The organism is Paenibacillus sp. Y916, from assembly GCF_056786435.1.
Genome location: NZ_JBXCJA010000008.1, coordinates 173,014 through 213,545, shown reverse-complemented (window position 1 = coordinate 213,545; position 40,532 = coordinate 173,014). Strand labels below are relative to the sequence as shown.

The following is a 40,532-nucleotide window of genomic DNA, read 5'->3' as shown; positions in this document are numbered from 1 at the left end:
GCTAAAGCCATCAGCGACGTATCATGGTCACAATTCAAGAGTATGATTGAATACAAAGCGAAATGGTCGGGAAAACAAGTCGTTACCGTTGCTAGAAACTTTCCTTCGAGCCAGCTCTGCTCAAGTTGTGGCTACAAAAACATAGACGTTAAAAATCTCAGACTACGTGAATGGGACTGCCCAGAGTGCCACACCCATCATCAAAGAGATATTAACGCAGGAATCAATATTAAAAATGAAGCCATAAGACTTCTAACCGTTGGAATGACGGGGATCGCCTAATCAAAAACCAACCGTTAGGTTGGTGTTCTTAGGAATCTCCCACTTCAAACAGACCGTAAGGCGGTTAAGTGGTGAGTAGTTCAATTCTTATTTAATAATATGCTCGTTCACGGACAGTACTGGCAGATCCAATGTGAGTCTAGACATAGCTTCCTCTTTCTCACGACTAGTAATATGCGTGTAAACCGTAGTAGTCTGAATGGAGGAATGTCCAAGTAGTTCCTGTACTGTACGCAAATCGGCCCCTTTACGAAGCAACATGGTTGCGAAAGAATGGCGTAACTTATGGCTAGAATACGGTACTCGATGCATTGGTAATACATCATTTTGAAAGCGATCAAACGTATCCGATGCCGCTTGTTGAATTGCCCGAATGGACAATCTTTTTCCTTTTTGCGAAATGAACATGGCCGTCTCTTTACTACGTTTGGGCTCAAGTCGTTCTTCTAGCGCTAATTCTAATAGGGGACAGACCGCTTCAGGAACCGGAACCGTTCGCCATTTGCGACCTTTCCCGAATACACTTAGCAAGCGCCGTTCCATGTTATAATCTGCAATATCTAGTGTATGAACTTCCCCAACACGAAGGCCCATATAGGCCATTAATAAGAAAATCGCAAGATTACGATTACGGTACTTCCCCTCCACTGCACTGAAAAATTTCACCATCTCAGATTCATCAAGGTATACTGGCGCTCGATTCTTATCCGTCTTAGACTTTTTAATATCTAATGCTGGATTGACACCATGCAACTCTAAATCTATTAACGCTTTAAAAAAACAGGAGACTGAAGCATGCTTACGATTACGTGTTGCATCACTCACCCCTCGTTCACGAACAGATGATAAATAAGAGATAATATGAAACTTTTTTACACTCTCTAGCGACTTATCACCGAGTGAATTCAAAAACTCATGCACATCACTAAGGTATGATTTCTGTGTGTGCGCTGTGTACCCTGCATCTTTCATCCAGATTAGAAAGGCATCCAGCGCTTCTTCGTAGTCTTCGCTATAATTGTTCACGCCTTCGCCACCTCCACTTCTTTACAACAACCTATTCTACCATATAATAGCCGTGGAGGAAGTAGGATTTTAATATAATAAGGGTATGATTTACATATATTCCATATTGTTTGATTCGCAACGTTATTAGATGGGTAAGTATTAAAGAGATTGAAATTGACTATGATATCAAAAAGGAGACGGTTATTTATGAATGAAACGAACAAGATTGTCCTTGAACCTGCTGCTCAGAAATTTGCTGATGATAATGCTAAGCCTCCATTCCTACCTGATCTTGGTCCTGAAAAAGGACGCGCTACCGTCATTGAAGTTCAATCTGGGGATATCAACAAACCAGATGCTGATATAGAAGATATCATGTTGCCCGATGGTCCAAACGGTGATATTTCAGTTCGGATTGTCCGTCCTAAAGATTCTTCGTCAATAACTTTACCGGTGATCATCTACATTCATGGTGCTGGTTGGGTATTTGGAAATGATCATACACATGACCGCTTAATCCGCGAACTGGCTACTGGTGCTCAAGCAGCAGTTGTCTTCACCAACTATAGCTTATCCCCTGAAGCTAAATATCCAACTGCTATCGAAGAAGTATACCAAGTACTGAAATGGGTTGCTGACAACGGAGAGGAGCACGGATTCGATCCGAGTCAACTAACCGTAGCTGGTGACAGCGTTGGTGGAAATATGACCGCAGCGATTACGCTGATGTGCAAGGAGCGCAGAGGTCCGAAGATTAGCAAACAATTACTCTTCTACCCTGTCACCGATGCATCCTTTGATACGGACTCCTATCATCAATTCGCTGAAGGTTACTTCCTTCAACGCGACGGTATGAAATGGTTCTGGGAGCAATACACGGGGGATCCTAACGATCGCGAACAGATTACAGCGTCTCCACTTCGAGCAACGATTGAACAGCTACGGGATCTCCCCGAAGCTCTGATTATTACAGGTGAAGCTGATGTGCTGCGCGATGAGGGCGAAGCATATGCCAATAAGCTACGTGAGGCAGGAGTCACCGTTACAGCAGTTCGCTTTCAGGGCATTATTCATGATTTCGTCATGTTAAATGCTCTCGCAGATACTAATGCCAAAAAAGCCGCAATTAAATTAGCGACAACGTGGATTAAAGAAGGATTCTAATTGTTTAAGTCCTAATCACAAACGGACACCAATACTTCATCGGTGTCCGTTTGTGATTAGGTTATAAATCCATCCAAAGCGATAGTAGGTTTCATATCTGCTTGCCAGGCTCCTTTACTGTAACCGCCGTTATAACTTGGAGTAGCCTGAGGTTCCCAATAGAATACACCTAGTCCCTTACCTCCAGAGATGTTCCGAATCTTCGTCTTGATATCAGTAATAAAGCTCTTGGCCGCAGTAGGTTGATTATAATCCATACCTATCTCCGTTATCATAATTGGCTTATTATATCTAGATATCATATTATTAGCATTACTTATCGTTTGTGTCACCTTAGTAGACCAGTCTGTACTCGATGGGTACAAAGACATTCCAATAATATCAAAATTGGCCCCATTACTAATCAGACCACCGATATTCCATACGAAAACGTCATTATCATAACCATTAGCAAGATGGACAATGGTCTGCGTGCTACTACTAATTGATTTCACTGCATTATGACCGGTATTGACAAGCCAAGCATAATTTTTCATGCTAAGAGATGCCTTCCCATCATTCCATAACATCCCATTGTTAGTTTCATTTCCAATCTGTACCCAGTCTGGAGTGACTCCTTTACTTTTCATTGTATTCATAACATCCCTTGTGTGGTTCCATACTGCATCCATTTGCTGTTGAAAAGTATAGTTGCTCCATGAAGCAGGTTTATTCTGCTTGCCAGGGTCTGCCCATGAATCACTGTAGTGTAAAGTCAACATCACACTAAGTCCAGCATTTTTAGCACGTAGAGCAAGATCCGCTGCCCTGTCCTTATTCATGTAACCATTGCCATAATCGTTAGAAGGATTAACGAATACTCTAATTCGAACAGAGTTCATTTGATAATCTTGCTTCAGAATTTGTAGAATATCCCGAGTAGCCCCCGTCTTATCTTTCCATTTGTAACCTTGAGCTTCCATCGCTGCCACCCAACTAATATCTGCCCCCTTAGCAAAAGATGGTGCCGCTTCGACTTTCTCAGGAATCAAGAAGTATGCCGAGACAACTACAGAAAAACTAAGTACGATCACGAGCGAGAAGCTAATCACTTTTTTAAACATCTCATTGACCTCCTTTTTTAATAGTAGTAAATGTAATCGGAAAGACACTGTAGGAAGTAAATAATTGTATGCGTTTTCATTATATATTTATTAATTGAGCATTTATAGGATATATTTGCAATATTTATGCAGTTTTTAAATCTATTACACTTACCAAGAACCCACTATCCTTATATAAAACGCCCCACAATTGAAACAGCGTATAATTTAAGTTATACGCTGTTTTTTATGAGCTTTTTTGTGCCTTTTTATGTGTTAATTCATATACTTCGTGACAAACTAAATGATATTGTTGATAATGATGTAGTGGCCATTTTCATAACACATATTTACACAAATTTGCACTTTACACAGGAGGTTTATTCTTTGACAGGATCCAAGGCTCAATCATCAGCTAGCGCATCTGCTTCAACGACGGTATACCCTATACTGTTCGCGATTAGTATCGTTCATTTATTAAATGACACGATGCAGTCAACGGTATCTGCTCTTTTTCCAATATTGAAAGATTCCATGGATCTCAGCTTTAGTCAGATTGGTCTAATTGCATTCGCCATGAATATTACAGCATCCTTATTACAACCTTTAATTGGAATGTATGCAGATATTCGACCACGACCATACATATTGCCGTTTGGTGTCTGCTTTACTTTGTTTGGAATTATCATGCTAGCCATAGCGCCAAGTTTTGCTATAGTGTTGTTCGCTGTCATTTCCATGGGGATAGGGTCAGCCATATTTCACCCAGAATCCTCACGGGTTGCATACTTAGCTAGCGGGGGCAAACGGGGTTTCTCACAATCCTTATTCCAGGTTGGTGGGAACATAGGAAGTTCCCTTGGACCGATCATGACAGCACTGATTTTTGTAAAGATTGGCCAATTCGGTGTCATCTGGTTCACGATCGCCGCACTTACTGCCATTGCAATTCAGTTCAAAGTAGCCCAATGGTATGGTAAACAAATGTTGCATGTCACACCTGTTAAGAAAAAAATAGCTACCAACGTTCGTCGTACTGGGCTTAGTCGTAATCAGGTCATCGGAACGATCGTTATCTTAGTATTTCTTGTATTCTCCAAGAATGTGTATATGTCCAGTATCACTTCTTTCTATACATTCTTCTTGATGGAAACTCATGGGGTCACTATACAGCATGCACAATACTTTTTATTCGCTTTCCTCGGGGCGGCAGCCCTTGGTACATTTCTAGGTGGTCCCTTGTCTGACAGATATGGACGGAGAAATATTATCTGGCTCTCTATTCTAGGTACAGCCCCCTTCTCGATTCTAATGCCACATGTATCGTTGGCATGGGCAGCTGTCCTAAGTATATTTGCTGGTTTTATTCTTTCATCAGCATTCTCAATCATCGTCGTGTATGCGCAAGAATTAGTCCCTGGCAAGATTGGTCTCATATCGGGATTATTCTTCGGACTAGCTTTCGGTTTGGGCGGACTAGGCTCCGCAGTTATGGGGAATATTGCAGATCATACAAGCATCCCCTTCATCATGAATCTTTCCTCATATTTACCGTTACTCGGTATGTTGGCCATCTTGTTACCTAAAGATAAAGATATCGCCTCAGAGTATTGACACGATACAAAGAACCGGCTGTGACGTCCCTTACAAGGATGCGCAGCCGGTTTTTCTTGGTCCATTCTGCTTCATATACAAAGTGTTAGTTTACATAATATTAGTTATGTAAACTAATATTAATTTTAATCATATTTATTTAATTGCTTTCATTGGAATTCATCAATTTGTAAGGGCATATTTTCCCTTCACTGAAAGCTTTCAAGTGGTATTGTATACAAATTTATGACACTACCATCCTTTGCACTATATTCAAATAACTCAAGCGTAAGAGTTCCATTCAAAGGTAACTTTTCCTCAGGAATATGAATATCCAGTGCGAAAGCGGACCACTCTGGAGCACCCATGTCCAAGGTTAGAAAATCCTCCACTAAATAATAATGACCGTCTGAAACGGCATAATTCATCGTTGCTTCAAACACACGACCCTCACCGGTTATCGTATACTTACCCTTTAAGCCAGTAGCCTTAATATTTCGAAAAGCCTTATTTTCTACAGATCTTTCAGCAATCACTTCAATCTTCTCCGCTGTTCCTTGCATCGGAAATGATTCTGCCACAGGTCCATTAACCCAATATTGAACCTTTTGCCCTACCTTTAAGGTAGACGCTTGAGATGTTGTAAGCCATATGGCATTCCCTTGATAACTCCCGGAAATGTCATTCCACGATTTGTCGAAGTCCTCTGTGTTCACTTGATCCAATACCAATACGCTATGATCTGCCACTTCAAATATAAATCCTTCTTCCATTTGTGAAACCATGTCTTCATCATTGGGTACAGTTTCTCCAATAGATTTAGTTTCTCCAGTAGAAGTACACCCAGTGACGACTAAGACTAACATCATGATCATCAACACTAATTTGAGTTGTTTCATAGTATAACCCCTTCTTTCTACAAATTCATACTGCTCATATCCTATGACGATAATGAACAGGGATATGTTTCAATCGATTACATCATTAGAATCATGCCGATAACAAACATGTAATTGAGAGTCTCAATAATTCCATTAAAGATATTTCCGCACAGTATTGATACAATACTAAAAACCGATCGTTACGTCCCTAATTAGGACGACGCAACCGGTTTTTCGAAAAATATAGATGATAACATATTTCGATAGCACTTCCTAGGAAGATTCAAAAAAATACTATACTAAGTTCTTTTGAGTATATAGCACCTTTCCTAATTTTAATATTTCCTCCAAAAAGCCACTCTGATCCTTATCTTCTTGTATCAAGATCGGTTCAATTCGATCATCAATATTTCTTCTTAACTTATAAAGTTTGGCACTAGTTGTTAAAAAGTCATTGTCAACGCTATCTACAATAACAGCGAAATGTATATCGCTAGTACTATTTGCCATTCCCGTGACTTGTGACCCATAAAGAACAACTTTCTTTGCATTCACGTGTGATAGTATTGATTGTTGTGTAAATTATAACATATGTTTGGCTTAGGACGATAAGGATCTATACATTGATTATCCACCATTTTTACTAAATATACTGAAGGTTAGAATTATATCCTTCCAAAAATTACAATTTCATGAACGGCAATATACTCTAGACACTCCGCTGTCTTTTTGCCCAATTCTAAGTTAATCCATACACGACCTGCATCGCGGTTACAGGTTCCCCACACACAATAGTTCAACCTGCGTTTACTCAAGCCATTGGAACATGCAGAATCTAGTAGCGTAGGGTACGGAATTGTTCTGAAGAAGCGATAGCCTTCGCCTACAAGCTTTCCGCAGGAAAGCTACTTCGGAAGCATATGCTTTGCCATCGGATTTCTACCGCTATATGCGGTATATAATTAGGAAATCTGAGGGCACAGCGATCGTAAGTGCAATCCGTCACCGTAGCGGTTACCCTGCATAACGTTTTGTAAGTACCCATTGTAATATTAAGCCTTTATTATACAACAAACCCAACGCCTATGTGGCATTGGGTTCTCTTTACAGAATTTTTTTTTCGTTTTGCAGTGCTCTCTATTAAGGAGGTACTTTTAACCAAGAAAAAGTGATCTATAACTACTGTAATAACCATAATGCTGGCGTGTTAGTTGGCTCCCATCCTTCCAGAGAAGTATGGTTTTGTCTACAAGAGTATGTTGCTCCTCCGTAAGTTACCAATTGACCTGTTGTATAATTAGTATTAACTACCCAAGGATTAGCACCGTTCTGATTGGTTGTCGTTGTTGATTGAATAGATGTACTACTAGATATATTGCCAGCGCCGTCTGTGGCACTAACTGTAAATGTATATGTTGTACCTGCAGATAGACCAGAGATTGTGGCCGTTGTACTTGTTACAGTCACACTATTCGATCCATTGCTTACTGTATAACCTGTAACTCCCACATTGTCCGTGGAAGCCGTCCAGCTTAGACTAACGCTAGAAGATGTGTTCCCTGTAACCTGTAAATTTGTTGGTACAGTAGGAGCGGTCGTATCCCCGCTGGAAATATCCGTAGTTATCGTTACCGAGTTGCTCGCTCCAGATTCGTTACCTGAGTTATCAATAGCTTTTACGGTAAACGTGTAAGACGTGTTTGCATTCAGCCCACTAACTGTTGCGCTTGTTCCCGTAACAGATGTAGATAGTGTTGACCCGCGGTACACATTATATCCTGTTACTCCAACATTATCTGTGGATGCTGACCAATTTAATGATACACTATTCGTTGTTTTACCTAAAGATGCTAAGTTTGTCGGAATTGAAGGGGCTTCTGTATCACCACCTACACAGTTCTCAATAAATCTCCATACACCCCAGTCGCCGCTTTGGTCAGGTTGATCACCTTGGGTCCACCATTGGGCCTCATAAACTTTTTCATTAAATGAAGCGCGTTGACCTATGGTATATACTGTTCCTGATCCCCATGCAGGAGCTGAACATGTGTTGATATTTCCATTTGTAGTTGCTTGGATACTAGTACCCGTAGATACATTGCCAGCTGCATCTCTAGCCTTTACGGTAAACGTATAGGCTGTGTTCGCAGCCAATCCGCTTATCGTAGTGGATGTTCCAGTTACGCTTACAGAAGTACCACCATATGAAACAATATATCCCGTCACACCCACATTATCTGAAGATGCACTCCATGATAGGTTTACACTATTTGAGGTTTTGGAAGGCGTACTCAGATTACCAGGTACTGTTGGTGCTTGTGAGTCGTTGTTAATTGTGCCTTGTAAATCCGTTGCTAATTTATTTAATAATAGTTTATTGCGGTCTCCGCTGAACTCCCAGAACATAGCGCCAGCTAAGTTGTTAGATTTAATATAATTAATTTTGTGATCAAAGGATTCTACATCATCATAAGTGATGAAGTTCCCATTTGATGGATTAAATAAATAAGGTACCTTCGATACATTGTTCCAAAAACGTGTATATCCATTTTTATTAATATAATTATTCTGGAGATCAGTAAAGTCAAAAACACCATTTTCCCATGTACCTAAATTTGAATTACTACAATTTTCATATTGACCATTGTTAGTATTAGTACACCCACTCCACCCCCGTCCATAGAATGGAGTTCCCATAACTATTTTGTTAGCAGGTACACCTGCATTAAGATGACCTTGTACCCCTCCATCAGCATGGAAGTTCTCCGCGCCGGGTACACCCGCCGTTATTGCTGCTGGATCCATGTAAAGTGGTGAATTGTGTCCACTTTTACTATTAAATCCACCGTTGAAGTCGTAAGTCATGATATTAATCCAGTCAAGGATATTGGCGATATTAGCTAACTCATTGTTATCAACATAAGCAGGACTTGCACCTGATGCAATCGTTAGCAAGTATTGTTTACCATCAGCAATCTCAGCTGCATTAAGCTTATCCCGAACGGCCTGTAATAGCAGAACATGATTTTGTTTGTCTGCAGCGCGGTAGCTATTCCCCGTTAAGCCGTTTGCTACTGGGTATTCCCAGTCCAGATCAACGCCATCAAACTGATATTTACGGATAAAATCTACAGCGGAGTTCGCAAAGGCTTCACGTGTCGTTGCACTTGCTGCTACGTCAGAGAAGCGATTTGACCAAGACCATCCACCAATAGAAATAATAGTCTTCAGATGTGGATTGGCTTGTTTCAAATCAATTAATTGTCCCAAGTTTCCTTTAATGGGGTCATCCCAAGCATCTCCTGCTTGGCTCTTCTGTGCATCAATCCATGGATCACCTAGTACAATCGTTCCATTTGGAACATTAATAGTTCCAACCTCATCCTGGCAAGACCATGTTACTGGATTTGGACCCGTTGGATCAGGATTACCGTGTATACCGTTCCAGCATATGTCAGCAAATGCATAATTAATATGAGTCACTTTTGAAGCGTCGATATCACTAACCAAATAATTACGGGCATATGCCCCCCAAGCTGGATAGTAGCCTACTATTTTATACTCTTCTGCGGCTTGAACCTTTTCACTAGAATTCAATAATTGAAACATTGAAAAGAGTAATGTAAAAAATATAATCAAAACAACTGATTTTTGATATGATCTCTTATTCATTGTCATTTCTTAAATCCTCCTCTTAGTATAAGATTTGAAAACGCTTTCAAATCGGTAAATCAATTATTACACCATACCTCCTTTTTAAATGTTCTATTTCATTCTTGCATGACATGGAAATTTAAAGTAAACCCCCTTTCACGACAAGAAGAGAAATCAAATAGGGACGGGCATGTGAATGAATCTCATAAGAAAGGAAACTTAATAACGTTAGAGCTGAATTTGAACGAAGTGTGTCTTACATCTTTATTGTCTATAAAACTACGACAAAGGAAAAGGGATAACATTTTATTATAGGGGATAAATTTCTCTAATATTTAACAGAAGTGTTATTTTCATTTCAATCATATGATGTATATATCTATCCTGATGGTTCAACAATATATCGAGAACACATTTAACTTGTATTATTAAATGGGAGGACCTATAGTTCCCAATGACTCTATGAAATACATAACGTAATATATATTATGTTAACTAAATCGTAACAATCTGATCAATTCAGCCATTTTTTAATTTTAAATCATAAACTTTACACAGAATTTACACAGAATTTACATTTCTTCTCCGAGTTAATAGTAGAATGAAATAGTACAAACTAAAATTCAACAAGGTATGGTGGGAACATGATAAATTTAGAAGAAAAAACGACAATAAATCGTACACTGCCATCAGGATATCTAAACCGTGATTTGAGTTGGATTGAATTCAACCACCGTGTACTTCAAGAAGCACAAGATCCCAATAACCTTCTCCTTGAGAGAGCGCGCTTTCTTGCTATTGTGTCCAGCAATTTAGATGAATTCATGAGTGTTCGTGTAGCAGGTATTCAAGATCAGCTTAGAGCTGGATATTCTAAAAAGGATTTTACCGGTTACACTCCTTCTGGACTCTATAAACGGCTATTAAAAAAAGTAGCTAAAATCATTACTGATCAATATCGCACATTCCGTGATATTTCCAGGCAGTTAAATAAAGAGGGTATCTACTTCTCTGATTATGAAGATTTGAATATTGCACAGAGCCAAGCGATGGGACATTATTTTCAAGATATTATCTTCCCTGTTCTTACTCCTATGGCGGTAGATCAGAGCAGACCTTTCCCCTTAGTACATAGTCAATTTGTATATTTGTCTGTCGTCCTTACGAAAGAAGATGACATTGAAGAAGAGCCCTATTTTGCTATTTTACAAATTCCATCTAATCTTGCTCGTTGTATTCCGCTACCTCACCGTTCCAATAGTAAGAAACGCCAGTTCATATTTATTGAAGAGCTAATTAAACACCATATTCACACCTTGTTCAGCGGGTATATCCCTATCGCAGTTCATGAATTCCGCATTACTCGTAATTCTGATCTGAGCATCAACGAAGATGGTGCTGAAGATCTTTTGGAGGAGATTGAGAAGGAATTACGTAAAAGAAGATGGGGCTCTCCAGTATGCTTAGAGGTTGAAAAAGGAATACACCCCTTCGCGCTAAGCCAGTTACAAAATGAATTTCAAATTACAGATTCTATTTTTGAAATAGACGGACCTCTTGACCTTCATTTTCTGATGGATTTCGCAGGATCTTTGAAAGGTTATTCCCATTTGAGTCATCGTCCCATTGAACCTGTATATCCGATGGAATTTGATGAGAATGATGATTTCTTCGAGGTGTTAAGAGAACGTGATGTCCTTGTATATCACCCTTATGAGTCTTTCGAGGCGGTTACTGATTTCATTACCCAAGCTGCTGAAGATGATCATGTGATGGCGATTAAGATGACATTATATCGCGTAAGTGGAAATTCTCCGCTGATACAAGCGTTAGCAACGGCTGCTGCATCAGGTAAACAGGTGACTGTTGTCGTGGAATTGAAGGCTAGATTTGATGAGGAACGTAATATCGCCTGGGCTCGCAAGCTTGAGAAAGCAGGATGTCATGTCGTATATGGATTAATTGGTCTAAAAACACATGCCAAAATCACCTTGATCGTCCGCCAAGAAGGTCTTGAGTTGCAGCGTTACGTTCACGTAGGAACAGGTAATTACAATGATAGCACTGCCAAAATATATACTGATTTAAGCCTATTTACATCCAATCACAATATTGGCTTAGACGCATCAGAGCTATTCAATCAAATGACCGGTTATTCAACGAACTATGATTGGGATGCCATTACAGTTGCACCAACCAATATGAGCAGCACCCTCTTCGACCTTATTCGTAGGGAAGCTGAACATGCTGCTTCCGGCAGACCCGCAAGAATCATCGCCAAAATGAATTCCTTATCCAATCAAGATATGATTGACGAGTTATACGCTGCTTCAACCGCAGGAGTTCAGATTGATCTCATCATAAGAGGTGTATGCTGTCTTCGTCCTGGTGTTCCAGGTCTAAGTGAGAATATCACCGTGCGTAGTATCGTTGACCGCTTTCTAGAGCATTCGCGCATCTATTATTTTGAAAATGGGGGTACTTCCGAAGTATGGATCTCTAGTGCAGATTGGATGACTCGTAATTTAACTAGACGCATTGAACTGATGTGTCCCGTGTATGACCCTCACATTCAAGATCTGGTGTACACAATATTGAATTTATCACTTGAGGATAATATTAAAGCTAGATTCCTGCAATCCAATGGTAATTATGAGTTTGCCAACGACAACAAGGCTCCATTTAGGAGCCAGGCTGAAGCTTTGATTGTTAAGAAGTGGAAGGGAAATCAACTTTTATTTTTAGATCCCATGCTCCATTAAATACCTTGATTGCATTATCCATCTCATCCTGTTCAACATAGGTTTCGACATCGCTATGAACGGTAAGATGTAGTATTCCATTTCGAATCACAGTGGAGATGTCCGTAACAGCCTGTGTTTCACTTTGGTCAAGTGCGATACAAAGTTGTACAAGCGATCCTAACTTATGAATCCACTCTTCGTCGGAATGCAGCAAAATGTCCTTATGATCTGCGGACAATTTCTGCTTCCGGCTTTTTGTATTATAGGAGGATATTAAAGCACAAAGTATAATCTCTCGATGAGTAAGTCCACGAATAGTCGAATTCATGATCCAGTAACGTGTATGCTGATTGTATTGATAATAATTGATATGCCCACCAATACGGTATAACATGATAGAAGCATATAGTAGCTTCTTATGTTCCTTAGAATCCCCCTCCCCATGTAAGGATTCATACAAACGATTGGACAATTTAAGGAGATGTTCTAAATGAGCCGAAGAAATTTCAGTTTCAAAAGATAGCAGTCGATGAATGCTGAATTCCAATGTACTCGGTTTAACCGGATTAACGGGATCTAATAGTTCATGCAGCAGACCCTCACGGAGCCCTTCCCCACTAATAAGACATTGTGTAGACTGAATATAGTGATAGATCGTGTGAAAAATAATGAGCCCCGACACAATGATATCTGCACGACTTTTGGATAGTCCATTGACATGTTTACGTTTCTCCAAGGATAGATGAGGAAGTGTATCATATAATCGATTTACGGTGTCCGTTTCCAAGGCATAATGATGTGAAGTTGGCATCGAGTAATGACAGTGCTTCTGATCTATTTTACCAAGGGACCGTAGCGTTCCACCTAGACCAAACAGTGGCAAGTGTGGTCTTGACTGCAACCAATCATGTTCTTGAAGCTGATCCAGCACGTATGTACGAAGATTCTGTATCCGTTCTTCATTCCAATTCCCATGGTCTCCGAACATGACATTCGTGTTAACCGCACCGAAAGGTAAAGAGATGCTAGTCTGGTAACTACGGTTCTCAAACAGTGTAATCTCTGTACTTCCTCCGCCGATATCTATAACGAAACCATCCTTCGTGTCAAAAGAATTAATGACTCCTAGGAAACCGAAATACGCCTCTTCTTTTCCGGTAATAAGTTGAATATCTATAGCAGATTTCCGTGATAAGTATTCTATAATTTCGTCAGAGTTGCTAGCATTGCGAATTGCTGCCGTCGCACCCGCGCGGATTCTATCCACCCCAAATGTAGTGCATACTTGTTTGAATTGTTTGAGAATAGGGACAATCGTATTCATCTCTTTCTCTTCAATTCGCCCCTGCTCATTCAATTTCTCACTCAAGCGAGCAGATTGTTTACATTCTTTAATAACTTTGTACCCTCCATCGGTCGTTGTATCATAAATGACCAAACGGATGGAGTTAGAACCAATATCTACGATACCAATACGATTTCGATTATCTCTCATCTCTACACACCTCTGCTTGCTGATTGGACAACAAATGATTGATGTCTATGTTAATAATATACCCATAATAAGTGCTTGGCAAAAATTTGTGTGAAAAACCGCTGTGATGACGGATTGTCCTTATATTAAAAAACTTATTATAGTATCGTTTACAAATTCGTGTTTTTCCAATGTTAAAGCATGACCTGCACCATGCACAACACATGTCTGTATATTAGGAATTAATCGTTTCGCTTTAGATAACATCCTTTCGTAATCATAGATTACCTCCTGATCACCAACCAACAGTAAAACTTCCATAGAAAGACTTTGCAACTCGTGATCTTTAAATACAGATGGCATTACACGCATCTGAGGGACACAATTCATTCCGGATATTATAAACTGACGAATGAGCATTTCCGCCTGATCGTCTGGTTGATAGGTTCGGCTCAGGAACCACGATAATTCCTTACGAATACGAGATTCTTTAGGTAGTACGATCGCAGGATATACCTTCAACAAGAATTTGGGGGTGATTTTTTGAATACCAGCGGCCGGTGCTAATAAAATCATTTTCTGCACTTTCTCAGGGGAATGAAGGGCGAAATTTAATGTTAGCCAACCACCCATAGAGTGACCCATAAATATCGCTGATTGAAGTTGAAGTTCCGTGAGCAAATCTGAAACCCATAGTGCTGCATCTTCCCGTGTTTTTAGAACAGATGTCATCGTACTTTTCCCTAAGTCACCCATTGTATCGACGGCATACACCCTGAAATATTTAGATAAGATCTCAATATTCGGATACCACATTGTCGCACTGAACGTCATTCCGTGAAATAGAAATAAGGCAGGTGCCTCAATTGAACCTGTTGCAATGATGTGTGTCTCACCGAAACGTGTAGATAACATGAATTCCTCAAATGGGACAGTCCATAGACTCATTGTCTCATCGTATGCCTGATAGAACTGTTCTCTATTACCTTTTGCACGAAAAATAGAATAACTTCGTTCCATATATCATTCACCTCTCATATTTATTCATTTCGAATAAAAGTATCTGATAGCCTTTCCTTATCGGAACAATCGAAGCATAGCAAGGATTTGTCTTCCAATACTATGCCGTTAAGAAATCCATCATTGCAGTAAATCTTACTTCTACATTCTTTACAGTGGCCAACAAGTTCTTGCATACATATTGCCCCTCCCCATGTTGTAATCGGTGTGTTCCATGCAATTGTGAGACAATCATGTACTTCCTCTTTATGTAGTTACCCGGTGGGAGATGTCTTTTAGAATTCGTTGGACTTCGCTCTTATGGTCTTTCCCAGCAATGAACACGATATCTCCCGCTGTAGCTAATTCAAGGGCTCTAGTTATTGCTTGTTTCTGATCCACTATCAACCCGTCGATATTATTGTATTCAATGAATGAATGTTCCGTCGTTACGATAACAACATCACTGTGCTTAGTGGCAATATCATGCATCTGAGAAAGTGTAGTATCATCCCCCTCTTCTTCACAACTAAACACGGTGATTATTCTCTGATCGCCAAGCTCGAGTAAAGTAAACAGAGCATTCTCTAACGTATCAGGTGAATGAGCATAATCTACAATGACAAGAAAGTCCTGATCACCTTCCATAATCTCCATTCTCCCAGTAACATTAGTGAATTCAGACAATGCTTGTTGTATGACTTGAAGCGGGATTTGTTCAGCCAGGGCAGCTGCAATAGCGGCAAGAGCATTATAGACATTAAATGCGCCAACCATTCTACATTCGATAGTGGTCGTTCCCGTAAAAGAAACAAGTTTGAACGTAATTCCTGTTGTCGTTAATTGAATGTCCTCTGCCATCACGTCCGCTGGATGATGAATACCGTATGTAATGACTTGTGCTGAAGTTAGACTCTGAAATACTTCGGATGCTGGATCATCCGCGTTGAGAATAGCAAATTTGTGTTTGGCTGGCTCAGGTAAGAAAGAATTACCCATTCTCGCGAAAAGAGTCCCTTTTGCCATCAGATAGTTGTCCATCGTTCCATGATAATCAAGATGATCGCCAGTCAAATTCGTAAAGACAGCTGTTCGAAAATCACATCCCATCACACGACCCATATGTAATCCCTGAGAAGTTACCTCCATCACACAATAGTCTGTCAAACATTCCTTCATCTTTGATAAATTCGCCTGTAGCTTGTGTGGATCTTGTGTATTGATGTTACTTTTACGGATTGTGTTGCCGATTTTCGTCCCAATATTGCCCATCAGTCCTGTCCGAAAATTAGCATGAGCCAAGATCGATTCAATCATGTGACTAGTCGTTGTTTTTCCATTGGTCCCTGTCACACCTATTAACTTCAGATGATGACTTGGATAACCGTAGAAATGTGTAGACAGCACTGCCAATGCAAATCGAGCATTCGGCACTTTTATAGTAGGGACACTCGCAAAGACATCCCTTTCAACAATTAGAGCTACTGCTCCCGCTTCTATGGCATCATCAATATATTGGTGACGATCCTCTTGAAGCCCCGGAATACCTGAGATACATACGAATAAATCACCCTGCCTCACTTCCCGTGAATTCATATTGATACCCGTTATTTCGACGTCCAACTCACCTTGAGTTGTAACAATAGTTAACTGCTTAACAAGTTCTTGTAGTTTCAAGCAAGTGACCTCCAATTTCTATATGAACTTCTTCTTATATATGTATTCTCTAAAAAGTTATAATTTACCTTTAGGAAGTTACTATTGACGAAGTCTCAAGGACAAAACGTCAAAGAAATAATAGATTGGGACCTTTCTTGATTTATCACACGCATGACACACACATAACATAGCTAAGTTATGATCAATAGGTACGTACATAGTCCAATACATTAAGGGAGTGGAGTAAACAAAGATGAAGAAGGAAATAATTAGTATCGCAGTCAGTCTGGCGCTAACAGCGAGCATCACTTTACCGGTACATGCTGCTACAGAAAATGGGATTTTCAAAGATATTCAAACCTCACCCTATCGTCAAGCGATTCTCATGCTGAATAACAAAGATATAGTGAGTACTCCGATTGACGGCAAGTTCAATCCGCAGCGGCATTTGACCAAAGCAGAAGCAGCAACGTTGCTCGTCAAAGCGTTTAAGCTACCGACAATTCAACCACAGCCATCAGAGGACCCCAATGTGAAGAAATCAGTGCGTTATAAAGATCCTCTAGGTGTTATCGATGAATCCTTCACAGTACCATCAGCGGCTGACATCACGAGTCACTGGAGCTACTATTACATAGAAGGCGTATTGAAAGTCCGTGCCGACGAGGTGAGCGGTGGGCAATATATGCCAAACAGTGCAATAACCAAGGCGAAATGGGTTGATATGATCGTTCGCACGGTTTATGGGGCTGATCAAGTTGTTGACACTCCGGATAAAGCCGTCGAGCTTGGCATCGCTACGAAAGAAGAGGCTATCAGTACCGACCTAATTACCCGTGAAGAAGCTGCTGCTATCTTAGAGAAATTGATAGCCAACCCGGACTTCAAAGTCATCACGGTGTTCGCTACGTCTGATATTCATTCGCATCTCGAGCCCTATAAGCCGGCGAATGCGAATCGCAATATCGGCGGACTCGCGCGGATGAACAAAATTATTAACGATACACGTGAAATTCAACCGAACACATTGCTCGTTGACGGCGGTGATGCTCCTTACAACATGAACATTGGAAACCTGTTCGAAGGTCGATCATCAATCGATGTCATGAACGCTATGAATTACGACGCAATGGTGCTTGGGAACCACGACTTTGATTTCCCTTTTGATGTAATGCAGAGCAATGCAGAACGCGCTACGTTCCCATTCCTGTCAGCGAATACACTTTATCAGAACGAGCATCCTGAATTTTTGAAGCCATACATCATTAAAGAAGTCGACGGTGTCAAAATCGGCATCATCGGTGTAACAGACGACGAGAGTCATTTCTACACACACCCGAAGAATGTGGAAGGTATCAGCTTCGAGGATGAGTTTGAGTCGACACAAAAGACAGTAGATGCGATTAAAGATCAGACGGATGTCGTGATCGCGCTGGCACATCTGCATGCGGACAACCCGGTTCTACCGACCAAAGTCCAAGGCATTGACGTTGAGATTGGCGGTGGACAAGATGTGGTCGAATTCCCGCAGATTATCGGGGACACATGGCTTATCTCTCCCGGCAAACACGCGGAAGTACTGAATCAGATGAACCTGAACATTCTAAATGGAGAAATGGTCGGACTCAACTTCGCTCACATATTCTTGACGGAGAACTTGGAAGAAGACCCTGTAGTCGCGAACATCATTAAAGATTACAACGATCAGCTTGGAGATAAAATGAAAGAAATCGTAGGCAAAACGACAGTTGCACTAGACGGTGAACGGAGTACGCTGCGTCTTAAAGAATCCAATCTCGGCAACGCTGTTGCAGACAGCTTACGCTCGATGACGGGTGCCGACATCGCTCTGCAGAATGGTGGTGGCGTACGGGCTAGCATCGACGCTGGAGATATTACGCTTGAAGAAATATACGCCGCACTGCCGTTCGATAACACGGTCGTTATGGTTGAAGCAAGCGGCCAGACGGTCTGGGATGCATTAGAGCACGGTGTCTCTTGGTATCCAAGTGCAGCGGGTGGATTCCTGCAAGTATCCGGGCTTAAGTATACGTTTGACGCTTCGAAAGAGGTTGGTTCACGTCTCGTTGAAGTCACGATCGACGGTAAGCCAATTGATAAAACGAAGAAATATAAAGTCGTTGCCAATGACTTCTTGACGGGCGGAGGAGATCTGTTCACGATGCTTAAGGACGAGACGAAGCTTTTATCCAAAACGAAGAGCTACCTGCGAGATGCATTCTACGAATATCTACAAAAGAATAAATCAATTGCACCTGAACTCGAAGGTCGTATAACTGTACTGAATCCTGTGAAAGCTGAATAAAGTGAACGAGGCTTCCCCTCACAGCATAGTTGATTATGATGCAGGGGAAGCCTCTGTTTATGTGATAGGACATTTAAACTCCGTTAGTTGAACAAGGAAATCAACCCAAGTCTCTAACGGAGTATCATTGTATAACTATTATATTGCTGTTAGTGCTTCATATTTGAGCATCATCGATTGTCGAATGGCACTTCTTCTCATCAGGTCACGTTGGACAGCAGCCGGCATATTATAGAATTCATCTACTTGAGCTAAGGCTAGCAATGTCATCTTCGTAGCATCCATCGCAAGATCCTCGTCTTGCAAAATATAATACGCCAATTGGTAACCATATGTCTCCAATCTTCTCAATGCTTCTATCGTTCTATTAAAGTAATCCGTTGATTGCATATTGATTACCTCACAATATATATTATGGCTTTGAATTCATCCTTTCATGGGATTAATAATTCCCACTATTCAGTAATCTTCATATATAACAATTGTACATCCCTCATATGCTCCTTACTTTCCGATGTTCCACTATCAAAGACAACTTCACCTTTGTATACAATGTCTCCATTCAGTGCTTCCACAACGGCAGTCACGGGAATATCGTTTTTGTAGAATAGAATATAAATTCTGTCATTCTTCAGTATTCCTTTTCCTATTTTATCAGCACCGAGTTGCTGGGCTGTTAAGGTGACACCTTCATTTGCTGCTTTGCCTGTCTCTAGGTTATAATTTGATGTTGTGATCATGTCGGGTTCATAACTCAGAATTGAAAGAATGCTGCCATTTAAACGATATGATACGTCAACATCCATTCCTGCTGCCTTCAGTATATAAGACAGATCTGTTAGTACCCCTGTCTTATACGTATAGGAGTATAAATGCTCGCCTACAACTTCCCGATAACGTTCTCCCTCTATTGTTGTTCGTTTCTCCTCACTAACTTTAAATAAGGTATAATCACTGGAAGCAGAATAGGTAGCATTCGTAATTATATTATGATGCAGTTCAACATTATCTTTAGCAGTAATTCCAAAGTCCAGAATCTCCTTGTTGATTAATACTCCATTGTTCATATCCACAACATAATCATGATATTGTAGCTCATCAATAACCCCGTTCCCTTCCTCAAGCACTTTTGGACGCTGGTATGTCAATATATGAATCTGATCTCCAATCAACTGCACATCTGCCACATCGCTGTAAGAATAGCCCGTTTGTTCATCTACGATCGTTTCATAATGACTAACCTTATCCGTCGTCTGATTAAGAAGTTCTATACTTAGTACAATCCCCGACTTATCATCATCAGCGTTATCGACATTAGCTTCCGCATATATAATCCATTCCTCATCCTTGTACAGGCTATCAGCGTACCATTTGCCACGCATAAAGGAACGATGATCTCTGGTGATCTGACGAATATCAGGCTCTTGAGTCATCACTGATCGTTCGGGATTCGAGAATTTTTTACGATAAATAGAGTGTCTGCTCTGATAATCGCTACCATCAGTTGTAACGTTTAAGACTCTAGATCCTCTTCCGCCTATTCTTCCGCCTATATAAGAGCCACTCAGCTGAATTTTTTCTCCCTCGGTAACATCACCCTCAATGGTCGAAAGCTTATACTCCGGTAGATGATCCGCAGCACCGAATACATAATACGTACTCATTCCAACAACGATAAACACACTTAATAGAATAGATAACCAATAACGTCTCATCATGCTCCCCCTTACACTGTTATCTTTTTAGATAGAAGTCGACTTGCAAGCCATATCGACATAGCTATTTCCCCTAAACACGTGACTATCTCGATTATTAAAATTTCGTTGGGATACAGGTACCCATGCTCATTATGCAGTCCCATACCGATCAAAGGGAATAGAATAGCCCAACAACAAATGGCTAAATAAAGAATGGCGTACACAATGCCTACACGGCGATAACTTCTTTCGATTAGAATAGCTGTACAAATAGCCAGTACTGCTATCGTTCCCAATCCGTAAGTGATCAGAAACTGATCGAAGTTCCCAGGTATAAGCAGCGCCAGTGCTTTATTCGCATTAATAGTATCCAAGAAGTGGGAAGGCTCTCTCATATCCGATGGTACGATAAGATTGAATGCCAACTTTTCTATTGGGAGTAACGTGAGCTGAAAGGCAATAAGTCCAAATACGAACATAAGAATCGCCGTAATTTTTGCGAAATAAATGTGGAGTCTAGCTGTTGGTATCATCAGCAATCGATACATAAATGTATTTCTACCGAACCAATCGCGGTACCAAATAAGAAATATATAAATAGCTAGCACCGCAATACTGAGCAGTATCGGAATGGAAAAAAGCAATTGTGTACTAGAGATCATATCGGCAAAAGTATTGTTACCCAACATCAATGAACTCCCATACTGCTTAATCATTGCCTCTCTATGGGATAGTTCATTCAAACTCCACCAGATCACGGCTCCAAATTGGAATAATACGGTTAGCCCCATTAGTCCTGCCAGTATGAATTTGAAGCGATTGATCTCCATATTTACGAGCTTTAAATATCTGTTCATCGCTGATACACCTCCCTCATGACGTCAACGACGGACTTCCCTTCATCGCTACGCATTTGTTCACAATTGAAATCCCTAGCGATGACTCCATCCTCCATCAGTACAGCTTTATCGATCAAATGCTCCATCTCTCCGATCTCATGCGTAGTCAGAAGTACGCCTCGATCTTCGATCAAATGGCTAGAGAATACATCCACAATCAAACCGCGACTGAACATATCAATTCCAGAAAAAGGTTCATCCATTAACACGTATTCTGTATCCTGTGCAAGACCAAGCATGAGATTAAATTTAGCTGCTGTTCCCTTAGAAAGGTTACCAATTCTCTCTCTCCGATCCAAACCGAAAAACTTCATAAGCTCTTCAGCCCGTTCCGTATTCCAGGTCTCATAGAAGTCCTCCATGAACTGAAGCGCCTCAGCCAGCTTCATTCCAAGAGGCATCGTTAGATGATCGGGAATGAATGCCACCTTCTCATACATGCTTTGGTTCATAGGCTGACCGTCGATTCGAATTGTACCTGATTTAAGAGGTGTCAGGCCCATGATTGCTTTCAGAATGGTTGACTTTCCAGCCCCATTGTTACCAATAAGACAAGTGATCTGTCCCTTCTCAGCCGTAAAGGTAACGCCATTAAGTACTTGGCGACCACGATAACGCTTTTGAATATTAACAATCTCAATCATGTCCGTCACCTTCGATCTGTTCTGAATTCTCTACTCTTGTTCCTTCAACATATTTCTGTTTGACGATATCCAACAACTCTTCTACCGGAACGTCAATCTTGCGGACAGATGCCACAAAAGCATCGACAGCCTCACTAATTAATTCGGACCGGATCATTCGTAGCACATGTTCATCACCTGTAATTCGGCTTGGTGAATTTCCTTCAGTTACAATCAACTGCTGTTCCTCCATTTCTTTATACGCCTTCTGCGCCGTGTTAGGGTTAATCTTCATCAATACTCCCAATTCCCTCCGCGAAGGAATAATCTGTCCAGCCTCCAGCCGGCCGGTTGCAAGTTGTTCTTTGAAATGACGTACGACTTGCAAATACACCGGGTCTCGACCATTGAAAGCGACTTCCGTCCAGCCTTCATTTGTTTTCATGCAGCTACCTCTCATTCTTTTTTCAGTGTGTGTACTGAGTGGTTCATACACTTTAGATGTATTATCCGCATAATACAGTTGGTTGTCAATAGCCGGCTTCATATTTATCTCAAAATCAAAAACACCACCCCCGCCTATTAGGCAAAGAGCAGTGTTTATTTGTCATCGTGTCCTCTATTATTCTTGAACTACTAATTTCAATGGTGCAGCAATCAGACTTTCTACGGTCTTGCCCTCTAGAACATCTTTGGCTGCTTGAACGGATAGTTCCCCAATTAATTCAGGTTGTTGAGCAACGGTTGCTGTTAAATTACCGGCTTGGATTGATTTCAAAGCATCTTCATTGCCATCAAAGCCTATAACGGGAATCTTCTTACCTGAACTTTGAATCGCTTCAATTGCTCCAAGTGCCATTTCGTCATTATGAGCGAATACGGCTTGAACATCACGATTTCCTTGCAGTAAGTTCTCCATTACCGTTAATCCCTTAGTACGGTCAAAGTCAGCAGATTGCTTCGCAATGACGTCCAGCTGAGTATCAGCCACTTCATGGAATCCTTTACCGCGTTCACGGGTGGCTGACGCTCCTGGTGAACCTTCCAATTCAATCACCTTTGCCCCTTTACCGAGTTGTTCGATAATGTACTCTGCCGCCATTGTTCCCCCTTTGGCATTGTCTGAAGCCACAAGTGCTTGAATATCTCCTTTATCAGAAGATCGGTCCAAGGCAATGACAGGAATATCTAAACTGTTAGCTGTCTGAACCACCGTAGAGATCGCAGATGAATCCACTGGATTAATTAATAGGGCATTCACTCCTTGTTGCATTAAATCCTCTACGTCATTACTTTGTTTGGCAGAATCATTTTGTGCATCGATCACGATAACTTTCCATCCTTGCTTATTGGCCTCAGTCATAACGCCATCTTTTAATGATACAAAGAAAGGGTTATTCAACGTTGAAATCGATAGTCCGATTTTTATATTGTCCAAATTGCTACTCTTGTTCGACTTGGCCCACTCTGGCGGTTCCAATGAACATCCTGTCATCAATATTAACAGCATAGAAATAATGATTAATGTACCCTTTTTCATGTTAGAATCCCCCCTCTTATGCCGTCTTCTTACGGTCTAATAATACTGCAATCGCAATGACAATCCCTTTGACTACCATTTGGTAGAAAGAGGATACTCCGAGCAAGTTCAATCCATTGTTCAATATACCGATAATAAGCGCACCAATCAGAGTACCTACAATCCGTCCGCGCCCACCTGTTAAGCTCGTGCCCCCTAATACAACAGCTGCAATGGCATCTAGCTCATAAGACGTACCTGCGGTCGGTTGCGCCGAATTCAGTCTAGAAGTTAGGATCGCGCCTGCTAACGCGGATAACATCCCAATTAATGAATAGATCATAATTTTGATGCGATCGACTTTGATACCAGAAATAATGGATGCTTTCTCATTTCCACCTATCGCATACGTTTTGCGACCAAATGGTGTTTTGTGTAAGACGACCCACAAGACAATGAAGACAACAATCATCGTAATTGCTGGAACAGGAATACCTAGAAAGTAACCACGACCAAATAATTGGAACATCATGCTGTCACCAAGACCGGTGATTGGATTACCATTCGTATATACAAGCGTTAATCCACGAAAAATAGTCATGGTCGCTAATGTTGCGATAAATGGAGCCATTCTACCTTTTGTAATCATAAGTCCGTTGACCATCCCCATCACGCCACCTAGCAAACAACCAACAACAATAGCTAAGATTGGATCTAGTCCCGAGAGCATAAGATTGGCCATTAAAGCACTGGATAGTGCGAGAATTGAACCGACGGATAAATCAATGCCTCCTGTCAAAATAACAAAGGTCATTCCGAAAGCAATCAGCGCATTAATGGCGACCTGTCTAAGTAGGTTCAGAATATTAAGCGGTTCTAAAAAGCTTGGGTTTAACGCAGTTACGATAATAATCAGGATGATTAGTCCTAGTAATGGACCTAGTTTCTGTGTGATTTGTCCGATTTGAAATCCTTTTTTTATACTTCCATCATTAGTGGTCATCTCTATTGCCCCCCTGTAGCTAGCGTCATAATATTCTCTTGTGTAGCTTCCTGTTTCGTAAGTTCGCCACTGATTTCACCTTCATGAACGACCAATATTCGGTCACTCATCCCTAGCACTTCCGGTAACTCTGATGAGACCATAATAATGGCAACACCACGTTCCGTTAATTCGTTCATGAGTTGATATATTTCCCGTTTAGCGCCAACATCAACCCCACGTGTAGGTTCATCTAAGATGAGGACACTTAAACCAATGCCAATCCATTTCGCAATAACCACTTTCTGTTGATTTCCTCCAGATAGGTTACGTACTAACGTTGCTGAAGACTGTGTTTTAATCTGCAAACGCTGAATGAGAATATCTACGAATTCTTGTTCTTTCTTTTCATTGATCAATCCTTTGGGCGCAAAACTGTATAGATTCGTAAGTACCATATTTTCTCGAATGGAGAAATCAAGAACTAATCCTTCGTCTTTGCGGTCTTCCGTCACAAATCCTATGCCTGCTTTCATTGCATCATCAGGGTTGCGGATCGTAACCTTCTCTCCACGAATCCAGATCTCACCTTGATCTAATCTATCTAATCCGAATAACGTTCTCATCATTTCGGTACGTCCCGAGCCCATTAATCCTGAGAAACCAATAATTTCACCAGATCGTAACGAGAAATTCACGTCTTTGAATTGCCCCTTCTTTGAAGCATTTTTGACCTCGAGCACGATTCCTCCGGGATTAAATGTCCGCTCAGGGAAACGGTCTGTTAATTCTCGACCAACCATCTTTTTGACCACTTCATCAAAATTGGTATCGGGAATTGCCGTCGTATCTACGGTTTGGCCATCACGCATAATCGTAATTCGATCGCAGATTGCGAAAATCTCTTCCATTCGATGTGATATATAGACGATGGAGACCCCTTCTTTCTTCAGGGAGGCAATAACATCAAACAGTTTCTGTATTTCTCTCTCTGTTAAGGCAGCAGTGGGCTCGTCCATAACGATCACTTTAGCGTCGGTCATCAAAGCTTTGGCAATCTCGATCATTTGTTTCTCACCTACTGAACATTCCCCAGCATCACGGTTCAATGGAATCGTCACAGAAAGTTTACGGAACTGCTCATTTGCCAGCTCCTTCATTTCATTCGTGTTCAATAGACCCCATTTCGTTGTCCGTTCCTTCCCTATGAATAAATTGTCTAGGACGGTCATGTCTGACCAGACATTTAACTCTTGATGGATAAAGGCGATTCCACTTCGTTCCGCCTCTTTGGGATTGGCAAAGTACGTTTCTTGACCATCTATTACAATCGTTCCTTGATCTCGCTGATGGAGTCCGATCAGTATATTCATAAGAGTAGACTTCCCCGCACCATTCTCACCCATAAGAGCGTGAACTTCACCATCTTGAAGATCGAAATCCACACCCGTCAGTACACGGTTCGCACCGAAGGCCTTATGGATACCTTTCATTGTAATGTGCATAATCGTAGATCCCCCTCTTTAACCGAAAAAGACACCGGCTTGTAAAATGCAGTTAGCATAAGGTTTAGCCTCGCCTGTGCGAATGATAACCTTGGCCTTCTGAGTGAGCAGCTTGAATTGTTCATGTGAACACTTCTCTATAGGTATTTCCATAAATTTGTGATTTAAGTACTCTGATGTTTCTTGGTTAGCTGTAGCTAACTCTTCAGCTATAACCACCTTTTCAATAACCATATCTTCTACAATCATATCAACGACAGCTTGAAAGCTGGGAACACCTAGTGTAAGTGCCAAATCAATCTTAGGAACACCTGCTGGAATAGGAAGTCCTACATCTGCAATAACGATGGTATCCGTATGCCCTAAGTCAGCAAGTATTTTGGAAATATGGCTGTTCAATACCCCGTGTCTCTTCATAATCTAAAGGCTCTCCTCTACTTCTGCTCGAGTTGGCATACCGCCTTGAGCACCAAATTTGGTGACTGATAACGAAGCTGCTCGGTTAGCAAATCTCACACTATGTTGCAATGATTTCCCTTCAGCCAGAGCAACCGCAAATGCAGCATTAAAAGTATCTCCTGCACCCGTTGTATCTATAACTTCTACTTTATAACTCGGAACTACGACTTCTTGATCTCCGTCGTAATAACGTACGCCTTGACTACCTTCTGTAATGAATAGCTTATTTGGATATTTTCTTAAAGCTTCAGCCGTACTCATACCAGCAAACAAAACCGTACATTCATGTTCGTTTGGAGTCAAATACGTAGCATTCTCTATTATTGTTTCAGTGATTGGACGTGCTGGCGCCGGATTAAGCAATAATGGAACATTAAATTTATGGCAAATCTCACTCACATAAGTTACCGTCTCTTCAGGTATCTCTTGCTGTATAAGCACCATGTCAGAACTACGAATAGTATCTAATGCTTGTTCAATGAAATCCGGAGTGACTTGATCATTAGCCCCTTTCACTACGATAATGCTGTTATCGCCTTCCGCTAATATAATATGGGCTGTACCTGTCTCCATACCTGTAACCGGTTTCAGATGCTCGACATGAATGTTGTTGCTTTGAAAATTATTCATAATTGCTTCTCCGTAATGATCATCTCCGATTCGACCGATCATCGTCACTTCAGCTCCTAAACGAGCCGCTGCAACAGCTTGATTCGCTCCTTTACCTCCGGGAACGGTTGTGAACTTTTCTCCAAGAACGGTCTCTCCCGCATTAGGGCGCTTAGATGAAGTTACCACTAAATCCATTGCACAACTGCCAATCACACAAATCTTAGCCATCATAATCAACCTTTCTTTTTGTCTTATAGTTATCCTTATCTTGTACAACTAACTTAATAAGTAACCCAACTTCTTTACATCTCGTGTCATATGTCAGCTGGCGAATGTCATTCAGCTCTTATCTGCCTGTTCATTGTTGTTCCTGAATAATAACCGATAACTAAATGCTTGAATCTTGTTCAATCTTGTTTGAACTGAATGTAGAAACAGGTTATGTAACCGGTTACACATATTATCTAATTAAAATATCATATATTCTTTTAAATTACAACTGCATATACTAAAAAAAAAGTAATACTCACACTAACTGATTTAACCATGGACACTACCTATGGTCCCTGATAAAATAGAACAAGTTAAAGAACGGGGGCACCATCGTGGATTATGTTATTTTAGATATTGAATTCAACGGCCGCAAATTTGCAAGCGACCTACCTATGGAGGTAATCGAGATCGGAGCTGTCCGATTAGACTCGCAATTACAACATATGGATGAATTCTCAGCATTAATCAAACCGGTTTATTTCTCAAAGCTAAACTCATTTATTAAGAAAAAAACAGGAATTCCGCAGGAAGATATAGATCAAGCTGCCGGATTCGTAAAAGTCATTAGTGATTTCATTAGCTGGTTAAATCAAAGTGAGTCTTATCTCCTTTTCACTTGGGGTGGCGAAGATTTAAAAAGAATTATATATGATACGCGGATGCATAAGCTTGATGATGCCTACTGGATGGCAGCCGACTATTTTGATTTATTGAAGGGTTTCACACGCTATAAAAATGTTACAAATGATGTTAGTGTCGAAGGCGCTCTGAATGATCTTAATATTATTCCCTCTGGCTCTGCTCATCGGGCATTAGATGACGCAAGAATGACGTCTGAGGTATTCCGAGCTATATTCGATAAGTTAGACTTCGCACATATACAACAATTTAAAGATGTTTACTCCAATGCGAAAGAACGTAGAATGGTGAAGAATGCGATTCGTTCGATGACACTTCAGAAGATCCCTCTCACTTGGGAGAATCTCCATGAACGTTACCTTAAAGAAAAGGTGGCTCTTGAGGATCCAAGAAAGATCTCTGAGTTACAACAATATTTCACCACAGAATTAACGAAAGAAAAGCAGCCAGTTGCTATATCTTCGAAATAAATAGAAAAATCACTATGGAGTACGCTCCATAGTGATTTTTTTACATCCATTTATCAATATTACAATCATTCATCAATATTACAATATAACCTGATCCTCTAAGTTCCTCCATAAGTGATGTGCTTCTCGAGCGACATGTTCTAATAAATCTGGCGGTGATGTTGTCACTGCAGCACATTGTTTAATTAAATCATCTAATTCCAATTTGAATGCTTCAAGGGCTTTTGTTTCTTTAATGACCATTTTATTAAATTGATTCAGAACTGGCAGTACCTCTTTACGTGGATGACGAATCATCGTTCTGAGTGCATTGGCCTGGAGAAATAGATTCTCAAATTTCTTGGTCATGGCTCTGACTTGATCATGTAATTCATAATTCGATGTATCTAAATAATGGCTTATGAAGCTAAGGTGATCGGCCATTTGTCTCAACCAAAAGTAATTCTCATGTATCGTTGCGTCAGCTGGTGAAACGCGATTACCCGATTGCAACAATTTAAAGACTGACACCGTCTCTTCCGCTTCGCGAATCATGTGATCAAGAAGTGCCTGTGGCGTTGATATGATGACTTCACATCGTAAAGCTTTATCCAACGTATGTGTGAGTAAACATTGAAATTCATGTGTTGCATGCTGTGCTTCATGAATTAATTTGCCAGGATCTTCTGTTTTTAATCTCGTCCGTTCATATATTGCTCCCAATTTGTGAATCATATGCTGGTTAGCACGAGCAAGTTCCATTTCATGATGGCTAATTTCTCTGTCAAAGAATCGACCATGATCATAATTGTTCTCCACCCAAAATCCTATAATCCCATAAATATCCCTTTCATAATGATCAGTATAGGGCATAGTCCCACCTCCTCGTTCATAAAATTGAAGCATCTATCCCTATGAGTATGCAGAACATTTGTTACCTATACTACTTATATATCTAGAATCATGTAATTCCGGATATAATCGGAAAACGTATCATTTAATAATTAATAAGCACTGCAAGCTCGTCATTAAGAGCTTGCAGTGCTTATTTCAATCCAATTTCAGCTTACATAGTTAATTACCGTAAACCGTACATTTTGTAAATAATGATCGCTGCCTCTGCTCGTGTTGATTGGCTTAGAGGATTCAGTTGTAATTTCGCATCACCTGTAACTATTCCCGCTTTCACCAACTCAGCAACCTCACTCACTGCATACGCAGAAACTTGGGTCCGATCAGTGAATCCATTCAATTCACTAACAGTTGCTTCGCCTTCTCCCCGTACTCCAGCAGCTTGAAGCGCTTTGGCCGTAATCACAAACATATCTTGTCGTGATATATTTTCTGTCGGATAGAACTTTCCGTCAGCCTTACCGCTTACGATACCAAGCTTCTTGGCAATCCCAACTTCATTGGAATAGTATGCTGTTGTCTTCACATCTGAGAAGTTCGCATCAACAGATGCTGAGAGTCCTAGAGCTTTGACAATCATAATGATGAAATCTGCTCGTGTAACATTCTGACTTGGTGAGAATGTCGTTGGTGTTGTTCCCTGAATAACACCTTTAGATGCCAATACTTCAATTTCACTTTTCGCCCATGCAACCTTAGCTAGGTCATTGAATGACTTCTGCACATAAGCGACAGCAAAATGACTGAAATGGGTCGTAATGAATGTTACCTTTCCGGTTTTCGCATCATATTTACCGTTCGGTACAGCAATTACCTTTCCTGAACTATCGACATACCAGATCGTAATATGACCTGAATTTTTAAGTTCCTCAGCAGTAGGCTGATATGGAATCGATACTTGAACAGAAGCATCCGAATTGTTGAATTCCACTTGCTTACCATCGGCCGTTGTGATGCTTAACTCGATCACAGGTCGGTTACCAATGGAGTTTCGAACGTCTGCAGGTAATGTAGCGGGATCTACCTTCGTCATCTTCAACGTGATTGTCCGTGAATCACCCAAACGAACACCGCTTAACATATTACCAGTCAACACAACATCGGCTAATTCCGTAGAAACGGCAATCTGCTGCAACTTTCCAGTCGTAGATATTGAAGCCACAGGCAGTGCCAGTTCATAGCTTGTAACTCCTGCTACCTTCGATATTTCAATTTGCACTTGCTTCACACCATTAGCATCTGCCTTCGCTTGAGCTAATGCGTCGTTCAACTGTGTCTGATTAACTGAGCTTTGAGCAGTATTGCCTTTTACAGTCATCGTAGCTTTAATAAGTGTGCTAAGTTTATTATTCGTCGTACCACTCGTAGTTGTACCTGAGGTGTTGGATCCAGTACCACCAGTTTCATTGTTACCGGGTCCGTCCTCTCCAGATTCATCGTCATCTGAACCATCATCTGGATCTTGTGTCGTAATGCGCTTCAAGAAATCTCCTAAAATGATCTGACCACTAGCATTTCTTGCGTAAGGAACAACCGGTACTAGACTTACAAAATCCGCATCCGTAAGTACTACTCCTGATTGGTTAACAGATTCCTTACCATTGAACATAAAGTTCTTATCTGAGTTCAAAGTTGTTGGATAAGTATCCTTAGCCGTGAAATCTTTCTGGTAAGATACAAATCCGTCAATTGTAAAATCAGTCGGAATATTTACATACGTCGTGAAGTTCATGTTACTTCTTGCATTATTAAATGCGATATTATCTTTCGCGATAACACCTGGATTACTATTACTAGCAAAACCGTAAGCTCCATTGCCGAAAGCGATGCTATTACGGATAATATGAGGGACGTGGATCCCTTCGCCTCCAAGTTTAAAGCCATTTTTGTCGCCAGCACCTATAGTGCCATTCGATAAAAAGCCATTATTATAGGCGATGCTATCTTCAATAATAACTGCACCAATCGCACCTGAACCTGACTTCGTGTATAAATCCCAACCATCGTCAATGTTGTTATGAGCAATACATCCTCTGAAGATATTTCCTTCACCAGATGTAAGCTTTGCTGCGAATCCGTCCGCATTATTATCAGATGGGTCACGGTTATCATGTGATGTGCTGTTCAAAATAAGATTGTAAGCCGGCCAATGAGCTTTGTCATTCTCAGTAATGTCTGTACGACTAATTTGCAGTCCTGTGTCACCATTCTCATAGAAATTACTGCTCTCAATGATGTTATGGCTTCCACCCACTGTAAATCCTTTTGTGTTTCCAGCTGTACGTGTGAAATCAATACCTTTGACATGCCAGTAACTTGCTCCAAGAACGACCCCTTCGGATTTCTTATCGAAATCAATGATCGGCTGTGCACCCGGGGCTGCTATCAGTGATTTCATTGCCCCTGCCTTACCGTTATTGTACTTCTTGATGTGGATCCTTGAATTACGTACGTATCTTCCATCAAGCATGATGATCTTCTGACCTGCCGAAACAAATTCGATTGCAGTATCCAAATCAAGTGGACTGTTCTCCTTGCCTGTGCCATCCCTTGTACCCGTTGGGGATACATAGATATCTCCAAGATAGGATTTCGTTGTTACCGTAAAGTTACGCACTATTTTATCGTATGAAGTTAATAGCTGTGTGTCATTAGGTAAATATGTGATACTGAAGTTTGTTCGACCATTTGCGATAAGCGAAGCGGGTATTGTAACTAGTTGTCCCGATTCGATTACTTGATCCTGTGCGATGACCCTTTGTCCCTCTTTTACTGTAATCGTCCCGTCGACATTTGCTTTGACCATTAAATTGTAGTCTTTCTCAGATGTCTTATCGAGCGAGACAATCTCAAATCCAGGAGTAACGGCCTGCAGAGGTGGTTTAATTCTCGGTGGATCGGTCTGTGTTGCCGTTACAGTAAAATGAATATTACTGACTTCAATCGTTGCCAGCCGAGCTGCATAGAATCCAACATATATTTTGGAATCTTGCTCGTGTAGAATATCTGGGGTAAATAATATCGCTTCTGTCCCATTATTTAATTTCCCCGTGTAGCCACTATTGGTTCTCGCAAGCGTTAGCCTATAAGGCTGAGCTGGATACGTATTGCTAGACGCAGGTCTTATATTTTCTATCATTCTCGCTTGAATACCTTGGCTCCCTGCACCATCCGGTGTTGTCACACCTGTTCTAACGAATAATTGCGTACCGTTCGCATTCGTTGTTGATCCGCTAAATCCACCTATGGCTGCTATATTTGAAGCGAATACACTAGAATCACCAGCTGTTCCGATCGCATCTCTAGCCATTATTCCGAAAGACTCCTGGCCATCATGCGGATTCTTCGCGTATTCAATGACACTAATATCAGCAGATAATACAAAGTTATCTTCAGAGGCATCGATCTCTGTATAGTAGTAAGAGATTCCATCATGATCTCCCGTAACTTTCCCTGCACTACCGGCAAGCGCTTCAAGCTTAATTGATGTATCCGTGTTAATTGTCACTTTATTGTTGGTATCGGATGTAGACTGCCCGAAACGGATTGATTTCCATTTGACTTCCGTCTTTTCCCTTACAGTGACATGTAAGACGATTGGTTGTAGGGTCGTATCCGTAGGAACAATATGGATCTCATAAACTCCGGGTTTTGTGTTGTCATAGTGAGTTGTCGAGTCAACGGTATATTCCCCTGCTGGTAAAAGAACTTTATCTCCATTATCGTATACCTGAGATATTTCTAACCCCGTATTATCGAAATCTTCGAGAACATAATAAAGAGTCTGAGGATATTTCGTGACCTCAATCCCGACGAGAGCTTTTACTTTCACTGTAACAGTAAAGACAACCGTCTTCCCTTTATGTGTAACTGTAAGTGATTTGGAACCAGCAGTCGTAGAATCAAGTGGCGATACGGTGTACTCGCCTTTCATTAGTCTAACTTCCGTATTGTCATCATATTTGGCATAAACGACCAAACCGTTCAGATTAAGATCGTCACCAATAAAGTAAGTCTCTTTTTCTGGTTTCTGCTTAATGAGCAATTCAGAAATGGCGGCGCTCTTCACTTCAATGTTAAAAGTTGTAGATGCGCCCGGTGTTTCTGTTGATGTAACATCCATCAATATCGTTCCTGGACTATCGAACACATAAGCAGATGTGATCTCCATACCGGAAATGGAGAACGTGTATAGATCATTCGTTAATTCTTTTAACATATAACCATTGTTATAGTTCGCTTCAACAACAAAACCTTCCGGATCAAAGTAATCACCTACATAATAATCCGTCTTAGCCGGGAAGTATTTGATCATTAAATCTGTAACTTCTAAAGCGATAATATCTAGATCAATCGTCTTCGTTATTCCGTTAAAATGTATAGTAACTTGATTCGTTCCCGAAATGCTACTATCAAAACCTGAATCGATATAGTCTAGCTTTGTTAGAACTTCTTCATTCCCACCAGCGTATACTGCGGTTACACTCATCCCATTTAGATCCAATTCCTCCCCTACTAAATAGGTTGTTTTCATGGAAGAGGTATCTATTCTTAAATCAGAAGGGGCTCTAGTATCCACTTTGAGTTGGATATTACTGAAGGTAATATCAGCGTCTCTCGATACATAAATACCTGCGTAGATTTGTTCGCTCAACAAGGTATCTGCTGTTATAACTTCACTCTCATTATTCACCGTTAATACATACGTATTACCTGATTTTTTAATTTTCAAATCATATGCTTCACCCTGAGTTGGTACGGTTATACCATTAAAAGGCTTTAGTTTACTAATTGAAGACCCAGATAGCAACTGATAAAACCCTTTTATTACAGTATCTAAAGCACCTACGGCAATATAATTTGAAGCATGCTTTTCTGTATTAGCATTTACGCCAATATCATCTTTAAGCATTAAACCAAATGACTTTTGGTTCGGATTATTGATGCTACTGTCACTATTAAAACTATTCACTTCAGCTTTTGCGACAAATTCAAAGTTAGTATTCGCCGGGACCCCCTTATAGTAAAAAGACATTCCTTCATCCTTACTAGCAATTTTACCGCCTGTAGCAGTCAGTCTTACAGAACCATCTGGGTTTATGATTGGATCAGGTGTCTTACCTCCACCTGTATTAGACCCAAATGCACTAAAATCCCAGGCCCCTATATCCACAGGTGTTTCAATGTTTAAATTCACATTACTAAATGTAACTGTAGTATTCCTTGCTGTAAAAAGCCCTGCATATTGAACACTTCCCAAATAATTCTCTAACACTTTTATTTCGTTACCAACCTTTAAAGTGTAGTTATTTCCGGATTTCTTAATACTTAAATCATATACATGGTTTGGGCCAGGAGCTTCGATCGGGTTATCGAAAGTAAGTTTCCCTTGTGCACCACCCAGTCTAGTGAATCCTTTTATACCTTGATCAAGCGCTCCCACTGCCACATAGTCTCCTACTCCATACACCGCCCCATGGACGTTCATAAATACTTCATCTCGAAGCATAATACCAAAAGCGACTTGGTTGTCTATTTTTGGGGGATCACCTGTTGTAGTTGACCAGTAGTCTACCGAAGCGGTTGCCGTTAATTCGAAATCTGCATCAACAGGAATGTCTTTGTAATAATAAGCTATCCCATCCGTGCTTCCTGATATCTTACCTCTGTCACCAGCACTTTTGAGTGTTACCGTCCCATCCTGATTTTCCTTAATTCCAAAATTGGCTGATGTGATCTTGTCTTGTCCCCCAACATCGCCAAACACACTACCTTGCCAATCACTGGTAATGTCAATCATTCCTACAGGCGGCTCTGCAGCAACCACCGGAATAGATATCGCAGGTATTAACAAGACGAATGACATCACACACGCTAACAATCGTTTTCCTTTTCCCATTAACAAAATCCCCCTCTCGTTACCATAAGTAATTGTCATCGGACCACATTAATTAAAACGCTTACAAACGATAAACTCCATAATCATTTGCTCAGGTGATCGTTTAAGTGATGCCCTTACCAACATTCTGAGATAAAAGTGTTGTAATGACACTCGTAATCATGTAGATTTGTCTTTTTCAAATAGATACCACGATATGATGCATATGTGAGTATGATCTAGATTAATTTGAGTTTACTGTTATGAATTATTCATATGGTGAAATTATCATATATTTATCAAAAAAAGTCCCCCTCTACTGTTATAGCTAGAGAGAGTCCCAAAGACGGTTTGATTCACCTATTTTATCTCTTTATTGCCTACGATACACGATCGTTTCATCAATTACGGTCATTTCGATACAATCTTCTAACAACTTATTTGGTTTATGCAGAAAAGGATCCATATTCAATATCGTAAAATCTGCATAATATCCTTCTTTGATGACTCCCTGACTTCGCTCATGACCACTCGCATAAGCGCTTCCTGTCGTGTACAAGGAAATGGCTTCGTACAAGCTCAGACGTTCCTCTGGTTGGTATACTGTCTGTGTTGAATCTTCGGGATTAACCCTCGTTATAGCGGCATAAATACCAAGCAGCGGTGAAACCTTTTCAATGGGGGCATCTGATCCCCCTGCACAATGAAGTCCATTCGCAAGCATTGTTTTCCAAGCATATAAATGTAGGTTAGACTCCAAGCCCACCCGCTCCATAACCCACGGGAAATCAGAAACGACAAAAGTAGGTTGAATATCAATCACAACCGGTAATGTCTTCATCCGTTCCATTGAGTCCTGACTTAGCACTTGTCCATGGATTAATCTATCTCTTGTTCCATTAATCGTAGGATGGCGTTCAAGGACTTCCAACACTTTGTCCGCAGCAAGGTCTCCGATCGCATGCACTGCAATAGGTAATCCGAATAAACGTGCTTTGCGAACCAATTGATTAAGCTCCTCATCCGTATGTATAGCGATTCCGTTGGTATTGGGATCATCTGCATACATACTGCTCAACAGGGCTGTCCTCCCTCCTAATGCACCATCTGCAAAAATTTTCATAGATCCAAACTCCAAGAATGGCGATTGTATAAGCAATGTTGGCTCTGCACTCTTCCAATCATCCACTACCAGATGATGGACTAGTAAATGCGCTCTGAACATCATATCTTGTCCATGAATAACGTTCTGAAATGCGCGCAACGTATTTGAGCAACTTCCATAATAACTTAAATCTTCCGTATGCCCCCCAACCAGTCCTTGACGCCAAGCATGTTGAATACCCAACATCAAAGCTTCTTCAAGATAAGCAACCGTTACACCTGGTATTGCATTAAGAATGACATCTTGTGCTGTATCTTTATAAATCCCGTCATGCTTTCCAACTTTTAATGTAACTGTGGCATCTTCATCTGGACTCATCTGCATCTCATTCATCTGAGCTGTCCGTATAGCTAACGAATTCGCTACTAATACATGTCGACAAATTCGTCTTAAGATCACTGGATGATTAGGTGAGATCCCATCCAATAACTCTCTTGTAATAGTGTCAACATTCAACCACCTATTCTCGTTCCATCCCTCAGCGATAATCCATGACCCTATTGGCATGATTTCAACACGATCCGCAACAGCCCGCAGTACTTCCTCTCTGCTATTCAACCTAGAAAGATCCAGCTTGAGAAAGGTCTCACCATACCCAATCAGATGCATATGGCTATCTACAAATCCGGGAAACATCGTAGCTCCCTGCAGATCAATCCATTCATCGATGTGTCCTTCCAAACTCTCTTCTATGTATTCTTTACTACCCGTAGTGACTATAGTACCCTGCTCGGTATACACAGCTTCTACGGTATGCCCTTCGTATTCCATCGTATAGATGGTTCCATTCCACCAGCATTTCCCCATGATGATCTCCTTATCTGCTTATGACTTGAAATACTGGCTTACATTTCCGCTGTCTGCAAGTACCTTCTCGACGTAGTCTTCACCCGTGTAGTCACCGATTACCTTCTGCCAGAATTTCTGAGCTGGTCTATTATTTCTGAGCTGCGTGACTTTCCACTTCCCTTTATATTGTTGAAAAAGCTCTTTCGCTGCCCAACTTCCTAGACCACTACGACGATACTTCTTCATAATAAAAAACTCCGTCATATAATAATCGGCTTCTAGCGAATGATCTAGTCGTTCCACCAAAGCGAATCCTGCAGGCTTATTATAAGTAGATATCAATATTGCAAATCTTCCTTCTTCCTCTTCCCAAAATGTATCCAAATCTGGATACGTTTCGAACTTCCCTGTCTCCTCAAGCTCGATATCCAAAAACTCTGTGAAATCATATAAATAAAATTGCATTAAATGATGAATAACGTCTTTATGTTCAATCGGAACCCATTCAAGCTTCATTTCCATAAATTCACCCCATCGCATCTTATCTGAACCTACTATATAACGTTGTCCTGCAACTTCGCAATTATACTCTTACATTTACTCTTCCATGCCATCTCTAAGACTTCTATCCATACCTATGGTAAAATAACAGTTAGACTCTATTAATTAAGGAGGTGCATCCGTGAATATACAAAAAGATATTGATCGCAAACGGCTCGATGAAAAGGTTCTCGGCATGCCCTGGTTCGTGCAACAATTCATCGATTATAAATTACCTGATCTCTCTCCATCTACGCTGCTAGAGTACATACGGGATTACGAAACTTTCTTTAACTGGTTACGTGGCGAATTACTCTCTGAAGCCGACCATAACTCAAAAGTGACCTTAACCGAACTGGAAATGCTTCGTATGGAAAACGTTGTGAGTTATAGGCTCTATCTCACGACCCGTAGGGAGGGTGCCAATTCCAAAGTAACCATCTCTCGTAAGTTATCATCCCTGCGTTCATTATTTCATTATTTAAGCCAGATCGCTGAGGATGAGGACTTCTATCCCTTATTAAAACGTAATATTATGGCCAAAGTAGAAGTCAAACGTATACACAAACCGAAGGATACGGCTGCTAAGTTAAAAGGAAAAATCCTTGAAGAAGAAGAGTTACTGGAATTTATAGGTTATATTCTTGTAGGCTACGGGATTGATGTCGCTGATAACAAACAAGCGCTCTACTCCTATGAGCTTAACAAAGAACGTGATGCTTGTATCGCTAGCCTTATTCTGAATTCAGGACTTCGTGTATCAGAGATCATTAATTTGAATACGGATGACCTAGACTTCAACAATAAACTAATATACATATTCCGCAAAGGGCATAATGACGAAACATTCAAAACGCCAGTCTATTTCCGTGAACAAGCGCAGGATGATTTGTCATTATACCTTAGTCTAAGGCAGACTCGTTATCATGCACCGAAGAAAGAGAAGGCCCTTTTTCTCACCATCCCAAATGGTCAAAAAGATGGAAAGCGAATGACCAAGCGTGCTGTTCAGGCTATGATCATTAAATACGCTACTAGATTCGGCAAACCCTTCCTGACGGTGCACAAACTGCGACATTCCTTCGCAACCGATTACTATCTTCAGAATGATATTTACAAGACGAAGGAACAGCTGGGGCATGCCTCTACGGAGACGACAGAAGTATATGCTCATCTAACAGATAAAACGATGTCCGAAGCGATTGAACGACGTGTGGAGTCAACGTAAATATCCGTACTTCAAATTCACAACCGTACAACCAGGTTTCACCTGTAACCCGGACGCTTGCGTGGTCGAACTACCAGCCAACTGCGAGAAAGATAATATCCAGTATGCTAATCAGAATGAATTACAATTAGTTAGTATCCAAGTTGAATCCAATGATCACTCTACTTTGATATATATGAAGTAAAAGAGATACCGAAAACATTAGGCAGAGACGGGTATCGTCCTTTTTCAAGGACGATACCCGTCTCTGCCTAAATATAAGAATTAGAGTATCAAGTGAAACTTATACTTCCTTATTAATTGGTTATTTCCTACTCTTCACCAAGAAAATACATTAAGTTGACCGTTATCATTCCATCATCGTATTTTCCAGTACCCGACTTCATTATGCCAATCATCAAAGTGTTACCATCCGATTTGGCCATTATATTCTCGATAGCCGTATCAACTGCTGCATTGCCCATGCTTGCATCAATAATATTTGTGTATTCAGCCTGTTCGACATATTTTCTGTACTGATTATAATAATCTATTACCTTTCCTTCAATCTCGTAGTTCACGATATATTGCATTTGTTCGCCTATCTTACTCTCGATTACACTTAATTCCACACCTGAAGGAATGGGGATATCCACCGGGAAATCATCTGGGAGTTTCTGTTCAGTCGAAACTTTCTGCTGAAACTCTTCACCCTTTTCATCCGTTCCTGACAATACCATTCCTCCATCTTTGGCCACAATATCAATATTCCCACCATTACCATCAGCTGACTTCAGCGTTATACCGTCTTTATTGACCTTGAGCGATTTACCATCTCCCGTTGGTACCGATACACATCCAACGACTACTACAGTTATCACACTCAAAAGAAAAGCGGTTATCCATTTCTTCATACTATGTTCATCTCCCTTGAGTTTGGCCTATTTCAGTTGGTTTTCTACCAAATCTCCAACAATCGGCAATTTGAACCATTTCCCCTGATAAGCTTTCAACATTAAAACGATCCACAAAATCAGCGATAGAGGCGTTAACAAGATACTCACGAGAAACCCGAATAGTGGAATCGCGTTGATGACTATACTCACGACAAATATTGCTGCAAACGTAAAAATCGACTGTAATGCATGGAAACGTACAAATCGGTTTTCTTTTTCAATCAGCAAAAAAACAATTCCGGTAACAAACCCAAAGACATAGCATAATAACCCCGCCAAATTTTCATCCAAACCTGAATCTGTTTTCCCTTTCTCAGAATTCAAAGGTTCCGCTGGAGCATTCAATTCTTCTTTAAATACCGTCTGCTTATTTCCGTTTTTCTCTAAATCACTCATTGACTTATCCTCCCTCACTCATGTGTATTCCTCTTGTCTTAACTATTTACACCTAAGTATAAAGCCGTAAGGTTAAGTCTAGGTTAAAGTTGCAAACAAGCAGAAACGACTATGCCGAAAAATAAGACCTAACTGTCTTCATTCATGCATCAAATGATGCTCACTC

General features: G+C 40.7%; 33 protein-coding genes. 7 read left to right on the top strand and 26 right to left on the bottom strand.

Annotated elements, in window-relative coordinates:
• Positions 1-282, top strand: a 282-nt coding sequence (locus AC1TO9_RS17500) for a zinc ribbon domain-containing protein (protein WP_482059986.1), incomplete at its 5' end; no start/stop codon positions are given.
• Positions 283-369: 87 nt separating this feature from the next.
• Here AC1TO9_RS17500 and AC1TO9_RS17495 read toward each other — a convergent pair.
• Positions 370-1,308 (bottom strand): tyrosine-type recombinase/integrase, encoded by a 939-nt coding sequence (locus AC1TO9_RS17495; protein WP_482059985.1) that lies wholly within the window; start codon positions 1,306-1,308, stop codon positions 370-372.
• A 189-nt stretch (positions 1,309-1,497) separates the two neighbouring features.
• Here AC1TO9_RS17495 and AC1TO9_RS17490 point away from each other — a divergent pair, with 189 nt between their 5' ends.
• Positions 1,498-2,454 (top strand): alpha/beta hydrolase, encoded by a 957-nt coding sequence (locus AC1TO9_RS17490; RefSeq protein WP_482057081.1) that lies wholly within the window; start codon positions 1,498-1,500, stop codon positions 2,452-2,454.
• Between the two features lie 56 nt (positions 2,455-2,510).
• On the opposite strand, the gene AC1TO9_RS17485 is transcribed toward AC1TO9_RS17490, so the two are convergent.
• A complete protein-coding gene (locus tag AC1TO9_RS17485) occupies positions 2,511-3,557 on the bottom strand; it encodes a glycoside hydrolase family 53 protein (protein WP_482059984.1) in 1,047 nt (348 codons plus the stop codon).
• Between the two features lie 366 nt (positions 3,558-3,923).
• Here AC1TO9_RS17485 and AC1TO9_RS17480 point away from each other — a divergent pair, with 366 nt between their 5' ends.
• A complete protein-coding gene (locus AC1TO9_RS17480; RefSeq protein ID WP_482057083.1) occupies positions 3,924-5,150 on the top strand; it encodes an MFS transporter in 1,227 nt (408 codons plus the stop codon).
• 188 nt (positions 5,151-5,338) lie between these two features.
• Here the strand turns inward: AC1TO9_RS17480 and AC1TO9_RS17475 are convergent, their stop codons facing one another.
• The 4 genes from AC1TO9_RS17475 to AC1TO9_RS17460 form a co-directional block, all read right to left on the bottom strand.
• On the bottom strand, positions 5,339-6,028 hold the full coding sequence (locus tag AC1TO9_RS17475) for a DUF3221 domain-containing protein (RefSeq protein ID WP_482059983.1): 690 nt from the start codon (positions 6,026-6,028) through the stop codon (positions 5,339-5,341).
• 276 nt (positions 6,029-6,304) lie between these two features.
• Positions 6,305-6,565 (bottom strand): nucleotidyltransferase domain-containing protein, encoded by a 261-nt coding sequence (locus AC1TO9_RS17470; protein ID WP_482059982.1) that lies wholly within the window; start codon positions 6,563-6,565, stop codon positions 6,305-6,307.
• Positions 6,566-6,675: 110 nt separating this feature from the next.
• Complete coding sequence (locus tag AC1TO9_RS17465; RefSeq protein ID WP_482059997.1) at positions 6,676-6,798, bottom strand: YgjP-like metallopeptidase domain-containing protein; 123 nt, start codon at positions 6,796-6,798, stop codon at positions 6,676-6,678.
• A gap of 391 nt (positions 6,799-7,189) precedes the next feature.
• On the bottom strand, positions 7,190-9,688 hold the full coding sequence (locus tag AC1TO9_RS17460; protein ID WP_482059981.1) for a glycosyl hydrolase family 18 protein: 2,499 nt from the start codon (positions 9,686-9,688) through the stop codon (positions 7,190-7,192).
• Between the two features lie 620 nt (positions 9,689-10,308).
• On the opposite strand from AC1TO9_RS17460, the gene ppk1 reads away from it, so the two are divergent.
• On the top strand, positions 10,309-12,426 hold the full coding sequence (gene ppk1 / locus AC1TO9_RS17455; RefSeq protein WP_482059980.1) for a polyphosphate kinase 1: 2,118 nt from the start codon (positions 10,309-10,311) through the stop codon (positions 12,424-12,426).
• Here the strand turns inward: ppk1 and AC1TO9_RS17450 are convergent.
• The 4 genes from AC1TO9_RS17450 to AC1TO9_RS17435 form a co-directional block, all read right to left on the bottom strand.
• A complete protein-coding gene (locus AC1TO9_RS17450; protein WP_482059979.1) occupies positions 12,374-13,903 on the bottom strand; it encodes a Ppx/GppA phosphatase family protein in 1,530 nt (509 codons plus the stop codon). The two genes, ppk1 and AC1TO9_RS17450, sit on opposite strands and share 53 nt — an antisense overlap.
• Before the next feature lie 120 nt (positions 13,904-14,023).
• Positions 14,024-14,902 carry an alpha/beta fold hydrolase gene (locus AC1TO9_RS17445; RefSeq protein WP_482059978.1) on the bottom strand — a complete coding sequence of 293 codons (879 nt, stop codon included), beginning with the start codon at positions 14,900-14,902 and terminating at the stop codon, positions 14,024-14,026.
• A 100-nt stretch (positions 14,903-15,002) separates the two neighbouring features.
• On the bottom strand, positions 15,003-15,137 hold the full coding sequence (locus AC1TO9_RS17440; protein WP_482059977.1) for a hypothetical protein: 135 nt from the start codon (positions 15,135-15,137) through the stop codon (positions 15,003-15,005).
• An 11-nt stretch (positions 15,138-15,148) separates the two neighbouring features.
• On the bottom strand, positions 15,149-16,558 hold the full coding sequence (locus tag AC1TO9_RS17435) for a UDP-N-acetylmuramoyl-L-alanyl-D-glutamate--2,6-diaminopimelate ligase (RefSeq protein ID WP_482059976.1): 1,410 nt from the start codon (positions 16,556-16,558) through the stop codon (positions 15,149-15,151).
• A 235-nt stretch (positions 16,559-16,793) separates the two neighbouring features.
• Here AC1TO9_RS17435 and AC1TO9_RS17430 point away from each other — a divergent pair, with 235 nt between their 5' ends.
• Positions 16,794-18,866 carry a 5'-nucleotidase C-terminal domain-containing protein gene (locus tag AC1TO9_RS17430; RefSeq protein WP_482059975.1) on the top strand — a complete coding sequence of 691 codons (2,073 nt, stop codon included), beginning with the start codon at positions 16,794-16,796 and terminating at the stop codon, positions 18,864-18,866.
• Between the two features lie 138 nt (positions 18,867-19,004).
• Here the strand turns inward: AC1TO9_RS17430 and AC1TO9_RS17425 are convergent, their stop codons facing one another.
• The 10 genes from AC1TO9_RS17425 to rbsK form a co-directional block, all read right to left on the bottom strand.
• The gene (locus AC1TO9_RS17425; protein WP_482057091.1) at positions 19,005-19,256 is read right to left on the bottom strand and encodes a hypothetical protein; all 252 of its coding nucleotides are present in this window, start codon (positions 19,254-19,256) and stop codon (positions 19,005-19,007) included.
• A 65-nt stretch (positions 19,257-19,321) separates the two neighbouring features.
• Positions 19,322-20,581 carry a hypothetical protein gene (locus AC1TO9_RS17420; protein WP_482059974.1) on the bottom strand — a complete coding sequence of 420 codons (1,260 nt, stop codon included), beginning with the start codon at positions 20,579-20,581 and terminating at the stop codon, positions 19,322-19,324.
• Between the two features lie 11 nt (positions 20,582-20,592).
• Complete coding sequence (locus AC1TO9_RS17415; protein WP_482059973.1) at positions 20,593-21,420, bottom strand: hypothetical protein; 828 nt, start codon at positions 21,418-21,420, stop codon at positions 20,593-20,595.
• Positions 21,417-22,106 (bottom strand): ABC transporter ATP-binding protein, encoded by a 690-nt coding sequence (locus AC1TO9_RS17410; protein WP_482057094.1) that lies wholly within the window; start codon positions 22,104-22,106, stop codon positions 21,417-21,419. Before AC1TO9_RS17410 ends, AC1TO9_RS17415 begins: the two co-directional genes overlap by 4 nt.
• Entirely contained in the window at positions 22,099-22,530 is a 432-nt protein-coding gene (locus tag AC1TO9_RS17405; protein WP_482059996.1) for a GntR family transcriptional regulator, read from the bottom strand. The genes AC1TO9_RS17410 and AC1TO9_RS17405 overlap by 8 nt, the downstream gene beginning before the upstream one ends.
• Positions 22,531-22,707: 177 nt before the next feature.
• On the bottom strand, positions 22,708-23,625 hold the full coding sequence (rbsB, locus tag AC1TO9_RS17400; RefSeq protein WP_482057096.1) for a ribose ABC transporter substrate-binding protein RbsB: 918 nt from the start codon (positions 23,623-23,625) through the stop codon (positions 22,708-22,710).
• 16 nt (positions 23,626-23,641) lie between these two features.
• Positions 23,642-24,607, bottom strand: a complete 966-nt coding sequence (gene rbsC, locus AC1TO9_RS17395) for a ribose ABC transporter permease RbsC (RefSeq protein ID WP_482057097.1) — start codon at positions 24,605-24,607, stop codon at positions 23,642-23,644.
• Positions 24,608-24,609: 2 nt separating this feature from the next.
• On the bottom strand, positions 24,610-26,091 hold the full coding sequence (locus AC1TO9_RS17390) for a sugar ABC transporter ATP-binding protein (RefSeq protein WP_482059972.1): 1,482 nt from the start codon (positions 26,089-26,091) through the stop codon (positions 24,610-24,612).
• Between the two features lie 18 nt (positions 26,092-26,109).
• Positions 26,110-26,508 (bottom strand): D-ribose pyranase, encoded by a 399-nt coding sequence (gene rbsD / locus AC1TO9_RS17385; RefSeq protein ID WP_482057099.1) that lies wholly within the window; start codon positions 26,506-26,508, stop codon positions 26,110-26,112.
• A 3-nt stretch (positions 26,509-26,511) separates the two neighbouring features.
• Positions 26,512-27,390: a ribokinase gene (gene rbsK, locus AC1TO9_RS17380; protein ID WP_482057199.1), complete on the bottom strand. Its 879-nt coding sequence runs from the start codon at positions 27,388-27,390 to the stop codon at positions 26,512-26,514.
• 377 nt (positions 27,391-27,767) lie between these two features.
• On the opposite strand from rbsK, the gene AC1TO9_RS17375 reads away from it, so the two are divergent.
• Positions 27,768-28,544 carry a 3'-5' exonuclease gene (locus AC1TO9_RS17375; protein WP_482057100.1) on the top strand — a complete coding sequence of 259 codons (777 nt, stop codon included), beginning with the start codon at positions 27,768-27,770 and terminating at the stop codon, positions 28,542-28,544.
• Between the two features lie 78 nt (positions 28,545-28,622).
• On the opposite strand, the gene AC1TO9_RS17370 is transcribed toward AC1TO9_RS17375, so the two are convergent.
• The 4 genes from AC1TO9_RS17370 to AC1TO9_RS17355 form a co-directional block, all read right to left on the bottom strand.
• A complete protein-coding gene (locus tag AC1TO9_RS17370) occupies positions 28,623-29,396 on the bottom strand; it encodes a DUF2935 domain-containing protein (protein ID WP_482057101.1) in 774 nt (257 codons plus the stop codon).
• A gap of 205 nt (positions 29,397-29,601) precedes the next feature.
• Positions 29,602-35,334 (bottom strand): bacterial Ig-like domain-containing protein, encoded by a 5,733-nt coding sequence (locus AC1TO9_RS17365; protein WP_482059971.1) that lies wholly within the window; start codon positions 35,332-35,334, stop codon positions 29,602-29,604.
• 352 nt (positions 35,335-35,686) lie between these two features.
• Positions 35,687-37,285 (bottom strand): amidohydrolase, encoded by a 1,599-nt coding sequence (locus AC1TO9_RS17360; RefSeq protein WP_482059970.1) that lies wholly within the window; start codon positions 37,283-37,285, stop codon positions 35,687-35,689.
• A gap of 18 nt (positions 37,286-37,303) precedes the next feature.
• Positions 37,304-37,783 carry a GNAT family N-acetyltransferase gene (locus AC1TO9_RS17355; protein WP_482059969.1) on the bottom strand — a complete coding sequence of 160 codons (480 nt, stop codon included), beginning with the start codon at positions 37,781-37,783 and terminating at the stop codon, positions 37,304-37,306.
• A 166-nt stretch (positions 37,784-37,949) separates the two neighbouring features.
• Here AC1TO9_RS17355 and xerS point away from each other — a divergent pair, with 166 nt between their 5' ends.
• A complete protein-coding gene (xerS, locus tag AC1TO9_RS17350) occupies positions 37,950-39,035 on the top strand; it encodes a tyrosine recombinase XerS (protein ID WP_482059968.1) in 1,086 nt (361 codons plus the stop codon).
• Positions 39,036-39,346: 311 nt separating this feature from the next.
• On the opposite strand, the gene AC1TO9_RS17345 is transcribed toward xerS, so the two are convergent.
• Positions 39,347-39,928 (bottom strand): hypothetical protein, encoded by a 582-nt coding sequence (locus AC1TO9_RS17345; RefSeq protein WP_482059967.1) that lies wholly within the window; start codon positions 39,926-39,928, stop codon positions 39,347-39,349.
• 27 nt (positions 39,929-39,955) lie between these two features.
• Positions 39,956-40,366 (bottom strand): DUF4870 domain-containing protein, encoded by a 411-nt coding sequence (locus tag AC1TO9_RS17340; protein WP_482059966.1) that lies wholly within the window; start codon positions 40,364-40,366, stop codon positions 39,956-39,958.
• Between the last annotated feature and the right edge of the window lie 166 nt (positions 40,367-40,532).

Bases quoted from the DNA above. Each gene is read 5' to 3' on its own strand.
- AC1TO9_RS17490 (WP_482057081.1), top strand. From the start codon at position 1,498: ATGAATGAAACGAACAAGATTGTCCTTGAACCTGCTGCTCAGAAATTT.
- AC1TO9_RS17485 (WP_482059984.1), bottom strand. From the start codon at position 3,557: ATGTTTAAAAAAGTGATTAGCTTCTCGCTCGTGATCGTACTTAGTTTT.
- AC1TO9_RS17475 (WP_482059983.1), bottom strand. From the start codon at position 6,028: ATGAAACAACTCAAATTAGTGTTGATGATCATGATGTTAGTCTTAGTC.
- AC1TO9_RS17460 (WP_482059981.1), bottom strand. From the start codon at position 9,688: ATGACAATGAATAAGAGATCATATCAAAAATCAGTTGTTTTGATTATA.
- ppk1 (WP_482059980.1), top strand. From the start codon at position 10,309: ATGATAAATTTAGAAGAAAAAACGACAATAAATCGTACACTGCCATCA.
- AC1TO9_RS17450 (WP_482059979.1), bottom strand. From the start codon at position 13,903: ATGAGAGATAATCGAAATCGTATTGGTATCGTAGATATTGGTTCTAAC.
- AC1TO9_RS17445 (WP_482059978.1), bottom strand. From the start codon at position 14,902: ATGGAACGAAGTTATTCTATTTTTCGTGCAAAAGGTAATAGAGAACAG.
- AC1TO9_RS17440 (WP_482059977.1), bottom strand. From the start codon at position 15,137: ATGATTGTCTCACAATTGCATGGAACACACCGATTACAACATGGGGAG.
- AC1TO9_RS17430 (WP_482059975.1), top strand. From the start codon at position 16,794: ATGAAGAAGGAAATAATTAGTATCGCAGTCAGTCTGGCGCTAACAGCG.
- AC1TO9_RS17425 (WP_482057091.1), bottom strand. From the start codon at position 19,256: ATGCAATCAACGGATTACTTTAATAGAACGATAGAAGCATTGAGAAGA.
- AC1TO9_RS17420 (WP_482059974.1), bottom strand. From the start codon at position 20,581: ATGAGACGTTATTGGTTATCTATTCTATTAAGTGTGTTTATCGTTGTT.
- AC1TO9_RS17415 (WP_482059973.1), bottom strand. From the start codon at position 21,420: ATGAACAGATATTTAAAGCTCGTAAATATGGAGATCAATCGCTTCAAA.
- AC1TO9_RS17410 (WP_482057094.1), bottom strand. From the start codon at position 22,106: ATGATTGAGATTGTTAATATTCAAAAGCGTTATCGTGGTCGCCAAGTA.
- AC1TO9_RS17405 (WP_482059996.1), bottom strand. From the start codon at position 22,530: ATGAAAACAAATGAAGGCTGGACGGAAGTCGCTTTCAATGGTCGAGAC.
- rbsB (WP_482057096.1), bottom strand. From the start codon at position 23,625: ATGAAAAAGGGTACATTAATCATTATTTCTATGCTGTTAATATTGATG.
- rbsC (WP_482057097.1), bottom strand. From the start codon at position 24,607: ATGACCACTAATGATGGAAGTATAAAAAAAGGATTTCAAATCGGACAA.
- AC1TO9_RS17390 (WP_482059972.1), bottom strand. From the start codon at position 26,091: ATGCACATTACAATGAAAGGTATCCATAAGGCCTTCGGTGCGAACCGT.
- rbsD (WP_482057099.1), bottom strand. From the start codon at position 26,508: ATGAAGAGACACGGGGTATTGAACAGCCATATTTCCAAAATACTTGCT.
- rbsK (WP_482057199.1), bottom strand. From the start codon at position 27,390: ATGGCTAAGATTTGTGTGATTGGCAGTTGTGCAATGGATTTAGTGGTA.
- AC1TO9_RS17370 (WP_482057101.1), bottom strand. From the start codon at position 29,396: ATGCCCTATACTGATCATTATGAAAGGGATATTTATGGGATTATAGGA.
- AC1TO9_RS17365 (WP_482059971.1), bottom strand. From the start codon at position 35,334: ATGGGAAAAGGAAAACGATTGTTAGCGTGTGTGATGTCATTCGTCTTG.
- AC1TO9_RS17360 (WP_482059970.1), bottom strand. From the start codon at position 37,285: ATGGGGAAATGCTGGTGGAATGGAACCATCTATACGATGGAATACGAA.
- AC1TO9_RS17355 (WP_482059969.1), bottom strand. From the start codon at position 37,783: ATGAAGCTTGAATGGGTTCCGATTGAACATAAAGACGTTATTCATCAT.
- AC1TO9_RS17345 (WP_482059967.1), bottom strand. From the start codon at position 39,928: ATGAAGAAATGGATAACCGCTTTTCTTTTGAGTGTGATAACTGTAGTA.
- AC1TO9_RS17340 (WP_482059966.1), bottom strand. From the start codon at position 40,366: ATGAGTGATTTAGAGAAAAACGGAAATAAGCAGACGGTATTTAAAGAA.